Here is a 53,472-nt window from a genome sequence, read left to right on the forward strand (position 1 = left end):
GAACAGGTTGGCCTGGTAGAAGGCCATGCCGGACGGGGCGATCACTGGATCCCAGTAATAGAACGGCTGCTCGAAGCCGTCCTTCTGGGTGACGCTGTCGGGGATCGGCTTGCCGGAGTACTCCTCGCCATAGGTGACGACGGGCCAGCCGTAGTTCTTGCCGGGCTCGGGATGGTTCAGCTCGTCGCCGCCGCGCGCGCCGTGCTCGACGGTCCACAGCTCGCCGCTGGAGTCGAGGGCGGCGGCCTGGATGTTGCGGTGGCCCAGCGACCAGATCTCGGGCTTGGCGCCGGCCGTCTTCGCGAACGGGTTGTCGGCCGGGATCGAGCCGTCGGCGTTGATGCGGATCACCTTGCCCAGGGTGGCGTCCAGATGCTGGGCCTGGACGCGGCCCGGCAGGATCGAGCGCTCGCCGGTGGTGATGAACAGCTTGCCGTCGCGGGCGAAGACCAATCTGCCCCCGAAGTGCAGGGCGCTGTCCATCTTCGGCGCCTGGCGCCAGATGACCTGGACGTTCTCAAGCTTCGGCGCGGCGCCCAGCACCAGCTTGCCGCGCGCCACGGCGGTGCCGTTCACGCCGCCGTCGGCCTCGGCGTAGCTCCAGTAGATCAGGTGGTTGGTGGCGTAGGCCGGGTCCAGCGTCACGTCCAGCAGGCCGCCCTGGCCCGACGCGAACACGTCCGGCAGGCCGGCGACGGCGGGCGAGAGCTTGCCGTCCTTGGTCAGCACGCGCAGGCGTCCGGCCCGCTCGGTGACCAGGATTTCGCCGGTCGGCAGGAAGGCCAGGGCCCAGGGGTGGTCGAGGCCGCTGGCCAGCACCTGGTACTGGCCGATGGTGTTGGAGCTCAGGCCCGGCCCGCGGGTCTGGCCCGCGAAGGCCGGCTTCTGCTCGGGCGCGTTCGGCGGGCGGGTCTCGACGGGAGCTCCCGCCTGTCCCGGCTGGGCGGGGGCGGGACCGCAGGCGGCGAGCGCGGCGGCGATGGCGGCGGAGGCGGTCAGCAGAGTTTTTCGCATGGGGCCAGCCTAGGACAGTTTTGGGGGAAGGGGCTCTTTGGTTCTTACCTAAACACGATCAGGTCAGTCCGCACCCGGCGAGTCGAAGAAACCACTCCAGTCCGCCCCGACCTTCAGCTCCCGCCGTTCGTCGCTGGCCTGACGCGCCAACTCCAGCAGCTCCATCACCCGCAGCGCTTCAGTCACCGGCACCGGAGACGGCCCGCCCACAACGATCGCTTCGCGGACGCCGGCGTAGAAGGCGCGGTAGTCGGAGGGCTCGGGGCTGACGTCGGCGTGGGTGGGCGCGTCGTTCTCCACCGTGGTCAGCACGCCGTGGCGGCTGTCGCGGCCATAGCCGGGGGCCCCGGGGATCATGCCGGCTTTCAGCTGGGCCTCCTGCGGGTCCAGGCCGTGCTTGACGAAGCTGCCGCCCGTCCCGTGGACGGCCAGGCGCAGGTCGCTGGCGGTCAGCATGCTGCCGTGCAGGATCACGCGCAGGGTCGGATAGCGCAGCACGACGTGGAAGTAGTCGTCCGCGCCCGGTCCGGCGCGCTGCACGCCGATATCGGCGCTGATCGCCAGTGGCGGGCCGAACAGCACCAGCGCCTGGTCCAGCAGGTGCGGGCCAAGATCCATCCAGGCGCCGGCGCCTTGGCCGGGGCGCTCGCGCCAGCGGTCGCGGACGACGGGGCGGAAGCGGTCGAAGTGGCTTTCGTACTGGACGATCTCGCCCAGGGCGCCTTCGGCGATCAGCCGTCGCAGCGTGAGGAAATCGCTGTCCCAACGGCGGTTGTGGAACACCACTAGCTGGCGGTCGGCGCGCGCGGCGGCCTGCGCCATGGACCGGGCCTCGGCGGCGGTCACCGCGAAGGGCTTGTCGACGACCACGTGCTTGCCCGCCTCGAGCGCCGCGATCGTCTGCGGGGCGTGCAGAGTGTTTGGCGTGGCGATGACCACCAGGTCGATGGCGGGATCGGCGAGGGCGGTCTGGAGATCGGCGACGACGCGGACCTCCGGATGGTCGGCGGCGACCTTGGCCGGATCGCTGGACACCACGGTCGCCAGCTTGAGCCCCGGCGTGGCGGCGATCAGCGGGGCGTGGAAGGTCTTGCCGACATAGCCGTATCCGACCAGGGCGACGTTCAGGATGCGCGAGTGAGGCATGGCGCAGCTTTAAACGAAAAGGGCCGGGGATGGCTCCCCGGCCCGGATCGCGATCGCGTGAACCGCGAGGATCAGATCTTCACCGGCTCCATCTTGGGCGCCAGCAGGTGCACGACCAGCAGAGCGATCAGATAGGCGCTGCCGGCCACCAGGAAGATCGGGGCGTAGGTGCCGATGCTGTCCAGCACCTTGCCGATGTACTTGGAGAACACCATGCCGCCGAATGCGCCCAGCATGCCGCCGATGCCGACGACCGAGCCCACCGCGCCGCGCGGGAACACGTCCGAGGGCAGGGTGTAGAGGTTGGCCGAGAAGCCCTGGTGGGCGGCGGTGGCGACGCCGATGATCAGCACGGCCAGCCAGACCGAGCTGGCGTAGGAGGCGAAGATCACCGGCACGGCCAGCAGGGCGCAGACCAGCATGGTGAGCTTGCGGGCCTTGTTGATGCTGGCGCCGTTCTTGATCAGGGTCGAGGACATCCAGCCGCCGGCCACGCTGCCGACGTCCGACAGCAGGTAGATGGCGATCAGCGGCGGACCGAAGGTCTTGAGGTCCAGGCCATAGCGCTTGCCCAGGAAATCCGGCAGCCAGAACAGGAACATCCACCAGATCGGGTCGATCAGGAACTTGCCCAGCGAGTAGGCCCACGTCTCGCGCTTGGTCAGCAGCTTGGTCCAGGCGATCTTCTCGACCGGGTCGGCCGGATCCTGCTCGATGTGCGCCAGCTCTGCCGCCGACAGGCCCTTGGCCTCGCGGGGACGGCGATAGACGATCAGCCAGATCGGCAGCCAGACCAGGCCCGCGACGCCGGTGACGATGAAGGCCATCTGCCAGCCGAAGGCCAGCACGATGCCCGGAACGACCAGCGGCGTGACGATGGCGCCGATGTTGGTGCCGGCGTTGAACAGGCCCGTGGCGAAGGCGCGTTCCTTCTTGGGGAACCACTCGGCCACGGCCTTGATGCCGCCCGGGAAGCCGCCGGCCTCGCCGATGCCCAGACCCATGCGCGCGGCGATGAAGCCGGTGATGTGGCTGGCGCCGGCGTGGGCGATGTGGGCGACCTGCCAGATCAGGAAGGCGATGCCAAAGCCCCAGCGGGCCCCGATCTTGTCCATGATCTTGCCCCACGCCAGATAGGCGATGGCGTAGGCGAGCTGGAAGTAGAAGACGAGATCGGCGTAGTGGGTTTCGTCCCAGCCGAACTCCTTGGAGAGGTCCGCCTTGAGCAGGCCGATCGTCTGGCGATCGACATAGTTGATGACCATCGCCGCGAACAGCAGGCTGACGATCACCCAGCGGTACCGTCCGATCTTCTCGGAGGGCTCGGGCGCTTTCGAAACGTCCATGGACTTGGCCTTCCTTCCCTATGTTTCTTTTATTTCGCCGGCGCCGCGACGCAGTCCACGGTTCCGAACGGGCCGAAATCGACGTGGGCCACGTCGCCGGCGGCCACGTCGTGAATGCCCGTGGTGGCGCCGGTCGTGACGATCATGCCCTTCTTCAACGGCTTGCCGCGCGCGGCGACCGCGCCCAGCAGGAAGGCGAGAGCCGCCAGCGGCGAGCCCGGGATGGTCGCCGCGGTGGCCTTGCCCACCGACTTGCCGTTGATGATGGTCTCGACCGGCATATCCTCCCAGGCGATGTCGCGCCAGTTGGAAATGGCCTGACCAATGATCTGACCATCGTTGTTGCCGAAGTCCGAGGCCACCACCGTCGGTCCCAGGGCGTTGATGGTCTTCAGCGGGCTGCCGGCGATCTCGACGCCGACCAGCAGTTCGCCCACGTAGTCGGCGGCTTCCTCTGCGGTCCATTGGGTCTTGTCGGCCGGAGCGTCCTTGCCCAGGCGGATGATGAATTCGGCCTCGACGGCGCAGAAGCCGCCGTCGATGGCGCGGAAGCTGTTGGGCTGGCCGTCGGTCCTGGCGTCCTGCACGTTGGCCTTGAAAATACAGCCGGCGAGGCGCTCGGCGCCCAGGCGTTCGCGGTGCTGCGGCGGCACCAGGCCGACCTTCCAGCCGACCAGCTCGTCGGGCCACAGGTCGATGGCGATGTCCTGCACCGCATAGCCGTCAGCCATGGTCGCGGGAATCACGTCGCCGGGATAGCCGGGAACGGAAACGCCGTCCTGGCGCGCCTTTACGAACTGGGGAGCAATGGCCGTGGGGGCGAACGCCTTATAGTCGGCCTCAGAAACGGTCACGCCGCGGATCCTCCCTAGAATTCGGCCCAAGTCCCGCTTGGCGGGTTTGTCCAGTGTCTAGTGGAAACCGGTGTCATTGACAATGCGGCGCTAAACACTTGGGCCTGGAACAGCCTCTCGGACCTGTGGCTTGACAGCGGCTACAGCGCGTATAGCGTCGCGAAGATTTACGGATGTAAGCGTCATGCACATCACCGCCGCCGAATCTCACGTGATGGAAGCGCTCTGGCGCCGCGCGCCGCTGTCGGCCGACGAGCTGGTCGCCGAGGTCGGCGCCTCGCAGAACTGGGGCGAGGCCACAGTCAAGACGCTGATCAATCGCCTGCTGAAGAAGAAGGCGATCAAGTCCGAGCGCGCGGAGGGCCGCCACGGCTATCGCCCGCTGGTCGATCGCAGCGCCTATGTCCAGGCCGAGAGCCAGGGCCTGCTGGATCGCCTGTTCGACGGCCAGCTGGCGCCGCTGATCAGCCACTTCGCGCAACACCGCCCGCTGAAGGCCGAGGAAGTCGCCAAGCTGAAGACCCTGATCGAGGGGTTGGAAGAGGGGCGGTAAAGACGGTCGAGAGGTCGTCGGCGCGACGCGCGGTCAGCGCTTGATCTTGGCGTAGGGCGTGAACACCCCCAGCAACACGCTACCGCGCGCCAGGCCGCCCTTGCCGCCGCTTTCGATCACATCCACTCGATCTCCCCTGCAAGTGGAGTTGATCAGCGGCCGCGATTGCAGGACGGCCTGACGATCAAGGCTGGCGGCGCCGGCCTGCGGACGGTTCACATACAGCGCCCCGTCCGGCATCCGGTACACGATCGCCGTCCTGTCGACGATCTCGGCGCCGAACGCGCGGCCCGTCTCGAGGCAGGTCACCGGCTCGCCGGCCACCCGACCGTCGAGGATCTTGGCCAAGCTGGCCTCGCCCTTGTCGTCGGCCGCGGCGGCCTGGCCGGTTGCGACCATCAGCGCCGCGACCGCCAGGGCCGCCGCCGTCATCCGCGTTTCAACAGCCATCCTCGACCTCCTGTCTCTCGATACCTGCTCTGCGGTCCCCAGGTTAAGCCGCCGAAGGCGCGCCGCGCTAGCCTCGCATCGCTCGCGCTTCCGGCCCCGACTTCAGCGCCCGGGCGGCGACGTCCAGGGTTCGGACGGGCGCGGGCTCGTCCGTCTGCTCGTCCGCGTCCGGCCCCGGCCGCGCGCGCAGCGCCGTCACGAAGTCGTCGCGCCAGGCGGTGACGTCTTCGCGGCGGACGTTGTCGAACAAGGATTCCCAGCGACGCTTGCGCTCGGCCAGGCTCATCGACAGCGCCCGCTCCAGCGCGTCGGAGATCTCCTCCGGGCTGTTGGGATTGATGATCAGGGCGTCCTTCATCTGCCGCGCCGCGCCGGCGAAGCGCGACAGGATCAGCACGCCGGGATCCTCCGGATCCTGGGCCGCGACATATTCCTTGGCCACCAGGTTCATGCCGTCGCGAAGCGGCGTGACCAGGGCCGCCTTGGCCGCCCGATAGACGCCCGCCAGCTCGTCGCGCCGGTAGGAGCGATTGACGTAGCGGATCGGCGTGAAGTCCATCTCGGCATAGGCGCCGTTGATCCGGCCGATCAGGCCGTCCAGCCGGCTGCGCAGGTCCTGATAGGCTTCGACCTCGTCGCGGGAAATCGGGGCGATCTGCAGCAGCATCACCTCGCGCCGCATCTCCGGATGGTCGTGCAGGAACCGCTCGTAGCCGATCAGCCGCTCCTCCAGGCCCTTGGAGTAGTCGAGGCGATCGACGCCGACGAGCATCTTGCGGAAGACGCTGTGGGCCATCATCCGGTCGTAGGTCTTGCGGGCGTTGTCGCTCTTGACGATCTCGGCGAAGTCCTGGGCGTCGACCCCGATCGGGAAGGCGGCCGCGCAGGTGCGGCGGCCGAACGCGACCAGCTCGCCGCGTGCGTTCTTCGAGCCTTGCACCTCCGAGAAGACATAGCCCTCGAAGGCCTGCAGCGACTCCTCGGTCTGGAAGCCGATCAGGTCGTAGTCGAACAGCGCTTCGACCAGCTGGCGATGGCGGGGCAGGGTGACGACTAACTGATGCGCCGGCCACGGGATATGCAGGAAGAAGCCGATCCGATTGGTGATCCCCATCCGGCGCAGCTCCCGCGCCACGGGGATCAGGTGATAGTCGTGGACCCAAACGATATCGTCCGGCTCGATCAGCGGCGCCAGGGTCTCGGCGAAGCGGCGGTTGACCCGGTCATAGCCCTCGCCGAACGAGCGGTCATAGGCGGTCAGGTCGACGCGATAGTGGAACAGCGGCCACAGCGTCTTGTTGGCGTAGCCGTTGTAGTACTCCTGGTAGTCGGTCTCCTCGAGATCGACGGTGGCGACCGTAACGCCCTCAATGCGTTGCATGTTGAGCTGGCCGGTGAACTCCGGAATGGTCTTTCCGCTCCACCCAAACCAGATGCCGGAGTATTCGCGCAAGGCCGCCGCCAGGGCCATCGCCAAGCCGCCGACGCTGCCTTCGCCGCCCTCGGACGGGTTGGGCGGATTGACCCGGTTCGAGACGACGATCAGGCGGCTCATGCAAGGACCTCCGCGGTTTCCGTCAGGCGCTCCAGCCATCCGAGCACGGCCTCTGGGCCGTCGAGGTGGAAATCGGCCTCCGTCGGGCGCGGCTTGCCCGCCAGGACGCCGAACCCGCCCAGGCGGCGGGCGGCGGCGAAGCCGTCCTCGTCGGTCAGGTCGTCGCCGACGAAGATCGGCGTCGCATCCACGAAGGGGGTCTCGTCCAGGAAGGCGGCGACGGCCGAGCCCTTGTCGGCGCCGGGCGTGCGAAGCTCGGCCACCATGTCGCCCAGTTGCAGGACCAGGCCCGTGGCCTGCGACAGGCGCTCTGCCGCCTCGACCACGGCCTCGGCGCAGGCCGGCGCGTTGCGATAGTGCAGGGCGACGCTGAGCGTCTTGTCCTCGAACAGCAGGCCGCGTTCGCAGTCGGCCAGCTCGCCCAGGATCCGGCGGGCGTCCTCAAGGCCGGCGTGGGGCTTGATTTCGGTGATCGTCCCATCCACCGCGCGACGCACCAGGCCGTGGACCGCGCCGATCGCTCGCACGCCGCCGCCCAGGATGTGGTCGAGGTCCGGCAGGGACCGTCCGCTGACTACGGCGACGCGGTCGTCGAAGCGCCGGCGCAGCCGGGCGAGCACGCGAGCCCGCCGCGCGTCGGGACCGACGTCGTCGGGGCGCGGCATGATCGGCGCCAGGGTGCCGTCGAGGTCCAGGAACAGGGCCGCGCGGCGGGGAAGGTTGAACGGCGGGGGCGAGAGATCCGCGGATCCCGCGCGCACGACAGGCTGGGCCGTCATCACGAAACCCCCTCATCTGTAAGCAACATGCGCCAAGAACGCCGAACGGCCGGGTTCGATCCGCCGGCACGCTGAAGCTCACGGGTTTGTGCGGAGGGGGTGAGGGGGAGACCCGCTCCCTAGAAGAGCAGTTTCCGTACGCTGAACTGCACCACGCGCCCGCGCGGATCCAGATAGTCCGGCTGATAGGTCACCGGGATGACGCCGTTGGCGTCGCGAACGGTTTGCTTATCGTTGAACAGGTTGTTGACGGCCAGGGTCAATCGGGTCCCGCGCAGGATCGGGTACTGCTGCACCAGCTCACGGCGGACACCGAGATTGGCGAACAGGCGCAGGTTGACGGTGGCCAGGCTGGAGAAGTCGAGGTCGGTCGTGGCGCCGCCGACGCCGCTGTCGACATGGGTGGCGCTCTTCCAGTTGGCCGTGACGCGCGCGCCGAGGCCATACTTGGTGATCCCCGCCTGGGCCTCGACCTCGTTGCGGGCCTGGCCGCCGCCCGAGCCGATTACGTCGCCGTTCAGCAGGTCGAGAACCGGAACGCCGTCGGCGACAGTGACTTGCTCCTTGAGGTGGATCGTGTGGAACAGGGCCAGCTGCAGGCGCGTGGCACGCGGATTGCCGCCGCCGCCCCGGCCGCCGAAGCCGCCGCCGCCAAAGCCCCCGCCCGGGCCGCGCGCGCCGTCGCCGCGTCCACCACCGCCGCCGTCGAAGCCGGTGCGCGGAACGGTGTCGCCGACGGCAGGGGCTTGGGCCTGCTGCTGCGCGGCGTTGGGGTCGGAGGGCGTTTCCGTTGGCGGCGTCTGCGGACGATCCGCCGCGTCGGCTGTGGGCCGCGCGGCCTGGTCGCCGGCAAAGCGCGGACGGAAATCGCCGGGCTGGGGCGGCGGCGCATTGCCGATCTGCCGCGAGAAATTGAAGCCCCAGCGGAACTGCTCGCTCTCGCGCTTGGCGAAGTTGACGGGACGGGTGTCGATGCGGGTCAGCACGCCGTTGGCGTCGCGGGTGAAGCGGTCGGGGAAGGCCGCCTCGACCGCCGCCGTCGCCGCCGGGAAGCTGGAGACCGGATCGTCGATCCGCACGCGGCTGTAGTTGGCGGTCAGGGACAGGCCCTGGATTTGGTCGGGCTTGTAGGTCGCGCCCAGCCGCAGGACGTTACGGGTCTCGGCCCGCAGGTTCGCGTTGCCGCCGCTGATCCGGGTGACGTCGACGCTCTGGCCGCGCACATAGTCGAAGACCTGGGCGTTGGGCGTGGTGATCAGCGGATTGCCCAGCTGGCTGATGCTGGGGGCGTTTTCCTGGCGCGTCGCCGAGACGATGAAGCTGACCGGCTTGATCGGCGACCAGGTCGCGCCGCCGCCGATCGTGGTCAGGCTGCCGAAGTCCGAGACGGAATGGACGGCGAGGTTCAGGTTGGCCGACAGGTCGCCGATTCCAGCGCGCACGCCCTTGCGGCGGCTGGCCAGCGGCAGGTCGAAGCTGACCTGGGCGTTGGCGTCGCCGCGCGACAGCTCGCTGTCGCTCTCGACGCCGGAGCGGAGCGAGGTGGCGGTCAGGCGCGAGCCGGTCACGCCCAGCTTCACGGTCGTCGACAGGTCGCCGGCCTTCAGCTTGGCCAGGGCGCCGTTGGCGACGAACTGCAGGTCGCCGCTGTCGGTGGTCGAGCGGGCGCGGTCGGTGTTGAGCGAGAGGCCGGTCAGGGGCGCGAACGGATTGAAGGTCGGATCCAGCGCGGTCAGGCGGGTCTGCAAGCCGGTGACGTCCACGCTGCGGTCGGTCTCGGTCTTGCTGATCGCGTGGTCGTAATTGCCGGTCAGCGACAGGCGCAGCGCCTCGGTGTCGCGGTTCAGAGTGAAGCCGGCGTGGCCCGCGAGGTTGCGGTTGGTCTGGCCCAGGGCGTCCTGGTCGCCGAGATAGCGATAGAGCGCCACGTCCTGGCCGAACGGCGAGAACGGATCGGCGGCGGGGATCAGGAGGCGGGCGCGGGCCGGGCCGAGCAGCGAGTCGGTCTGCGAGGCGGTCAGGCCCAGGTTCAGCGTGGCCGACACGTTGTCGAGGATGTTGCGGTTCGTCACGCTGTTGATCGACAGCTGCCGGTTGCGCGGCAGCAGGGTGCGGTCATCGCGGATGTCGCTGGTGTTGGCGCGGCCGGCGGTGGGCAGGAAGGCCGACAGGGGCTGGAGGCCGCCGGCGGCCGCGGCGGGGACGCCCGCCACCGTGACCGGCGTTCCGGCCAGGGCGCTCAGGCTCGCCAGCGGGCCGCCGTCGACCGAGCCGATATTGCCGGTGAAGTCGTAAAGCCCGGTGCTCGTCCGGCTGACTAGGTCGCGGTCGCTTTCCAGCAGCTGGTCGGCGTTCTGGATCTTGATCGCCAGGTTCGTGCGGCCGTCACGGTTCAGCCGCAGCTGGCTCCAGTTCAGTTGCTGGCTCATCTGGCCGCCGTCCGTCGAGCCGCCGACCGTGGCGTCCACGGTCGAGGCGCGGAAACGCTGGCGCAGCACGATGTTCACGACCTTCTGGTCGGCGGTGTAGCCGTACTTGAGCGCCACCTCCTCGGGCAGGATCTCCACGCGCTGAATCGCCTCGGTCGGGATGTCGCGGATCTCGCCCTGGCCCGAGATGCGCCGGCCGTTCAGCAGCACGACGGGATCGCCGCCAAGGCCGCTGGTGGTCTGTGGCGTCAGCTCGGTCAGCAGGTCGTCCATCGACGAGACGCCGAACGCGCGCACGTCGGCGGCGCTGAAGGTCTCCTCGGCCGGGATGTCGCCCAGCACCGCGCCATAGGGCTTGCCGCTGGCGGTGATGGTGATGGCCTCGACCTCGGTGTCGGCGTCCTCGGTCGTCGCCGCGGTCTGGGCGGGCTTCGGCGCGGCCTGAGTCGCGCGCGGCGCGGCCGGCGCCGGGGCCGGCGCGGCGGGCTTGGCCTGGGGCGCGGCGGGGGCGGGCGGTGTCTCCTGGGCCTGGGCGGCGCCGGCCGCGACGAATCCCAGGAACCCGACCAGGGCCAGCTTGCTGCTCGTCACCGCGCGTCTCCGAAGTCTATCAAGTCCCAGGACCGCCGATGCCTGCGCGATGTGGCGTCCGGATTTCAGTGTTTGCCGAGCTTGCAACAACTTGGCCTAGCGTTCGCCTAACGGACGGACGTCCAGGGGCGGCTCAGCAGCACCGCGCAGTTGATCAGCCCGACCAGCGAATAGGTCTGCGGATAGTTGCCCCACAGCTCACCGTCCGCGAAACCGATGTCCTCGGACAACAGCCCGGCCCCCGTGCGCCGCGACAGCATATCCTCGAACAGAGCCCGGGCCGCGTCGGAGCGGCCCTGAAGGTGCAGGGCCTCGATCAGCCAGAAGGTGCAGATGTTGAACGCCGTCTGCGGCGAGCCGAAGTCGTCGGGGATGGCGTAGCGCAGCAGGTAGGCGCCGCGCCGCAGGCCTTCCTCCACGGCCTTCAGGGTCGCCAGGTTGCGCGGGTCCTCGGCCTTGTGGAAGCGCAGGTCGACCAGTTGCAGCAGGGAGGCGTCCAGCTCGTCGCCCTCGAAGGTGGCGGCGAAGCGGCCCAGCGTCTCGTTCCAGGCGCGGTCCTCGATCACCTTGCGGACATGCGCCGCGCGGCCGTTCCAGAAGGCGGCCTTCTCGGACAGGCCCAGCTTCTCGGCGGCGTTGCCGAGGCGATCGCACGCGGCCCAGCACATGGCCGAGGAATAGGTGTGGACATTGGCGCGGCCCCGGAACTCCCAGAGGCTGGCGTCAGGCTGGTCGTGAAGGCGGAAGGCCTGCTCGCCCACGGGCTCCAGCGCCTCGAAGTCGTCGATCGTGGCCGGGCGCAGCAGGCGCTCGTCGAAGAAGGCCTGCACCGTCGACAGCACGATCTGGCCGTAGACGTCGTTCTGGATGTGCTCATAGGCCTGGTTGCCGACCCGCACCGGCCCCATGCCGCGTTAGCCGGGCAGGTCGGGGGCGACGGTCTCGGTTAGCACCTCCTCGAAGCCGACGCCGAACAGGGGCTGGATATGGCCGCCCTCGGCCCGATCGACGATGTTGCGCAGATAACCGAGATAGTTCTCCAGGACGTCGACCGCGCCCAGCCGGTTCAAGGCCTGGACCACGTAATAGGCGTCGCGCAGCCAGCAGTAGCGGTAGTCCCAGTTGCGGCCGCTGTCGGCGTGCTCGGGGATCGAGGTGGTCAGGGCCGCGACGATCGCGCCGGTCTCCTCGTGCTGGCAGAGCTTGAGGGTGATGGCGGCGCGGATCACCGCCGTCTGCCAGTCCAGCGGCACGGCCAGGCCCCGCACCCAAAGCTTCCAGTAGCTCTCGGTCTCGCGCAGCATTCGCTCGCAGGTCGGACCGACGGGCGCCTCGAAGCCTTCGTCCGCGCCCAGGAACATGGCGATCGGCCGCTCGAGGCGGAACGCGCGCTCTTCCAGGATGTGCGAGACCGGCGCGTCGGTGGTCAGGCGCATCGTCATGTCCGAGCACAGGTAGCGGATATGATGCGAGCCGCGCGTGTGCTCGGCGACCTTGGCGCCCCAGCCGGCCGTCGGTCGCAGACGCAGGGTGATGCGCGCCACGCCGACCAGGGGGCGGATCAGGCGGATGAAGGCGGTGGGGCGGAAGATGCGGCCGAACTGCTGGTAGCGCGGCGCGAAGTCGAGGATCTCGATCCGCGCCCCGTCCTGGTCGGCGATCTCGGTGCGCAGGATCGGCGTGTTGCGGATATAGCCCTGGCGGACCTCGGCCCGGCGGTCGACCTGCACGTCCCACAGGCCCTTGGCGTCCGCGCCATCGGGGTCCGCATCGTCGAGCAGGGCGCTGAACACGGGGTCGGAATCCACGCGCGGGGCGCAGGCCCAGACGAAGCGGCCGGCGGTGTCGATCAGGGCGCTGACCGCGCAGTTGCCGATCGGAAAAAGGTCGAGCGTCTTCTTGTCCAAAGGTCTTGTTCCTAGCGCCCCTGTCGGCCGCCCCCAGCGGTTCGTCTTGCCGGGGTGAAACCAACGGTGTGGCTTGCGGGTTCCTATCCTTGAGAAATCCGTCGCGGCTTGGCGGCGGAAGGGTGGGGGCGCGGCCCGTCGCGTTGACGGCGAAGGTCCAGGCGACCATCTGAACTTTGTGACGCGGCGCGGCCGCGCGAGGGCGACGGACAGAGTGACGGTGAAGCGAGTCTTGAGATCCTGCGGCGTCCTGGCGGCGGCGCTGAGCGTGTTGCCCGTCTCGCCTGTTCTGGCCCAGTCCCAGAGCCCGCCCGTCGCCGCCGGCCGTCAGGTCCAGGCGGTCCCGGTCGTCCCGGCCGCGCCGCCCGTGGATCTCGCCGCCCTGTCGTTGAGCGCGCCGCAGGTCGAGGCCCTGGCCCAGGCGCTGCGCGGCGCGGGCGCCCATGGCCTGCCGCCCGAAAGGTTCGCGCCGGACGCGGCGATGGCGCTGCTGGCCGACCCGTCCGCCCGCGCCAAGGGACAGGCGCAACTGATCGACCTGACCCTGGCCTATGCCCGCGCCGTCCATGTGGGCCGCCTGCCGGCCAGCGGGTTCATGGCGGAGTGGGGGCTGCGGCCGGAGGCCTACGACCCTGCGCCGGATTTCGCCGCCGCCGTCCAACAAGACCGGGTCGCCGCTTGGCTGGCGAGCCTGCCGCCGCCCTACACCGGCTACCAGACGCTGATGACGGGCCTTTCGACCTATCGCGGTCTCGCGGCCAAGGGCGGCTGGAGCGTCGTGCCGGCCGGGCAGAGCCTGACCGAAGGCATGGCCGACCCGCGCGTGAAGACCCTGCGGACCCGGCTGGCGGTTGAGGATCCCACGGTCGCCCGCACCGGAAGCGACGTCTACGATCCGGCCTTGGTCCAGGCCGTGCAGCGGGCCCAGAAGCGGTTCGGCCTCAATCCCGACGGCGTGGTCGGGCCCGGAACGCTGAACGCCCTCAACGTCCCGGTCCAGCGGCGCATCGACCAGATCGAGGCCAATATGGAGCGCTGGCGGTGGTTGCCCCAGACCCTGCCGGCCGACCGCATCCAGGTGAACGTCGCCGCCGCCGTCATGTCGGTCTTCCAGCAAGACACGCCGACCCTGACCATGCGCGCCGTCACCGGCCGTCCGGGCGACGAGACGCCGATGCTGTCGTCGATGATTCATAGCGTGGTGCTGAACCCGCCCTGGAACGTGCCGCAGTCGATCGCGGCCAAGGAGCTCTGGCCGAAGGAGAAGGCCAGCCCCGGCTATCTGGCGCGCAATGACTTCATCGTCATCCCGACGGACGACGGCGGCTCGCGCCTGCAGCAGAAGGCTGGACCCAAGGCTGCCCTGGGCCAGGTGAAGTTCGACTTCAGCAACCCCTACGGCGTCTATCTGCATGATACGCCCAGCCGCTCGAAGTTCGACAGCTTCAGCCGCCTGGCCAGCCACGGCTGCGTGCGCCTGCAAAAGCCGATCGAGCTGGTGAAGTTGTTGCTCGCGGGCGACCCGGTCTGGGCGCCCGAAAAGATCGACGCGACCCTGGCCTCGGGCGATACCGTGCGCGCCAAGCTGCCCCAGCAGATCGCGGTCTTCCTGCTCTATTGGACGGCCTATGTGACCCCGGACGGTCAGGTGAATTTCCGCGACGATCCGTATGGCTGGGACAAGGAGCTCGTGCAGCGTATCGCCGCACTTTGACCCGGCTCAGCTTGCATTCTTAACGCTCTTGCGGTGTCCTGCCCGCTCTTCAGTGTCGGGTAAGGGCGTAAACGCATGCATCGACGTAAGCTGCTCCAGTGGGGGCTGGGCGCTTTCGGGGCCGGACTTCTACCGCTCGCGGCCGCGCGCGCCGACGACGACATCATCGGCGCGATCCTGCAGGGAAAACATCCGACCGCGCCGCCCGTTCCCGCGCAGCCCGCTCTGCGCCCGACCGTGGCGGCCGTTCCGGCCCCTGTCGAAACCCGCTGGGTGCATTTGCACAATGTCCACACGGGCGAGAAGCTGGAGGCGGCCTACTGGGAGAACGGCGACTATGTCCCCGACGCCGTCCAGGCCCTGGACAAGGTGCTGCGCGACTATCGCAACGACCAGGTCCATCCGATGGACCCCGGCCTCTACGACATCCTGGCCAAGATCCAGGCCCGCACCGAAACCAAGTCCCCGTTTCAGGTGATCTCCGGCTATCGCTCGCCGGCGACCAACAGGATGCTCGCCAATCGCAGCGGCGAGGTCGCCAAGCACAGCCTCCACATGGAGGGCAAGGCGATGGACATCTATCTGGAAGACGTCGCCCTCGAACATGTCAGGGCCGCCGCCCTGGATCTCGGCATGGGGGGTGTGGGTTATTACCCGCAGAGCCGGTTCGTCCACGTGGACGTGGGCCGGGTGCGCCAGTGGAAGGGCGCGTGATCGAAGCGAGGTAGGATGAGCGAGCGTCGTGGCGGCCGGTTCGGCTCAATCTTTGTCGGCTTCGTCCTCGGCGTCCTGACCACCCTGGTGGCGATCTTTTTCCTGAACCTGGGCGACGACGGCGGCGTCGAGGACGTCACCGAGCCGCGTGTCTCCGCCGCCGAGCAGGCGGCCGACTCGGCGATGCGCGCGCCGTCCAACGTCGAGACGGCGCCGGCCGTGGAGACCGCTTCGCCCACGCCGCCGCCGGACACCGCGCCGGCCGCCGCGCCGCCGCCGCCCGCTCAGCTCGATCCCCAGGTCGCCGAGGACGCCGCCGCGGCCGGCATGACCTCGCGGACGCGCTAGATCAGGTCAGGAAGCGGCTGAGCAGGTCCGGGTGGATCATCCAGCCGAAGAAGCCGGACAGGCCCATCAGCACGCCGAACGCGCCGAAGCCCCAGCTGGCGTAGAGCACCCTCGCGCTCTCAGTGAGGGCGGCTACGGCGGCGATCGACACCGCGATCGAGACCAGGGCGTCGCACATGTCGAACTGGTCGTCGTGATAGTTCAGGGCGTCGTAGCGCTGCTCGAAACCCCGCGCCTTGGCGGCCAGGACCGGGATCTCCGCCTGGTACTTGGCCACCTGGGCCTTCAGGGCCGCCAGACGCGTGTCGAACGCCGCCGTGTCGTCCGCCTTCGCCACGCCGCGCAGCAGGGTCAGTTCGTCCAGCGAGCCCTCGGTGATGTGCAGCTTGGTCTTGGCGGCCTGGTACTCGCCCCAGGTGTCGACCGCGTCGGCCTTGGCCTGCTGCATGGACTGCACCAGGTTGTCGTCCTTGATCTTCATGATGCCGAGGAACACCGACAGCACGACCACGGTGATCGCGACCATGCGGTTGAGGGCCTTGCTCTTGGCCTCGGCGGAAATCTCGATGTCCATGCTCAAGCTCCGGTGTCCGCGACGCCTTGACGCGGGAGCAGGGCGGTTTCGTGGCGAAGCCTGCTGACACCGCGCTGGCGGCAGCAGGGGCGCAGGTTCCTTGGGCAAACCAAGGAGATGCGCTTGGCCATCAGGGGAAGCTGCCTGTGCGGCGGCGTTCGGTTCGAGCTGTTCGAGCCGCCGGCGATGATGGGGACATGCCATTGCTCCCGCTGTCGCAAGGCGGGGTCGGTCACCTACGCCTATGTCCGGGCCGAGGCGTTCCATTGGCTGGCGGGCCGAGCGCTCTTGACCCGCTACAAGCCCCGGCCGCCGTTCCGCTTCGTCCGCACGTTCTGCCGCCGCTGCGGCACGGCGTTCGGCGACCCCGACACGGGCCGGGTGATCGCCGTCGCGGCCAGCTGCCTGGACGACGATCCCGGCGTGCGGGCGTCGTTCCACGAATATGCGCCGGACGACGTCCCCTGGTCTCCGGGCTGCGGCGATGGGCCGTTCGGCTTGAAATGAAAAGGGCGGCGGCCCGAAGACCGCCGCCCTTCAAGGCGATCGCGCGGTGAGCGCCCTATTCCTTCGGCGCCGGCATGGCGGGCATGGCGCCGGCCTTGCTCTTCATCGCCACGTGCTGGGCCGGGGGCAGCGGGATCAGGCCGCGGCCCTGCAGGTAGCCGCCGCGACCGGTCGCGGCGTCCGACACGAACTCGGTGACGAACTCCTTCAGGCCCGGCGTCACGCCGACCTGCGACTTCTTCACGTAGATGTAGAGCGAACGCGACAGCGGATACTGGCCGCTGGCGATCGCCGCCGGGGTCGGCTTCACGCCGTTGACCGCCGCGCCCTTGATGCGCGAGGCGTTCTCTTCCAGGAACGAGAAGCCGAAGACGCCCAGGGCGTTCGGGGTCTTCTCGATCGTGCCGACGATGGCGTTGTCGTTCTCGCCGGCGTCGACCCAGCCGCCGTCGGTGCGCATCGGCGAAACCGTGGCCTTGAACTTCTTCTCGTCCTCGCCCTTCATCTTGGCAAGCGTCGGCAGCTTGGCCGCGCCGCCTTCCATGGCAAGTTCGACGAAGGCGTCACGGGTGCCCGAGGTCGGCGGCGGCCCGTAGACCAGGATGCGGGCCTTGGGCAGGCCTTGGCCGACTTCGTTCCAGGTCTTGTAGGGCTGCTTGACCAGCTGGCCGCCGCGCAGGGTCTGGTCGGCCAGGCCCAGGTACAGCTGCTCGAGCTTGAAGTTGAAGTCCGGGCCCTGCTTGTCGGTCGCCACGACGATGCCGTCGAAGCCGATCTTCAGCTCGACGATGTCCTTCACGCCGGCCTTCTGGCAGGCCTGGAACTCGGACTTCTTCATCGGACGCGAGGCGTTGGCGATGTCGGGGAACTTCTCGCCCGTGCCGCCGCAGAACATCTTGATGCCGCCGCCAGTGCCGAGGCTCTCGACCTTGGGCGACTTCTTGCCGGTCTTCTTCGAGAAGTTCTCGGCCACGCGGGTGGAGAACGGGAACACCGTCGAGGAGCCGGCGGCCCAGACGTAGTCGCGGGCCGCGTGGGCTTGGTCGGCGACGGCGAGCAGGGCGATGGTCGCAACCGCGCCAAGGAGCTTGTTCATGTCGTCAAATCCTGTGTCGTCCGGGGAACGTGGGGGAGCATGCCGGACCGATGGGCTGGCTTTTGTCACAGTTCGAAGACAGTTTTACGACAGCGTCCGTGTGCGGACGAAGCTTGGCCATTGCGAGGGGCTCGACCAATCGGCTTGACCCTCGGGGCGACCAAGCCTACCCCGGACGGCGAAGGCATGGAGGCCCAAAAGGCCTCCGGGAACGCGGTGACAATCCGCGGCTGCCCCCGCAACTGTGATCGTCCGTCGATCGTCGCGGCCTCACGCCACTGGGAGTTCAACCTCCTGGGAAGGCGCCGCGACAGGAGGGCGTAAGCCAGGAGACCGGCCTTCGTCACATCAACGCGGCCGGCGGGGTGTCCGGCGAAGGACGGACGATGAACGAAGCACCGCAAGACGAGGCTGAAAAGAACGCGCGCCATAACGCCCGGATGAAGGCCATCCAGGCGGCGCGGGCCAAGATGATGGCCGAGAAGAACATCGAGAAGGGGCTGCTGATCGTCCACACCGGGGCGGGCAAGGGCAAGACGACCGCGTCGCTCGGCATGGCGATCCGCGCCATCGGCCACGGCCACCGGGTCAGCATCATCCAGTTCATCAAGGGCGCAATGACCACCGGCGAGAAGGTCGTGTTCGACGCCTTTCCCGACCAGGTCGAGTTCCGGCCGATGGGCGAGGGCTTCACCTGGGACACCCAGGACCGCGCCCGCGACATCGCCGTGGCCCGCCAGGCCTGGGAGGTCATCAAGACCCGCATCCTCGACCCCGAAGATTGGGACATGGTGATCGCCGACGAGCTGAACATCATCCTGCGCTACGACTACCTGCCGCTGGCCGAGGTGCTGGAGGTCGTCGCCGCGCGGCCCGAGGGCAAGCACGTGGTGATCACCGGCCGCAACGCACCCGAGGCCCTGATCGAGGCCGCCGACCTCGTCACCGAGATGGCCCAGGTCAAGCATCCGTTCCGCGCCGGCGTGAAGGCCCAGGCGGGGATCGAGTTTTGAGCATCCTGCGCGAGGCCGACGACGGCCCGGCGGTGGTGGTCTGCGACACCTGCCGCTTCTCGGCCGAGGAGCGCGACAGTCCCGACGGCGTCCGGGGCGGGGCGCTGCTGGCGAAGGCTCTGCGCGAGGCGGCGGATGGAACGGGCGTGGCGGTCCAGACCATGCCGTGCCTGTTCAACTGCGGCCAGCACTGCTCGGTCCACCTGCGCGCGCCCGGCAAGATCGGCTACATCCTGGGCCGCTTCGAGCCGACCGCCGAAGCCGCCCGGGCGATCCTCGACTACGCCGTCGCCTATGCCGACAGCGAGGAGGGCGTCGTGCCCTACCGCCAGTGGCCCGAGGGCGTGAAGGGCCACTTCATCGTCCGCGTGCCGCCGGCGGGCAAGCTGGTCGCCGACTAGCTCACCACCAGCCGTAGCGCGGGGCGAAGCGGGCCTTCAGGTCGTCGACCTCGCGCTCGGCGTCGCGGATCGCGTCGGCGGCCCGGCGGCCGTCCTCGATCGCCTCGCGGCGTTCGCGACGCAGGCGGTGCAGGCGATCGCGCAGCTCGCGGGTCTGCTCTTCGGTCAGCTTGGGATTGCGCAGCTCGTCCTCGACCCCATCGGCCTGGCGCGCCCGCCGATCGGCCCGGGCGTCGGCGCTGTCGAGGTCGGAGCGGGCGCTGGCCAGCCGGCTTTCGGCGGCGTGGACCCGCTCGCCGTCGGCGTAGCCGCCGAGGAATTCGGGCTCGACCGGCGGCGGGCAGACGCCCTTATAGGCATGGCCGTCACGGCCCACGCGAAAGCCGTTGGCCTCCGTGCAATAGCGCATCAGGCCCTGCTCGCGGCCTAGCGCGTAAAGGCTCATGTCCGGTGTGACGCCGGTCTTCTGGCAGGCCTTGGCGTGGTCGTCGATCCGGCTCATCAGGCGGCCGTCGGCGCCGTCGTTGTAGCCGATCGCGCGCCAGTCGCCCTGCAGGCACTGCTGCTTGCTGAGCGTGGCGCAGGCCGCGAGCGTGAGGCCCGCCAAGATCACGAAGCTCCCGGCGATCAAGGACCGCATGGCGTGGACGCGCACTTCAACCTCCCGAGCTCGTTTTCAGGGAGCTTAAAGCTTGGCCGCGTGAACCGGGCCTGAACGGCTGAGCTAGAGCGTGAGGCCGAAAGTGCGAACCGGTTTCGGCCGACCTGACGCTCTAAGGCTCTAGGGTCGGGGCTCGGCGGCGGGCGCGGCCGGGGGCGGGCTGCTGGGCGGCGCGGGGACGTCCGGAACAGTCAGCGGCGCCACGGGCAGGCCGTCGGGTCCGATCTCGCCTTCCAGCGGCAGGCCAAGGTCCTCCAGCGGATCTTCTTCGACCGGGGCGGCGGCCGAGCGGCCCAGGGCCGACAGCATGAAGGCCTTCCAGATCTTGGCCGGCTCGCCGCCGCCGACGACGCCGTTCATCGGGCTGTTGTCGTCATTGCCGAGCCAGACCCCGACCACCAGATCGTCGACATAGCCGACGAACAACGCGTCGTGATAATTCTGGGTGGTGCCGGTCTTGCCGTAGGCGCCTTCGATCGCCGCTTCCAGGCCGGTGCCGCGATGGGTGGCCGAGCGCAGCAGGTCGCGCATCCCGGCCAGCACCTTGGGGTCATAGGCCGTGGTCTTGGGCTTGCTGAAGCTCTCCAGCGCGTGCGGCACGATCGGATACTCGCCCGCCGCCACCGAGGCGTAGGCGGCCGTCAGCCGCGTCAGGCTCATCGAGCCGGTGCCCAGCGCCATGGTCAGGTCGTCGGGAATCTTCTCGGTGATCCCGAGATCGCGGGCGACCTTGATCACCTTGGCGGGGCCGAGGTCATGGGCGAGGCGCACGGCCGCGACGTTCGACGAGGCGGCGAAGGCGCTGATCAGCGGGATCTCGCGATCGCGATACTTGCCCTCGTGGTTCCTGGGCGTGTAGCCGCTGACCTGAACCGGCGTGTCGAGGATCGGGCTGGTGGTCGTCATGCCCTCGCGCAGGGCCGCCAGATAGACGAACAGCTTGAACGAGGAGCCGGGCTGGCGCTCGCCGTCGGCGCGGTTGAACTGGCTTTCCTTGTAGTCGCGGCCGCCGACCATGGCGACGACGCGGCCGTCCTTGCGCATGGCCACCAGGGCGCCCTGGGTGATGTTCAGGACCTTGCCGTCGCGCTCGATGAAGTCGTTGAGGATCGTTTCGGCCTTCTCCTGGAGCTCGGGGTCCAGGGTGGTGCGGACGATCGTCTCGCCGTAGCGCGGACCGATGCTGGCGCGCGCCTGGGGCAGGGCCCAGTCGGCGAAGTAGGAGCCGGTCGGCACCTTGTCCTCGACCTCGATCGGCGAGACGTCGCCGACCTCGTCGGCCTGCGCCTGGGTGATCGTCCCGGTCTCGACCATGGCGCCTAGGACCACCCGCATCCGTTCGCGGGCGCCGTCGAGGTTGTTGGTCGGCGCCAGGCGCGAGGGGGCCTTCACGAGACCTGCCAGCATGGCCGCTTCGCCGATCGACAGCTGCTCGGGCTGCTTGCCGAAGTAGTGCCGGGCCGCCGCGCGCAGGCCAAAGGCGCCGTCGCCGAAATAGACCGACGACAGGTAGCGCGACAGGATCTCGGCCTTGGAGAGGCGGGCTTCCAGATAGACCGCGATCAGGGCCTCCTGGGCCTTCCGGCGAAGGTTGCGATCGCTGCTCAGGAAGGCGTTCTTGGCCAGCTGCTGGGTGATGGTCGAGCCGCCTTCCGACACGCCGCCAGCCTGGGCGTTCTTGCCGAGCGCCCGGGCGATCGCCTTCGGGTCGACGCCCATGTGGCTGTAGAAGCGGCGGTCCTCGATCGCGATGAAGGCGCCGGGCACGTAGGCCGGCAGCTTGGTCACGTCGATCGGCGCTTCCTTGTAGGAGCCGCGCTTGGCGATCGGCGAGCCGTCGTTGGCGACCAGCACGATGGCCGAGTTGTTCAGCGGCTCCAGCGCCCGGCTCAGCGGCAGCGACCAGAACAGGGCGGCGACCAGCGCCACGACCAGCACGACGGCCGCGGCCGCGCCGATCAGCCAGATGTGCCGCTTCCAGAAGGGCTTGCGGGCCGCCGGAGAGCCTTCCGGCGCGGCATGCTCGGCCGCCGGCGTCGGGGGAGCAGGATCGGCCACCACCACCTCGGGATCGCCCGGCGGCGTGTTGGGATCGAGGGTGTTCGGATCGTCGGACATGGGATCGGCGCTCGCTTCGGGCGCACGCCCGCACTCGTCGTCGGCGCTCTTACCACACGTCAGGGCCAAGCCAAGCGCGGGGAACGGGAAGTTTTTCCGTCCGCGCCTCTTGAACGGCGGCGGGGCGATCATAACTGACCTCCCCGTGAGGCCGATGCCTCTGCCCTTTCCTGGGCGTTTCCTCCCTGACTTTCCAAGCCCGGCCTTGTCGCCGGGCTTTTCTTTTTGCCACGTCGCTGGAAAGTATCTCGGGCGAGCGATAACGCTGCCTTCCTGGGCCTTGCGCCCAGGACCCATCGTTCCGAAGCCGCTGCGTTTGACGAGCGTTCTAGGCGTTCAACCCCGTTCACCCACGAGTTCACAGCCCGTCGCTGGCATGGGTCCTGGGCACATGGCCCAGGAAGGCGTTCGAATATGCACGCGCGTTTACGGTCAGCCCGCCAGCAACGCCCGCAGCTGGCTCACCGCCCGCTCCGGCGGAGACTGATAGGCGATCGGCGCCACGAACTGGCCCTTGGCGTCGAACAGATAGACCGACGAGGAGTGGTCGATCGTATAGCCGCCGCCCTCCTGAGGGACCTTCTGGTAATAGACGCGATAGGCCTTGGCCGCCTTGGCGACGGCGTCCGGCGCGCCGGTGAGCCCGCGGATGCGCGGGTCGAAGTTCGACAGATAGAGCCGTAGCTGCTCGGGCGTGTCGCGCTCGGGATCGACCGAGACGAACACCACGTTCAGCTTGTCGGCGTCGGGCCCCAGCGCCTTCAGCCAGGCGGTGAGGTCGGTGAGGGTGGTCGGGCAGACCTCGGGGCAGTAGGTGAAGCCGAAGAAGATCGCCGTGGGCTTGCCCAGCAGCGCCTTTTCGGTGACCGGCTGGCCGTTCATGTCGATCAGGTTGAACGGCCCGCCGAGCTGGACGCGTCCGCCGGCCAGACCTCCTCCGCCCTCGCGCTGGCAGGCGGCCAAGGGGGCGGCCGCCACCAGGACGGCCGCCGCAGCCAGAAGAACCCTTCGCATCAGTGCGCCATGCCGGGCATCGGCGGCGTCTTGACGACCGCGTCAAGGGTGACCGGCGCGGCGGTCTTGAACTTCAGGGTCAGCGAGACCTTGGCGCCCTCTTTCAGCTGGGCCTTGGGGGCGATCAGCATGATGTGGTCGGCGCCGGGCTTCAGGGCCACAGACTTGCCGGCCGGCAGGGCCAAGCCCTCGGTCAGTTGGCGCATGCGCATGACGCCGCCTTCCATCGACATGGTGTGGATCTCGCCGCGGCTGGCGGCCGGGCTCTCGACCGAGACGAGGCGGTCCTCGCCCTTGGCGGTCAGGGTCACGTAGCAACCGGCGGCCAGGGCGCCCGCGACGGTGGGACGACACCAGGCGTCGGTCGCCGTGACCTTGGCGGCGGGCGCGGCCTGAGCGGCCGAGGCGAGTGCGACGGTGGAGACGGCGATCAGGGTCAGGGTCTTCATGGTCAGGCTCCAGCTTTCAGGGGTGGCGAGATCAGTCGCCGAAGAACGAGGTCGATCAGAAGGGCCGCGATCAGCGAGGCGCCGACCAGCGGATAGATTACGGCCAGCGGTACGACGATGGCGAGCAGGCCGACGTAGGCGACGCGCGTGGTCGGGCGGGCGGGGGCGGCGAGACGACCCTTGGGGCGGCGCTTCCACCACATCACGACGGCCGAGACGCCCAGCAGCCAGATGGCGACGCAGCCGGCCAGCATGACCAGCTTGTTGACCAGGCCAAACTGCTGGCCCTGGTGGACGGCGATGCCCCACTCGATGGCCTTGGCCGCCGGACCGAAGTCACGGTAGCCGAGGTCGGCCAGGACATGGCCGTCGCGGCCGTCGAGATAGACGGTGCGCGTGCGCTCGACCTTGTCGGGCATGTAGGCGGCGGTCCAGGTCCCGCCGGGCGTCTTGGGCAGGGTCAGGGTGAAGCCGTCGGTCAGGCCCGCCGCGCGGGCCTTGGCGACGATGGCGTCGGCGTCCAGAGGCGTGCTCATCTCCATCATCGCCGCATGGTCGTGGCCTTCCATGTCGGACATCGGCGGCGCATGGGTCTGCAAAGCCCAAGGCACGCCTTCGGCGGGCTCGGGCGCGGGCTTGGCGGCGTGGTGCGGCTCGGCGACCGGCGGCTTGGGGCGGCCAAGACCGGCCTCCGTGGTGATCTGGCGGACCTCCTTGCCCCAGAAGGCCGACCAGGGCATGCCGGTGACGGCCAGGAATACGATCACCACGCCGCTGAAGGCGCCGGTCACCGCGTGGAAATCTCGCCAGAACAGGCGCTTGGCCGGTTTGCTCCGCACCGTGACGATCCCGCCGGACTGGCCGCGCGGCCACCACAGGAAGACGCCGGTGGCGACCAGCACGATGGCCCAGCCGGCGACGACCTCGACCATCAGGTTCATGACCGGCCCGGCGATATCCAGGCTGTGCAGCCGCTTGACGAAGCCCAGGGCGCCGCCGGGCTGGGTCTGGCCCAGATACCGGCTGGTATGGGGATCGACATAGGCCGTGCGCTTGCCGTCGGCCGTCTGGACGGTCGCCTGGACCGAGCGGTCGCCGCGGGCGGGGATCATCAGCTGCCCGACCTTGCCGCCGGTCGCGGCCTGGGCCGAGGCGATCCAGGCGCTGGGGGCGGTGGTCGCGGGGCTGTCGGCCACGACCACCAGCGGGCGCTGGACGATGGCGCTGAGCTCGTCCTTGAACAGATACAGCCCGCCGGTCAGGGCCATCAGCATCAGAATCGGCAGCACCAAGAGGCCGGCGTAGAAGTGCCAGCGCCAGACGGCGCGGTAGATTTCGCCGGCCGGGGCCGGACTTTCAGGGGTTTCGATCGCGGACATCGCGAAGCTCCAGGGCTGTGGCGGCGACCCTCGCGAGCCGCCGCCGATCCGGATCAGAAGTTGACGGTCACGCCGCCGAACACCGAACGGCCGTCGCCCGGCCACAGGGTCGCGGTGGCGGCGGTCCAGGCCACGGCCGCCTGGGTGTTGGAGACGTAAGCCTTGTCCGTCAGGTTCCGCGCGTCGAGGAACAGCGACACGGCCGGCGTCACCTTCCAGCCCGCGTTCAGGTTCAGGATCGCGTAGCTCGGGGCCTTCTGGGTGTTCTTGTAGTCGATCCACTGGTCGGTGGCCGACCACTCGACCGATGGCGCCACGAACCAGCCGCGCGGATCGTCGTAGCGGACTTCCGAGCGGTAGAAGTTCTTGGGCACGATCGGCAGGCGGTTGTCGTGGTAGTCGACATCGTCCTTGAAGCGGAAGTCCGAATAGGTCCAGGTCTGACGGACGCGCCAGCGCGGCGCGACGGCCCAGTCCAGCGCCGCCTCGATCCCCTGGTGCATCGTCTTGTCGGCGTTGAAGGTCGCGGCCGGGATCGACGAGCTGACCGCGTATTGCAGCATCTCGTCCTTGAGCTCGGCGCGGTACAGCGTGACGTCGTAGGTGAAGGGCCCGCGATGGCCGCGCGTCCCGATTTCGCCGGTCCAGGCCTTCTGCGGTTTCACGGGGGTGAAGCCGACATTGGTCGGGGTCATCGAGCTGAAGTTCGGCGGCTCGACCGAGCGGGTGATATTGGCGAACACCTGATCGCCCGCCTCGTTCTGCCAGAGCAGGCCGACGCGCGGCGAGATCCAGTTGTAGGTCTTCGAGGCCTCCAGGTTGAAGGTGCTCTTCACGCCTGGAACCGCGACGCTGACATAGTCGCGCTCGGCCTGGCCCCAGGTCGCGCCGGCGACGACCGCGAGCTGGTCGGTGACGAACAGCCGGCCTTCGCCGAAGACGTCCATGGCCTTGGCGTTCTGGTACGAGATCGACTGCAGCGCGCCGCGGGCGCCGCGGTTGTTGATGTAGAAGTGCGAGTCCAGGTCGCCCTGGCGGTACCAGGCGCCGAAGAAGGCGTCGGCGCGCTTGCCGGCGATCTCGCCGTCCCAGTCAAACCGGCCGAAGGCGCCGTAGTTGCGGCTCTCCTGGTCGATGACCTGGAAGATCGGGTGGTCCAGCTCCTTCCAGACGCCGTACAGAGCGCCTTGGAAGACCAGCTGGTCGTTCAGCCGCCAGGTCGTCTGCAGCGACCCGCGCACGCCGCGCTGGTTGCGGCCCTGGTCGCCGTTGGCGTTGCCGACCGCCGTTTGGCGCGGATTGGCGTTGAACTGCGCCAGGGTTAGCGAGCCCGGGATCTCCTGATTGATGTTCGAGCCGTTGACGATGAACCGCACCTCGCGGTCCTGACCGAACGCGCGACCGACGTTCAGGCTGCCGAACTGGATGTTCTGCTGGCTCTGCGAGCGCCAGCCCTGGCCGGTCTGGTTCGTGCCGGCGACATAGACGTCCCAGTCGCCCGATTGACGCGCGAGAGCGACGTGCTCGCGCAGCAGGCCATACGAGCCGCCGTCGATGCGGACCTGGTTGTCGAAGCCGGCGTCCTTGCCCGTCGGCGTGACCATGTTGATCGCCCCGCCCAGCAGGGCGCCGCCGAAGCGTAGGGCGTTGCCGCCGCGATAGACCTCGGCGTAGCGGGTGTTCAGCGGATCGGCCACTTGGCTGTCGCCATAGCCGTCGGCCTCGTTCAGGGGCACGCCGTCCTGGGCGATCAGCAGGCCCCTGTTGTGGTTGGCGTTGCCGATGCCCGAACCGCGGATCGAGATGCGGATGTCGCCGCCCCACTTGCGCTGGGCGTAGACGCCGGGGGCGTCGCGCAGCATGTCGTCCAGGGCCAGAGTCTGGCGGTTGATATAGCTTTCCTGCGAGATCACCGACACCGCGCCGGGCGTCTCGGACAGGCGCTTGCGGGCGTCGGCGACGACGGGAGGGTCCTCGGGATTGCGGCGGGCGGTGACGATGACCGACGAGACTTCGGTGTCGGCCTTGTCGGCGGCATGGGCGGCGGGCGGAACGACGGCCGCGAGGGCCGTGGCGGCCAGGAGAAGAGACTTCATGACGTGGTCCTTGGGCGCGGCTTGGCGCGCCGTGTAAGCAAGACTGAAAAGGGAGACGCCGCGCGCGAGTGGACGCGGCCGATGAACGGCGCGTGCGCTCCAGCAGGCGGCCGGAGTCCTAGATCAGCTGGCTTGGGGGACCACGCGCCGGCAGGGGCGGGGCGGCGAGGCCTCGTCCCGGGGCGAGATGGACGACGCGGGTCGGCGCGACAGGCGCATAGGCGACGAACTCGACCTCCGTCGCCGTGAACGGGCTGGGCGGCGGGGCCGCCGCGCCGTGGCTGGCGAACGGGCAGGGGGTGTCGTGGCTGGCCTTGTCGTCCTTGTCGTGATGGCCCGAGAGCGCTTCGCCCGGCTGCACCATCTTGGCGCCGTCGCCGGTGCAGAGCACCAGGGCGAAGGGCAGGCCGTTGCGCGGGTCCGGCGCCGTCATGAACCCGGCGGGGATCATCACCTTCAGGGCGACCGCCAGCGCCGCGAGCGTCATGAAGACGGCGCGGGCCAACGGACGGCGATGAAGCGGCGGACGAGTCACGATGACCGCCCTTTAGTGGATGCTGTCGCGCTTGTCGCCTCCGTGTTTCTGCGGAGGCGACGCTAACGCAGTCAGGCGGCGGGCAGTTTGGCGATCATCGAGCCCACTTCCGAGCCGCGCAGCACACGGCCGTCGCGCTCGGCCAGGCGGCGGAAGGTGGCCAGCGCCTGACCCACCACCTGGTCCATGTTGTAGTATCGGTAGGAGGCCAGGCGACCGACGAAGGTCACCCCGTGCTCGGCGAGGGCCAACGCCTCGTAACGCTTGTAGAGCGCCTGGTTCTCGGGGCGGGGGATCGGATAGTACGGGTCGCCGACGGCGGATGGATATTCGTAGGTGATCGTCGTCTTGCGGTGGGTCTGCCCGGTCATGTGCTTGTATTCGCTGATCCGGGTGTAGGGGACGTCCTCCGCCGGATAGTTGACCGTGCCCACGGACTGGAACCACTCCTGGTCGTGGGTCTCGTGCCGGAACTTCAGGCTGCGATAGGGCAGGGGCCCGTAGCGGCCGTCGAAATAGTCGTCGATCGGGCCGGTGTAGACGACGTGGTCGAACACCGTCTCGGCGCGGATGTCGTCCCATTCGACGCCGGTCTCGACCGTGATGTTCGGATGATCGACCATCGCCTCGAACATCCGCGTGTAACCCGCCGCCGGCATGGCCTGGAATGTATCAGTGAAGTAGCGGTCGTCGGTGTTGGTCCGGGTCGGCACGCGGGCGGTGACGGACTTGTCCAGTTCCGACGGGTCCAGGCCCCACTGCTTGCGGGTGTAGCCCTGGAAGAACCGCTGATAGAGGTCGCGGCCGATGGCGGAGATCACCACGTCCTCGGACGTGCGGATATTGGCCACGGGCTCGGCGCGGCTGGCGAGATAGGCCGCCGCCTCGTCGTCCGACTTGAGGTCCAGGCCATAGAGGCCGTTCAGGGTCGTGCGGTTGATCGGCATGGGCAGCAGGCCGCGACCCGTTTCCGCCAGCACCCGGTGTTCATACGGCCGCCAGCGCGTGAAGCGCGACAGGTAGGCCGCCACGTCCTCGCTGTTGGTGTGGAAGATGTGCGGGCCGTAGCGGTGCATCAGCACGCCGTCGGCGTTGTGCTCGTCATAGGCGTTGCCGCCGATGTGCGGACGGCGGTCGACAAGCAGAACGCGCTTGTCGAGGCCCGCGGCGAGGCGTTCGGCCAGGACGCTGCCGGCGAAGCCCGCCCCGACCACGACATAGTCGAACGGCTTGTTCCGCGAAGCCGGGCGGATCGCTGGGGCGCGGGGCAGGGTGACGGTGATGTCGCTGGTCCGCAGCGCCTTGCGGTCGATCGCGGCCCCGATACGCTCGCCCATGGCCCGGAAGGTCTCGTCCCAGGAGAGCTTGGCCAGCGCCTCGTCCACCTGCGGCAGCCAGGTCTCGGGCGTGCGGGAGTCGGCGAGGGCCGCGTCGCAGGCGGCGATGAAGGTCTGGGCGTCGCTGGCGATCCGAACGCCCGACAGCGCGCCGTAGTGGCGGACCACGTCGACGATCGGAGTCGAGACGACCGGACGCCCGCCCGCCAGATATTCCGGCGTCTTGGTCGGGCTGATGAAGCGGGTGGACTCGTTGATCGCGAACGGCATCAGGGCCACGTCCCAGCCGGCCAGGTAGGCGGGCAGGTCGGCGTACGACTTCCCGCCCAGATAGACGATGTTGTCGCGACGGGGCAGCGAGGCCGGATCGATCTTCACCACCGGACCGACCAGCACCAGGGTCCAGTCGGGGCGGGCCTGCGCGATCGCCTCGATCAGCTCGAGGTCCATGCGCTCGTCGATCACGCCATAGAAGCCCAGGCGCGGCCCGGGCAGCGAGGCCTGATCCTCGGGCGTGTGTTGCAGCGTTCGCGCCTGGGCGAAGTGCTCGCGATCGACGCTGGACGGGAAGGGGTGGATGTCGGGGTGGGCGGCGCGCTTGGCCTCGTAAAGGCTGTAGCCGCCGGTGAAGACCACGTCGGCGGCTTCCAGCAGTTCACGCTCGAGGGCGCGCAGTTGCGGCGGGGCGAACTTGAAATTGGCTAGCTCGTCCATGCAGTCATAGACCACGCAGGCGGCGGGCAGCCGCCGCGAGAACGACAGCATCATCGGCGTATAGTACCAGCGGGCGCGCACCGGTCGTCCGGCCACCGTCTCGTCCAGCAGCCGCGCGAGCACCGCGTCGCGCTCATCCTCGGCGAGCTCCGCCGGCAGCACCGGGGTGGCGACCACGACGCCTGTCGCGGGACAGGTGCGTGTCTCGATCCGTGGCCCGCCCTCGCCCAGGAGCGGCTCTTCCCAGAAGATCACCGGGCGCGCCTTGGCGAAGCGGCTCATCAGGTGCTGCGGTCGCTGAAAGACGAAGTCCCAGCGCAGGTGCGAGAAGCAGACGATCAAGGCGTCGTCGGCCGACAATTTGGCGACAACAGTGCTGGGCGGCGCGTCGGACACGTAGGTCTCCCTCCAAGTTCGGACAGAGAAGGAGGCGGCCGCCGCTTAGGTTCCGCGACATACAATTTGATGGGGCAAAAGCCTCATTTGCACGCACCAACAAATGACATTGTGCGTTTCCGCTCAGCGGCTGGACGTTTTTAAGCCAGTCGAGCAGGAGGCGAGATGCTGGAGCTTTGGGGCGGGCACGAGTGCACCGTGAACCGCACGCGCGAGGGCTATCGCGATCAGACGGTGCTGAGCGGCCACGAGGACCGGATCGACGATCTGGACCTGTTCGCCGAGCTTGGCTGCCGGGCCTTGCGCTATCCCGTGCTGTGGGAGCGCGTGTCGCCGTATCCGGATCGCGCGCCTGACTGGCGCTGGAGCGACGCGCGGCTGGAGCGGATGCGCCAGCTAGCGATCCGCCCCATCGTCGGCCTGGTCCACCATGGCTCGGGGCCGGCCCATACCGATCTGGTGGACCCGCTGTTCGCCGAAGGTCTCGCCGCTCACGCCTCGGCCGTGGCGCGGCGATATCCGTGGATCGAGGACTGGACACCGGTCAATGAACCCCTGACCACGGCCCGGTTCAGCGCACTCTACGGCCATTGGCATCCGCACGTCAGCGATGAGCGTGCGTTCTGGACCGCGCTGTTGAACCAGATCGACGCGGTGCGCCTGTCGATGCAGGCGATCCGGCGGGTGCGGTCCGATGCGCGGCTGATCCAGACCGAGGATCTGGGCCGCACCTATGCGACCGAGCCGCTGCGCGAACAGGCCGCGTTCGAGAACTTGAGGCGCTGGCTGACCTGGGACCTGCTGACCGGCCGCGTCACGCGCGAGCACGGGATGTTCGAACGGATCGACCGCCATGGCCTGGGCGATCGGTTGCGGGCGATCGCCGATGCCCCGTGTCCGCCGGACGTGATCGGCGTCAACCACTACCTGACCAGCGAACGGTTCCTGGATCATCGCCTGGACCGCTATCCCCCGGAGCGGCATGGCGGCAACGACCGCATGGCCTATGCCGACGTGGAGGCGGTTCGGGTGCTCCTGCCCGGACCCGACGGCCTCGACGGCGTGTTGCGGGAGGCGCACGCGCGCTACGGCCTGCCGATGGTGGTGACCGAGGTCCACAACGGCTGCACGCGCGAGGAACAGATGCGCTGGCTGCTGGAAGCCTGGCGCACCGCCGAGCGCCTGCGGGAGGACGGCGTGCCGGTGCAGGCCGTGACGGCCTGGTCGCTGCTGGGGGCCTTCGACTGGAACAGCCTGCTGACGCGCGGCGCGGGACACTACGAAACCGGCGTCTTCGACGTCAGCGGTCCTGCGCCGAGGCCGACGGGCCTAGCCCTCCTGATGAAGGCGCTGTCGTCGGGGGACAAGCCGCCGCCCGCAGCGCTGGGCGCGGGGTGGTGGCGACGCGACATCCGGCTGACCTATGCGCCCGCGCCCCGGCTGGCCGACGATCCGCCGCCGCGCCGCGTCCAGGCGCCGGCGGCGGGGCCGTCGCTGCTCATCGTCGGCGATGGCGTGGCCGCCGAGGCGGTGGCCAGCGCCTGTCTGTGGCGCGGACTGGACTATCGCCGGATCGCGCCGGCCGATGCGGGCTTTGAACCGGACGAGGTGCTGGCCTTCACCCAGCCCTGGGCGGTGGTCGCGGCCCTTGCGACGCTCGACGACCCGGCGCTTGATCCCTGGAGCGAGGCTTGCGCGGGCAGGGGCCTGCCGTTCATGGACGTCTCGCTGCACCCGCAGCTGCACGAGGCGCTGGATTTCCTGATCGACGGCGCCAGCGACGTTCGCCCCGCCGCGCTCAGGCCGCTCGCGTCGGCAGCGGAATGAGGTCGCCCAGCACCAGGCCGGACTCGCGCGCCATGCGGGTGAAGCGCCCGTCCTGAGCGACGAGCGCCTCGAAGGTTCCGCGTTCGACGATCCTGCCCTTGTCGAGCACCAGGATCAGGTCCGCGTCGACGATCGTCGACAGCCGGTGGGCGATGATGAAGGTCGTGCGGCCGCGCGAGGCGGTGTCCAGCGCGCGTTTCACCTTGGCCTCGGTGACGGTGTCGAGGGCGCTGGTCGCCTCGTCCAGGATCAGGATCGGCGCGTCCTTCAGGATCGCCCGGGCGATGGCCAGGCGCTGGCGCTCGCCGCCCGACAGCAGCTGGCCGCGCTCGCCGATCACGAAGTCGAGGCGGCCGTCCTTCTTGTCGACGAACTCCCAGGCTTCGGCGGCGATCAGGGCGGCCTTCAGCTGCTCGTCGGTGGCGTCGGGGCGCGCCATCCGCAGGTTCTCGGCGATCGAGCGGTTGAAGAGGCCCGCTTCCTGGAACACCACCGCGATCGACTGGCGCAGCGAGGCCAGCGTGACGTCGCGGATGTCGCGGCCGTCGATGGTGACGCGGCCGAGGTCCGGCTCGCGCACGCGCTGCAGCAGCGACATCATCGTCGTCTTGCCGGCCCCGGACGAGCCGACCAGGGCGACGGTGGCGCCGGCCGGGACGTGGAAGTTCACGTCGAAGACGCCGAGATCGTTCTGGTCGCAGATCCAGTGGGTGACGTTCTCGAAGGCGATCTCGCCCTTGGCGTTCTGCAGCGGCGTCGCGCCCGGCGCGTCGCTGAAGCCGTGCCGCTCGTCGATCAGGCCGAAGAACGCCTTCAGCGTCGGCAGGCCGACGAACAGGCGCGACAGCGAGCTGGACAGCAGGTCCAGGCGGCTGATCAGCATGGTCGCAAAGCCGCCGAAGGCCACGATCTCGCCCAGGCTGGAGCGGCCGTGGGCGGCCAGGGCGGCGCCGACCGTGAAGATGGCGACCAGGGCGATGGTTGACGCGCTGCGGGTCAGGACGATCAGCAGGGCCCACCAGTTCAGCACCGGAAACTGGGCTTGCAGCAGCTGGCGGGTCAGCGACTCCAGCTTGGCGGTCTCGCTGCGCAGGCTGGCGTAGGCCTGGATCACCGAGACGTTGGCGACGACGTCGCCGATGCGGTTGGAGACCTCCTGGGCCTGGTCGTCGACGACCCGCTGGCCGCTCTCGGTGCGTCGGATCACATAGAGGTTGGCGGTGACATAGACGGCCGCCAGCCCGACCAGGACGCTGGCCAGCAGCGGGTTCATCCAGAAGGCCACCGGAACCAGCAGCGCCAGGGCGAAGAGCGCCGGCATCTGCTCGCGCAGGAAGCTCAGCAGCACCCAGAACAGGCTGTCGCCGCCGGCGGAGATGATCCGGACGACCCGGCCCGTGCCGCGCTCGGCGATGCGGGCGCCGGGCAGGGTGACGGCGTTGTCGAACGCCTCGGTCATCGCCTGCAGGCGTCGGCGGTGGGACAGGCGGTCGGCGACGATCGAGGCGGTGACGCCCGCCACCACGCCCAGGGCCGAGACGGCCGCCCACGCCAGGATGTAGCGCCAGGTCGCCGCGCCGGTCCCCAGCGATCCCACGACCTTGCCAAAAACGATCGGGTCCAGCAGCGCCAAGGCGCCCAGCAGCACGTTCGCGGCCACGATGACGGCGGCCCGGCGGCGTTCCTGGCTGAGGCACGAGAGCGCGCGGCGGTAGATGGAGACCATGGCTGTGCTCGCGGAGAAGTAGCGCCCCATCCTTATGGCGCCAACGCTCACGACATGGCGCCCGGAGATGTCATTCCCAAGGCGTGGCGAATGGAAGCACCATCAACCCGCACCGCGCTCGCGGGCTAGAGGGCGTAGTCCCGGCCCTGCTCCAGCAGGATGTAGTGAAAAAAGCCGAGGTCCTTCAGCTGGCGGCCTATGGCCTCGCGGCTCGATGGCGATCCCTGGCTTGGCTTGATGTGGGTGACGAGGATCGGCAGGGCTTTCATGCGTGCGTCGTCGCCGACCAGGCGGCGCAAGACCTGGAGCTCCTTGTCGAGCCACGACGGGGTCAAATGCCCGTAGAGCCGCGCGTCCGGGACGGGGTCGGGATAGGACGCCTCGATCAGGATTCCGCGCAGCCGGCCCTGCCGCACAAGCGGCGCCACGGCGCGCCAGAGTTCATTGAGGTTTTTCGAGCCCTCGACGGCGTCGGGGCCCGTGTCGCCCAGGCACAGCAAGGCGCCGGACGGGCTTTCGAGCAGAAACGCCGTCGAGGTCGCGCCGCCGTGGGAGAGCCGGTAGGCGGTGACGCTCATGCCCGTCCCCGCCATCGGCGTCGGCGGTCCGCCGGGCTCGAGATCGCGGTAGTGGTATTGGCCCAGCCGAGGCGAAGCGCCGCGATCACCCATGTTCGGCCAGGTCGTCCAGTTGAAATAGTGATCCGCGAGCGCCTGGTTCACCGCGGGCAGCGCCAGGATGTCCTTCTTCGTGTCGTTGGGCGAGGCCAGGACGAGGCCGGCGACATGGTCGAGGTGGGCATGGGTGACCAGGTAGGCGCTGATCGAGGCCATGACCGCTTCGCGGGACGCAGCGCGAGGATAGCGGCCGCGCCGCCGCGCTTGGTCCATGCCGCCGGCGAGCGTTCCGACGTCGCACATGACGCCCGAAGACGCCCCGCGAGCCGTGATGTGATAGGCGCTTGTCGGCTCCTCCACCCCGCCGTTGACGCCCAGCGCCACCAGATCGAAGGCGGCCGGCGGCGGCGCAGCACCGGTGAGCAGCAGGAGCGCCGGTAGCCAGGCGAGACGATGGGCCCAATGTCTTCTCATGCCAGCTATGCTCGACTCGTCCGCCACCAAACCCCAAGTCCTTCGCCCCGAAGGCCGTGCGCTTCAAGCCGTGGCGCGCGCCGTCACAGGATCGCGCGCGGGCGGCGGAAGCGCTGTCGCCCAAAGCGGCACGCGGCCCCAAAGATGCCTAGAGCGCCGTCAGACTGAAGTAAGATCTTCATTTCATTTCCCGGCTTTCTTGACCCCGGCGGGCGCAGCGTCATTGCATCGCCTGCGCACACACCCTGCATCGACTTCGCCCCCGGATTCGCCGTGGCTGCGAGGCGGCCAGGGTGTTTTCGTCAGTGGTCGAATGGTTGAGTTTGGGGGGAATATGTCGAGCCTAGTCGTACGGTCGCGCAGGATGCTGCTGGCGACCGTATTCGCGGCAGTTGCGGCGACGTCGGCCCTCGCTCAGGCGCCGGCCTCGCCGCCCGCGACGGCCAGCGCGGTCGCGCCCATCCCGATCCGTGTCGTCGTCGTCACCGCCTATGCGCTGGAAGACAAGGCGTGGATGGCGCAGGCGCCGAAAACGCTCGAGTTTCCCAACGGCGTGGCGCCCCTGGGCTACGACCCCGACAAGGGGGTTCTGATCGTCCGCACCGGCGTGGGCACAAACCACGCGGCCATCACCACGTTCGCGCTGGCGACCGATCCGCGCTTCGACCTCTCCAAGGCCTACTGGGTGATCGCCGCGATCGCGGGCGTCAATCCGGACCAGGCCTCGCCAGGCTCCGCCGCCTGGATCGGCAATGTCATCGACGTCGACTTCGGCAAGTGGGTGGATCCGCGGGAGGCGCCGCCCGAATGGACCGGTGGCTATCCGCCGTTCCAGCCGCCGCGTCCTGGTCGGCCCGACAGCGTCTACTACCCGCTGAATATCGGCCTGCGCGACTGGGCGTATGAGCTGACCAAGGCGACGCCTCTGCCCGACACCGAGGCGCTGCGCAAGGCCCGCGCGCCGTTCTCGAGCTATCCAAATGGCTACAAGCCGCCGTTCGTGCTGACCGGCGATGAGATCTCCGGGCAGTCCTATTGGCACGGCGCCATGCTGACCAAGCGCTACGCCAAGCTGGCCAGCGACTACAGCGGCGGCAAGAGCCAGTTCGTGATGACGGCCATGGAAGACACCGGCGTCGCCAATGCGCTCCGGCGTCTGACGGCGGTCGGCAAGGCCGACTACAGCCGCCTGCTCGTGCTCCGCACCGCCAGCAACTATTCGCAGCAGGCGCCCGGCGAGAACGCGGTCGACAGCATGAACCGCCCCTACGCCGGTGTCGGCGATGCGGCCGCCTACGCCGCCCACGTGGTGGCCGGGAAGGTCGTCGACACGCTCTCGGCCAATTGGAACACCTATCGCGACGCCGTACCGGGCGCCGCGCGCTGAGCTTCGAAACGGCGGGCCGGCGGGACGGTCCAGCCGCGAGGACGCGACAAGCGTCCCGACCATGGGGGAAGCGACCGGAGACCCTGGCCTCGCGCCGCGCGCCTCGCCGCGCGGGCGAGGGCTGGCGGCGAGGCGGCTTTGTTTCTGTGCGGCTCGGGGGACCGCGGCGCACCACAATTGAGGGGACCCAGATGCGACATCTCTATGCCGCGAGCGCCATCGCGCTCGCCCTTTCGGCCACCGCCACGGCGGTCGTCGCCCAGGAAACGACTTCCTCGATCCGCGGTTCGGTGACGGCCGGAAACTCGGCTGCGGTCGGCGCGCTCGTCAGCGCCGTGCACGAGCCCTCGGGCACGACGGCCACGGCCACGACCAACAGCGCCGGCGCCTTCAACCTGACGGGCCTGCGCCCGGGTGGTCCGTACACGGTCACCGTCACGGCCCCGGGCTTTGCGCCGGTGACCTCGCAGAACATCTTCCTGAGCGTTGGCCAGCCCTACAACCTGCCGATCCTGGTCGGCGACAGCCAGGTCGAGGCCCTGGTGGTCACGGCTTCTCGCGCCGAGCGCTCGGGTCCGCTGGTCTCGGTCTTCGACCGCGACCGGATCGCCAGCGTCGCCTCGGTGTCGCGCGACATCCGCGACATCGCCCGCCGCGACCCGTTCGCCTCGTTCAATCCCAGCACCCGGGGCGTGTCGATCGCCGGCCAGAACGGCCGCACCAACCGGTTCTCGGTCGATGGCGTTCGCTTCTCGGACAATTTCGGCCTCAACCAGGGCGGCCTGCCCAGCGCGCGCGGTCCGATCCCGCTGGACGCCATCGAGCAGCTCTCGGTCAAGATCGCGCCCTATGACGTCTCCGAAGGCGACTTCCAGGGCGGCTCGATCAACGTCGTGCTGCGCTCGGGCGGCAACCAGTTCAAGGGCGCGGCGGGCTACACCTACTCCAACGACAGCCTGATGGGCACGAAGTCCAAGGGCAGCGCCTTCTCGCAGGACATGACCTCGAAGACGCGCAACGCGTTCCTGTCGGGCCCGATCATCAAGGACAAGCTGTTCTTCGCCTTCGCCTACGAGAAGCTGAACGAGACCGTCCCGTCGACCTTCGGTCCGCCCGGCTCGGGCAATGCGGTCCCCAACCTGACCCAGAGCCAGATCGACCAGGTCAGCAGCATCGCCAAGACCGTCTACGGCTACGACACGCTGGGCGTGCTCACCAGCCGTCCGGAGATGGACCGCAAGTGGACGCTGAAGCTCGACTGGAACATCAACGACAACCAGCGCCTGTCGTACTCGACCATCCAGAACAAGGGCGAGACCGTGGCGCTGGCCGGCGGCAGCTCGTCGAACACCTCGCCCAGCCTGGGCCTGGGCTCCTACGCCACGCACGAACCTGAACGGGTCAAGACTCACGTCCTGCAGCTGAATTCGAAGTGGACCAACGCGTTCAGCACCGAGCTTCGCGCCAACTACCGGGAGTCGATGAAGATCCCGGTCTCGTTCGGCTCGCCCGGCTACAGCGACCTGACCGTCTGCCTCGACCCGGTCGCGGTGGGCTCGCTGAACCAGTGCACCCAGACCGGGACGCCGCGCCTGATCTTCGGCACCGAGGCGTTCAGCCAGGCCGACGTCGTCGGCCAGAAGCAGTACGGCGCGGAGTTCATCGCCCGCTACAACTTCGGCGACCACGCCTTCAAGCTTCACGCCGCCTACAGCCGACTGAAGATCAGCAACGTCTTCGTCGCCAACTCGCTGGGCACCTACTATTTCGACTCCCTGGCCGACTTCCAGGCGCGCCAGGCCGGCCAGCTGCTCTATCAGTACTCGATCACCGGCTCGCTGTCGGACGCCAGCGCCAGCTTCGACTATGATCAGCTGACCTTCGGCGCCCAGGACAGCTGGGACGTCACGCCCGACGTGAACGTTACCGTCGGCCTGCGGGCGGACGGATACAAGATGAAGGACCAGGCTCCGCTCAAGCAGTCGTTCCTCAACCGCTACGGCTTCGCCAACAACGCCAATATCGACGGCGACCTCGTGGTCCAGCCGCGGGTCGGCGTGACCTGGCGTCCGTCCGACCGTCTGACGGTGCGCGGCGGCTTTGGCCTGTTCAACGGCGGTTCGCCCGACGTCTTCGTCGGCAACAGCTTCTCGGCGGCCGGCGTCTTCACCAACACCATCACGGTCGGACGCGCCGTGGGCGGCACGGGCTGCACCATCCCGGCGAGCGTGGCCAACGCCGCGGCCATCTGCGCGGCGGCGCTGAACAACGTGCAGGGCAACAAGATCGACCCTCTTGTCCTGAGCTATCTCCAGACCAACACCGCCGCCCTCGGAGCCTCGCCGACCTCGTTCATGCTGCCCAGCTTCAAGCTGCCCGCCCAGTGGAAGACCAACCTTTCGGTCGACTACGTGGCTGACCTGGGCTCCATGCTTGGCGACGGCTGGCGCTTCGGCGGCGACCTGTTCTACGGCCACAGCGACAGCGCCGCCTACTACACCGACTTCCGCCTGACCCAGGTGGGCACGGCGCCGGACGGCCGTCCGATCTACGCCGACACCTACACCAACACCGCCAACAGCGATCTGGCCATGAAGCACACCGACCGCGGCCGGTCGCTGATCGCCGTGGCGCGGGCCAGCAAGTCCTTCGACTTCGGTCTCGACGCCGGGGTCAGCTACACCTACTCGGACATCAAGTCGCTGTCCGACATGGGCACCTACGCCTCGGGCGGCTCGACCGCCAGCGGCACCTACGGCGCCCAGCCGATGGTCGATCCGAACCAGCCGGCCTACGGCACCTCGAGCTACGAGGTGCGGGACAACTGGAAGTTCAACATCGACTACAGCCACGCCTTCTTCGGCGACTACAAGACCAGCTTCAACCTGTTCGGCGAGCTTCGCTCGGGGTCGCCCTACAGCCTGACGATGAACACGACAACGTCCAACAGCCGCTCGACGCTGTTCGGCACCACCGGCGCCTCGAACCGCTACCTGCTGTACGTGCCGGACGTCTCCAGCGCCACGGCCGATTCCAAGGTCACCTACGCGTCCACGGCCGTCTACCAAGCCTTCCGCGACTTCGTGCAGGCCAATGGCCTGAAGCAGGGCGTGATCGAGAAGAACAGCGAGAAGTCGCCCGACTACTTCAAGGTCGACCTGCACGTGGAACAGGAACTGCCGGTGCCGTTCATGGCCGCCGCGCGCTTCAAGGTGTTCGGCGACGTCGAGAACCTGCTGAACCTGATCAACAGCGATTGGGGGTCCTACCGGACCTATGCGCCGCTGACCTCGGTCGTGAACGTCGCCTGCGCCCAGCAGGTCGGCGCCAGCTGCGCGCAGTACAACTACACCGCCTTCACCAAGCCGACCCTGCAGCCCAACGCCCAGCTGGGCGTGTGGCGCGCCCGACTTGGCGTTCGCTTCGAGTTCTGATCTGCTGGACCTGAAGGCACGGCCTCGGCGCATGCGCCGAGGCCGTTTGCACGTCGAGGGGGGATCCATGACGTCCGTGCTTAAGATGAGCTTGGCGGCCTTGATGGTCGCGGCGTCCCTGGCCTCCGGCGCGCCGGCCAGCGCCCAGACGTCGCCCAACGAGCTGGACGCTCTGTTCGCGCGCGCGGCGACGTCGCGCCCGCTGCTGCGCATCCTGCTGACCAAGTTGCCCAAGGGCGCGGACCTGCATAACCACGCCGGCGGCGGCACCTACGCCGAGGACTTCGTCGCCTGGGCGGCCGAAGCCGATGGCTGTTTCTCCAAATCGACCCAGTCCCTGGAGCCGGGGCCCTGCGCCGGCAATACGGATCTCACGCCGCTGCGGGGACTGCCCGAGCGCGATCCCGACCTCTACAGCGACATTCTCGACGCGCTGTCCACGCGCCGCTTCGAGCAGGGCGTGGGCGATCCGGAGATTTCCGGCCATCGCCGTTTCTTCCGCACCTTCGGGCGTTCGGGCCGGGTGGGGGGCGCCGACCGTGGCGTGCGCATCCAGGCCGAGGCGCTGCGGCAGGCCGCGCTCGACAACACCCTGTATCTGGAGCTGATGGCCGGCTCGAACGCCTCGCGCCCGGTGATCGAGGCGTCGGCGGCCATGCCCTGGGTCGATCCGTGGATCAAGACCGCCGACGGCTCGCCCCCCGATCGCCTGGACGCCAAGATCCTCCGTGAACGGCTGGATCGGCTGGCGCCGGTGATCGCCAAGGCCACGGCGGCCTCCACGGTCCTCGCCGACGCCAACGACAAGGCCATCGCCGCGCTCAATCGCTGCGGGACGGCCAAGCCCGAACCGGCTTGCGCGGTGACCTTGCGATACCTGCTGTCGATCTCCCGTCAGCGGCCTCCCGAGGTGGTGTTCGGCCAGATGGCGGCCGCCTTCGCCCTCGTGAAGGCCGACCCGCGCTACGTGGGGATCAACATCCTGGAGCCCGAGGACGGGCCGGTGTCGCTGCGGGACTACCGGCTGCACATGCGCCTGTTCGCCTTCTTCAAGACGCTCTATCCGGACGTGCCGCTGACCTTGCACGCCGGCGAGCTGGCCATGGGCCTGACCCCGCCGCGCGACATGCGCTTCCACATGACCGAGGCCGTCGAGGTCGCCGGCGCGCGCCGCATCGGCCATGGGGTCTCGATCGCCTATGAGGACGACGCCGACAAGCTGCTGGCGCGCATGGCGCGCGACAAGATCGCCGTCGAGATCAACCTGACCAGCAACGACGTGATCCTGGGCGTGAAGGGCAAGGATCATCCGTTGCCGCTCTACCTGGCGGCCGGCGTGCCGGTGACGCTCTCGACCGACGACCTGGGGGTCTCGCGCAGCGACCTGACCAACGAGTACATGCGGGCCGTGGTCGAGCAGGGCGTTCGCTATGGCCAGCTCAAGCAGATGTCGCGCGACAGCCTGACCTATTCGTTCCTGCAAGGCGCCAGTCTCTGGGACGGCGCCTGCGCCGCGGTGAAGGGCCCGACGCCCTCGACGCCCTGCGCGGCCGTCTTGAAGGCCAGCCCCAAGGCGCGCGACCAGTGGCGGCTGGAGCGCGCCTTCGACGCCTACGAAATCGAGATGAAGGCGATCGTCGGCAAGCTGGCGCCATAGGCGCTTCCGACCGATCTCGCGCCGACGCGCTGGACCGACTGTCACAATTGCCCGCTAGGCACGGGTTGGACTCAAGGTGGCGCGTGCGCCGGCTGAGGGGAAGATCCAGCCAGCGGACGAGGGATGAGCGGCGCCGACCGGGATAGGACACTGTGGTTCCTGCGGAACATCCTGCCGCATGAGCCGGCTCTGCGGGGGTGGCTGTCGCGGGGCGCCCTGCCGGGCGTCGACGCCGACGACATCATCCAGGAAGCCTATTCGATCCTGGCCGAACTGGAGTCGGTCGAGGGCATCCGCCATCCGCGCGCCTATCTGTTCCAGGTCGCGCGGTCGATCATCACGCGTCACGTCCGCCGCGCTCGGATCGTGCCGATCCACGCGGTCGAGGACCTGGAGCGCCTGGACCCGCTCGACGACGACGCGTCGCCCGAACAGCGAACCATCGACCGCGACGAGCTGCGTCATCTGGCCCGGGCGATCGCGGCCATGCCGCCCAAGACCCAGCAGGCGTTCGTCCTGCGTCGCGTCCGGGGATTGTCGCAGCGCGAGGTCGCCGCGCGGATGCGGATCACGGAGAACACGGTCGAGACGCACATCGCCCGAGGCGTGCATTTCCTGATTGATTGGTTTGGCCGTGGCGGAAACAAGCGGTCCCAAACCTCTAAGACGAAGACCCCGGAGAACGCCTCGAGACATGGCCGTGCGAGAAACCCATCGCGACATTGACCGCGCGGCGTCCGCCTGGGCGGCGCGGCAGGATCGCGGACCGCTCTCGCCGGACGACGCCGCGGCGCTGGAGGCCTGGCTGCGGGGCGATCCCCGTCGCCGGGGCGCGCTGCTGCGCGCGCGGGCGGTGTCGCTGATCAGCGAGTCGGCCCAGGCCCTGGGCCCCGATTTCGATCCCGAGACCTTCGCCGAGCCGCGGCGCGCGCGCCTGTCACGCCGGAGCGTCCTGACCTGGTCGGGCGCGGCGGTGGCGGCCGGCTCGCTCGGCGCCCTGACCTGGGCGACCTCAGCCGCCGGCGCGGTGATCAGCACGGAGCGGGGCGAGATCCGCCTCGTGCCGCTGAAGGACGGCTCGACCGTCCTGCTGAACACCGAAAGCCGCATCCGCGTCCGCTATGACGACGGCCAGCGTCACGTCACCCTGGTGAAGGGCGAGGCCTATTTCTCCGTGGCTCGCGACGAGCGGCGGCCGTTCGTCGTCGAGGTCGGCGGGCGCCGACTGCGCACGGCCCAGGCGGGTTTCCGCGTCCGTAAGCTCGATGACGATCCGGTCGACCTGCTGGTCAGCCAGGGCCTGGTCGATGTCTCGGCCGCGCCGTTGTTCGGGGCTGGCAAGGCGCTGGCGGTCAGCGCCAATACGCGGCTGGCCCTGGCCGATCCCGGGCATCGCTCCGCCGAGCAGCCTCGCCCGATGGCGCCCGAGGCGGTCACGCGCGAGTTGGCCTGGCGCGACGGCAAGTTGGCCTTCGAGGGCGAGACCTTGGCGCAGGCCGCCTCGACCTTCGCGCGCTACAGCGACACCCGGATCGAGATCCGTGATCCCTTGCTGGCGCGCGAGCCGGTCACCGGCCTATTCGCCGCCAGCGACCCGGTGGGCTTCAGCCGCGCCGTGGCCCAGGTGTTCGACGCGCGCCTCCAGCGAGAGGGCGAAACGGTTGTGCTGAGCCGCGGCGCGCAACCTCCTGCTGCAGCGCAATAAGAAGTTTTTGCAACAGATTAGCGGAAGGCTGGGGCCGACGGCTCTCAACCCGCGACGTCGCGAGCAACGCGATGCTTGGGGGCCGTGCAGCCAATGATTTCTCGTTCTTCCCTTCTGGCCTGCGGGGCGTCGGTCGTCGCCATGGCGATCGCCGCGCCGGCGTTCGCGCAGGACCGCGTGTTCGACATCCCGGCCCAGCCGGCCGTCCGCGCCATTCCCGAACTGGCCCGCCAAGGTCAGGTGCAGATCGTGGCGCCCGCGAGCCAGCTGGCCGGCGTCCAGACCCCGGCGGTGAAGGGGACCATGGATGTCCGCACGGCGCTGCGACGCCTGATCGCCGGCACGCCGCTGCAGATCAGCGCCGACGACGGCCAGATCATCACTCTCCGCTCGACCGCGGGCGCCTCGCGCCCCCAGTCCGGAGTCGGTAGCGGGACGGTTCGAGGCCGCGTCCTCAACACCGCCACCGGCGAATATGTCCGCAATGCCGAGATCCGCGTCGAGGGCGCGCCGATCGTCGCCTATTCCGAGGAGGACGGCGACTTCCGCCTGACGGGCGTTCCGTCGGGTGACGTGACGATCAAGGTCAAGTACGCGGGCCTGCAGGAGGCGACCCTGGTCGCCTCGGTCGCGCCGAACCAGACCGCCACTCTCGACGTGTCGCTGAGCCCGCTGTCCAGCCTGGACCAGGTCGAGGCGGTGACCATCACCGCCAAGCGCGAGGGCCAGGCGGCCGCGATCATGGAGCGCCGCGCCTCGACCAACGCCAAGACCGTCGTGGCGGCCGACAACTTCGGCGCCCTGACCATGGGCGACGTCGGCGAGTTCATGAAGAACATGCCCGGCATTTCGCTGGACTACACCGAGGTCGACGCCACCGCCGTCCGCATCGGGGGCCTGGATCCGAAGTACTCGACCTTCACCACCGACGGCGCGCGCATGGCTACGGCGACCTCGAATAACAACAGCGGCCGCCAGAACTCGTTCGAGCAAATGTCGATCACCGGCGTCGACTCCATCGAGCTGAACAACACCCTGCAGGCCAACATGGACGCCGACAGCCCCGGCGGCGCCATCAACCTGCGCAGCAAGTACGCCTTCCAGCGCACCAGTCGCCTGCTGCGCTTCCAGGTCGGCGCCGTCGGCACGTCGGACAGCGCGCTGTCGCGCAAATATCTGCCCGACGACAAGAAGCACTCGACGATCTTCCCATCGGCCCAGGTCGGCTACGCCGACGTGTTCCTGGACGGGCGCCTGGGGATCGCCTTCAACGCCAGCTACAACGCCAACTACGTCCAGCAGGATCGCATCCAGACCGACTGGTCCTATCTCGCCAGCGGCCGGGTCATTCCCTACCAGGTGATGTGGCGTCCGGGTCCGAAGCTGACCCACCGCAAGGCCGCCAATCTCAGCGTCGACTACAAGCTGACCGACCAGTGGGCGCTGTCGCTGCGCTCGACCTACTCGTTCTACGATGTCGAGTACTTCAACCAGTACACCTACCTGATCTTTGGGACGACCAGCGCGTCGCAGACCACGGCGGACTCGACCCCGACCCACATCGTGGTCAATCCGAACGGGACCAACACCCGCCTGCACACCCAGTACTCGCACCGCTACGCCGGCACGCCCTCGTGGCTGTTCGCGCCGAAGCTGGAGTACCGCGGCGACACCCTGGAGGCGCTGCTGCGCGGCAGCTATTCCAGCTCGGAGTTCAATTTCCGCGACAATTCCAAGGGCTTCTTCCAGCGCACCGACAGCTACCTGACGCGCATCGGCTTCACGCTGGACCGAGCCTCGGAGGACTCCAACCAGTGGACCCTGCGCCAGACGGCCGGCCGTCCCTGGGGCGATCCGACCAGCTTCAATCGCGACGACGACATCGGCAACAACATCCGCACGTCGGAATCCGACGCGCAGAACCAGATGTACGGCCTGAACTTCGACCTGAAGAAGAGGCTGAACATCGGCGACGTGCAGCTGAAGGTCCTGGCCGGGGCCGCCTATCGCACCAACGTCTGGAAGACCAATGAGGGCTCCTACCGGCAATTCCAGTATGTCGGCCCGACCGGCGACCTGACCCAGAAGGCGCCTGAGGCGGTCATCCCCTGGACCCAGAACTACCAGTTCCAGATCCTCGGCTTCGACGCGGGGAATATGAACGACCAGAACTGGCGCGCGGACAGCAACTACGCCGTCTACGACATCTACAAGGCCCATCCAGAGTACTTTGTCCCGGACACGGTCGGGAACCTCAAGCGCCGTCTCGACAACAACAAGAAGGTCGGCGAGGCGGTGAACGCCGCCTATTTCGAGGTCCAGCCGCGCATCGGCAAGGCCTCGTTCGACCTGGGCCTGCGCTATGAAAAGACCAAGACCGACGCGCGCGTCGCCGACATTCGCCCGGCCAAGGACGTCACCGCCGCCGGCCTGTCGGTCAGCACGGTCCCGGGCCTTCTCTATCAGTACCGCAACGGGACCTATTCGACCCGCCATGGCGAGTATGACGACTGGTTCTGGAGCGGTGGCGCCAAGTACGAATTCTCCAGGAAGCTGGTCGGCCAGCTGGCCTTCAGCCAGTCGATCCTGCGCCCGGACTACGGCAACCTGGGCGGGGTGGTGTCGGTCAATGACGACACCCTGATCGTCTCGGTGCCGAACCCGCTGCTGAAGCCCGAGCACTCGACCAAGACCTTCGCCAGCCTGCAGTACTATCTGGAGCCGTCGGGCGTGATCGGGATCTCGGCCTACAAGCTCGACGTCAAGGACATGCAGGTCACCGGAGTCACGGTGAACCCCGAGGACGTCGGCTACAACCCGGCCGACTATGCCGGCTACGTGTTCCGCAGCGCCCAGAACCTGCCGGGAACCAACACCAACAAGGGCCTTACGCTGGAATACGACCAGCAGCTGACCTTCCTGCCGGGCGCGCTGCGGGGCCTGGGCCTGCGGGCCTCGATCACCAAGATCGACCCCGACGGCGAGCGCGTCAGCCTGCCCAAGACCTCGGGCAACTGGGGCCTGCGCTACAGCTACGGCAAGTTCGACGTCCAGCTGACCGGCAACGCCCAGTCCAAGTACCGGACCAGCGCGCTGAGCAACACGCCGACCACGGCCAACAACGGCGTCCTCTACCACGCCGCCCGCGAGCTCTGGAACGTGAGCGCCAGCTACAAGATCAACCGCCGTTTCGAAGTGATGCTGGCTGGCCGCAACATCTTCAACGCGCCGGACGTGATCTATTCGAACGTCCGCACGCGCGTGCAGCAGTACAGCATCTACGGCTCGATGTGGAACATCGGCCTCAAGGGCTCCTTCTAGACTTCCCCGACCGACTTCATCTCCCGCGGCTCGCTGGTCGCGGGAGTTTTCTTTTGCGGAGGACCTTCCATGGCTCCAAGGATCGATCGTCGCAGCCTGATCGCCGGAGGCCTCGGCCTGGCCGGCCTGACCCTTCCCGCCGGCCAGGCGCTGGCCCGCCAGATGCTGGGCGCGACCGGCTTCACCCACAACGTCGCCAGCGGCGAGCCGGCGGCTGACGCCATGCTGCTGTGGACGCGCTACGTGCCTTCCACGGACACCAACGTCATCCGTCTCGAGGTTGAGGTCGCCCTGGATCCAGACTTCACCAAGGTGGCTTCGGGCGGTGTCGTGCGCACCGGCGCCTATCGCGACTGGACCGCCAAGGTGACCGTCGACGGGCTAAAGCCCGCGACCGTCTATTGGTATCGCTTCGTGGCGCCGGACGGGACCCGTTCGCCGGTTGGCCGCACCAAGACGCTGCCCCAGGGGCCGGTCAACCGCTTCGGCCTGGCGGTGTTCTCCTGCTCGAACCTGCCCTACGGCTGGTTCAACGCCTACGGCCACGCCGCCGCGCGGCGGGACCTGGATCTGTGGCTGCACACCGGCGACTATCTCTACGAATACGGCTCGGCCTCGATCAAGGAGACGGATCTCGTCGCCGGCCGCCTGCCGCAGCCCTCGACCGAGATCCTCGCGATCGCCGACTATCGCCTGCGTTTCGCCAGCTACCGCGCCGATCCCGACCTGCAGCGCCTGCACCAGATGGCGCCGATGGTGGCGTTCTGGGACGACCACGAATCCTCCAACGACAGCTGGGAGGGCGGGGCGCAGAACCACCAGCCGGACAAGGAAGGCGACTGGAACCTGCGCCGGGCTGCGGCCATGCAGGTCTATCGCGAGTGGATGCCGGTTTCCGACGAGCCGTGGAAGGCCTATCCGATCGGCACGCTGGCGACCCTCTATCGCACGGAGTCGCGCCTGCTGGCCCGCACCAAGCCGGCCGATATCGGCGCGGCCTTCAAGGCCGCCGATCCCGACGCGGCGATCAAGGCGTTCCGCGACGGCGTCTGGCGGGATCCCTCGGCGACAATGCTGGGCTCGACGCAGGAGAGCTGGCTGGCCCACCAGATGAAGACCAATCCCGGCTGGCAACTGGTCGGCATGGGCACCATCCTGGGCCGCACCGTCATGCCCAAGGACGCCGTCGACTGGCTGCGGCCGAGCGTCTCGGAGAAGAAGGTCGCCGGCTATCGCAACGATATCCGCGCCGCCGCCCAGGGCCTGCCGATGTGGATGGACCGCTGGGACGGCTATCCGGCGGCGCGGTCGCGCCTGCTGAAGTCCGCGCAGGCCGCCGACGCGGACCTCGTCATGCTGTCGGGCGACAGCCACAACGCCTGGGCCTTCGGCCTGATCGAGGAGGGCCGTCCGGCCGGCGTCGAGTTCGCGGGTCACGCGGTCACCTCGAACGGCCTGGAAGGGGACATGGGCGCCGATCCCGGCGTGGTCGCCCGCGGCTTCATGGCCGCCAACCCCGAGATGAAGTGGGCCGACACCAGCCGGCGCGGCTACATGATGATCGAGGTCACCCCGAACCGCACGACCGGGGAGTGGCTGTTCCTGAAGACGATCAAGGCGCGCGACACCACCCTGGCCGGCGCGCACCGGATGGCGGTCGAGCGCGGCCGAAAGGCGTTCACCCTCTAGGAGACGAGGAAGAGGCCGGGGCGCGCGGCGCGCGGGTCGCAAGGGTTGTGGAAGAGGCGTCTTCGAGGACGGGCTTCGCGGGGGGCGATGACAGCGGCGCGCGTCGAGCTTAGCTTGATGCGGACAGGAGTATTGCATGTCCCCGCGCGTCACGACCACCGAAGATCCCCGCCTGGTCTTTTGGAACCGTCGCGCCACGCCGCCTTTCACCGCCTTGCGCGCCTTTGCGGCGGTGGGCGAGTTCGGCGGCATCCGCAAGGCCGCGGCGGTCCTGGAGCTCGACCACGCCGCTGTCAGCCGTCATCTGCGCAGCCTGGAAGCCTGGGCCGGCGTGCCGCTGGTCGAGCGTGGCGTCAACGGGGGCAAGCTGACGGCTGAGGGCGCCAAGTTCCACGCCCGGATCACCACCGCGTTGAACGAGATCGCCGCCGCCTCGGCCGAACTGGTGAACGGTCCCAATGACCGCGCGCTACACCTGTCGTGCATTCCTGGCCTGGCCTCCAACTGGCTGTTGGCGCGGCTGGCCGACTTCCGGCAGCGTCATCCAGAGATCCAACTGGTCCTGCGCCCATCCGACACGGCCCCGGACTTCACGCGCCGCGAGATGGACGGCGACATCCGCTATGTGATCGACGCCGCGCCGGACAAGCCGCCGGCGGGCGAGATCGAGACCGTGCAGTTGGCACGGCCGCCGGTGCTGGCGGTCGGCAGTCCGCTGCTCTTGGCCAGCCTGGGCGATCCGGGCGCGGCGGCCGACCTGCTCAAGGCGCCGCTGCTGCACGAGGAGAACGCTCGCCAGTGGACCGCGTGGTTCGAGGCCAACGGCGTGACCCCCGACCACGAGCTGGCGGGCCACAGGCTATGGCACGCCCACCTCGCCGTCGACGCGGCGCGGCGCGGAGAAGGCCTGGCTCTGGCGAACGCCTTCCTAGTCGGCGAGGACTTCAAGGCCGGGCGGCTGGTCGATGTCAGCGCGCGGGTCGGCGCCCAGCCGATCGTCATGGGCGCCTACGTCTTCTCCGCCCGCCGAGATCGCTGGCGCACGCCGGCCCTGTTGGCGTTCCGGCGCTGGCTTGTGAAGGAGGCCGCCGAAGAGGCCGCGCGCTGGTAGGAGCGCCTTGGTGACCTTTCGTCACCACCGACGGCGGAGTTGTCATCTCCGCATGGGGCCGGTTGTGGCCGAGCATCTCGTCAGGTGTTTCGTTTCCTGAGAGATCCTCCGTGTCCGCCTCCGCGATCGCTTCCGCTTCCAACGCCGACTTGCTGGAGCGCCGTCGCGCCGCCGTATCCGCAGGCGTAGCCAGCTCGACCGCGGTCTACGCGGAGCGGGCCGAGAATTCCGAGGTCTGGGATGTCGAGGGGCGCCGCTACATTGACTTCGCCGGAGGCATCGCCGTCCTGAACGTCGGCCACCGCCATCCGCGGGTCATGGAGGCGGTCCAGCGCCAGCTCGAACGTTTCACGCATACAGCCTTCCAGGTGCTGGCCTACGAGCCCTACGTGGCCCTGGCCGAGCGTCTCAACGCGATAGCGCCGATCGAAGGGTCGGCCAAGACCATCTTCTTCACCAGCGGGGCCGAGGCGGTGGAGAACGCGGTGAAGATCGCGCGCGCCGCCACCGGCCGGCCCGGCGTCATCGCCTTCACCGGCGGCTTTCACGGGCGCACCGTCCTGACCTCGGGCCTGACCGGCAAGGTCGCGCCCTACAAGCGGATGTTCGGCGGCGCGCCGGCCAACATCTTCCACGCGCCGTTCCCGATCGAGGCGCACGGCGTCAGCGTTGCGGACAGCCTGCGCTGCCTGGACTTCCTGTTCGCCGCCGACCTGCATCCCAGTTCCGTGGCGGCCATCATCATCGAGCCGGTGCAGGGGGAGGGCGGCTTCCATCCCGCGCCGGACGCCCTGATGTCCGCGCTGCGGGCGATCTGCGACACCCACGGCATCCTGCTGATCGCCGACGAGGTGCAGACCGGCTTCGGTCGCACGGGTCGGATGTTCGGGTGCGAGCACTGGATCGTGCGCCCGGACCTGATCACCGTGGCCAAGTCGCTGGCCGGGGGCTTTCCGCTGTCGGGCGTCATCGGTCGGGCGACGCTGTTGGACATGGTCGAGCCCGGCGGGCTGGGCGGCACCTATGGCGGTTCGCCGGTCGCCTGCGCGGCCGCCCTGGCGGTGCTGGACGTTATGGAGGACGAAGGGCTCTGCGCGCGCGCCAACGCGATCGGCGCCCGGCTGCGCGAGCGGATCGCCGCCTTCGCCGGGCGTAACGACCTGGTTCCGACGCGCGGCCTGCGCGGACCGGGGGCGATGATCGGCTTCGACGTCGTCACCGCCGACGGCCGGCCCGACGGCGTCGGGGCCAAGGCGGTGGCGGCGCGGGCCCTGGAGCGCGGCCTCATCCTACTGACCTGCGGCGTTCACGGAGAGACCGTCCGCATCCTGTCGCCCCTAACTATCCCCTTCGATCAGCTCGACGAGGGGCTCGACATCCTCGAGGACAGCCTCCGACTGGACGTGGCCTGATGGACGGCGCGACCAGTATCGCCGGTGCGGGTCTGGGCCTGGCCCGGCCCGACCTTCTACGCCAGGCGGCCTATATCGACGGGCGGTGGATCGCCACGGCCGCCCAGATCGACGTCACGTCGCCGGCGTCCGGCGCGCGCTTGGGCGGCGTTCCCGATCTGGGCGCGGACGCCGCCGAGCGCGCGGTGAGCGCCGCCCAAGCGGCGTTCGGACCCTGGAGCCGGCTGAGCGCCAAGGCGCGCGGCGCGATCCTGCGGCGCTGGCGCGACCTGATCCTGGAGAACGCCGACGACCTGGCCCGGCTGATGACCGCCGAGCAAGGCAAGCCGCTGGCCGAGGCCAAGGGCGAGGTGCTGTACGCGGCCGGCTTCCTGGAGTGGTTCGCCGAGGAGGCCAAGCGCGTCTACGGCGACATCATCCCCGGCCACGACGCCGCCAAGCGCCTGATGGTGCTCAAGCAGCCCATCGGCGTGGTCGCGGCGGTGACGCCGTGGAATTTCCCGGCGGCGATGATCACGCGCAAGGTCGGCCCGGCCCTGGCGGTCGGCTGCACGGTGGTGCTGAAGCCCTCGGAGCTGACCCCGTTCAGCGCCCTGGCCTTGGCGCTCCTGGGCGAGGAAGCCGGCGTGCCGCCCGGCGTGTTCAACGTCGTCACCGGCCAGGCCGCGCCGATCGGCGAAGTCCTCACCGGCGATCCGCGCGTCCGCAAGTTCACCTTCACCGGCTCGACGCCGGTCGGCAAGATGCTGGCCGCCCGCTGCATGGCCACGGTCAAGCGCGTGTCGCTTGAACTGGGCGGCAACGCGCCCTTCATCGTCTTCGACGACGCCGATCTCGACAAGGCGGTCGAGGGGGCGATGGCCTCGAAATTCCGCAACACCGGCCAGACCTGCGTTTGCGCCAACCGCCTGCTGGTGCAGGCCGGCGTCTACGACGCCTTCGCGGACAAGCTGGCGGCGCGGGTCGAGCGCCTGGTGGTCGGCGACGGACTGGCCGGTCCGACCGACCAGGGGCCGCTGATCAACGCCGCCGCCGCGGCCAAGGTCGCCCGTCATGTCGAGGACGCCGTCGCCGGCGGGGCCAGGGTGCTGACCGGCGGCGCGGCCCTGCCGGGCGAAGGCTTCTTCTACGCCCCCACGGTGCTGACCGGCGTAACCCGCCACATGCTGCTGGCCAACGAGGAGACCTTTGGTCCGGTGGCCGGCCTGATCCGCTTCGAGACCGAAGCCGAGGCCATCGAGATCGCCAACGACACCTCGGCGGGCCTGGCGGCCTACCTGTTCACCCGCGACCTCGACCGCTCGTGGCGGGTCGCGGAGGCGCTGGAATACGGGATGGTCGGGCTGAACACCGGCCTGATCTCGACCGAGGTCGCGCCGTTCGGCGGGGTCAAGGAGTCGGGCCTGGGCCGAGAAGGCTCGCGGCACGGCGTCGACGAGTTCGTCGAACTCAAACTTCTGTGCAGCGATATCGCGGGGGCGTAAGGGCCATGATCATCAAATTCGCGCCGGCCGAACTCTTCGCCGCCATGCCGCCGGGCAATCCCGCGCCGGTTCCGATCGGCGAGCCGGTCTCGCAGATCGCCGTGCGCAGCTTCGTCTCCAAAGCCGCGTCCACCACGCGGACGGGCGTGTGGGAGTGCAGTCCCGGCCGCTGGCGGCGCCAGGTGCTGGCCGCCGAGTTCTGCGTCTTCCTGGAAGGCGACTGCGTGTTCGAGCCCGACGAGGGCGAGCCCATCCAGATCGTGGCGGGCGAGGCCGTGTACTTCCCGGCCAACACCGGCGGTGTCTGGACGATCAAGACCACGGCCCGCAAGGCCTATGTCATCTTCGATGAAGCCCAATGAACATGCGGCCGCAAAACCTCACGGCCGCTTCGGCCTATCGTGAGACCAGCTACTGGCTGGAGACCTGCCGGGACGACCTGACGCCACGGGCGCCGCTGAGCGGCCAAGTGACGGTGGACGTCGCGATCCTGGGCGGCGGCTATTCGGGACTGTGGACCGCTTATTATCTGCTGCGGGACAATCCGGGCCTGGAGGTCGCCATTCTGGAGAAGGACATCTGCGGCTATGGCGCGTCCGGGCGCAACGGCGGCTGGTGTTCGTCGCGCTATCCGCTCGACGCGGCGACCCTGGCCAACCGCTACGGCGTCGAGGTCGGCCACAAGACCTTGCAGGCGATGTACGACGCGGTGGAGGAGGTCGGCCGCGTCTGCGCCCGGGAAGGGATCGACGCCGAGTACCGTCAGACCGGCATTCTGAGCCTGGCGCGGGGCAAGGCGCAGTTGCCCGCGATCCAGCGCGCCCACAGCGCCTATGAACGCCTCGGCTTTGGCGACCAGAACCGCCTGCTTGGCGCAGAGGCGGCCCGCGAGAAGGTTCACGCGACGCAGGTCGAGGGCGCGCTCTATTCTCCCAAGAGCGCCACGGTGCATCCGGCCAAGCTGGTCCGCGGCCTGGCGCGGGCGATCGAGCGCCTGGGCGGGGTGATCTACGAGGGTTCGGCGGTGACGCGCTTCGAGCCTGGCGACAGTCCGCGCCTGCACACCGACAACGGCCTTCTGATCGCGCGCAAGGCCATGGTGGCGGCGGGGGAGGCCTATCTGACCCAGCAGCCGCGCTATCGGCGGGCGCTGCTGCCGATGTCCTCCCTGATCGTGCTGACCGAGCCGCTCAGCGCCCGGCAGTGGTCGAGCATCGGCTGGGCGGGCGGCGAGGGGCTGGGCTCGCAGGTCAACATGGTCGACTACCTGACCAAGACCACCGACGGCCGGATTCTCTACGGCAGTCGCGGCGCGCCTTATCACATGCGCTCCAACATGGATCAGCCGTGGGACGCGGCCACGGCCAAGGCGATGCGCGAAACCCTGGTGGAGTGGTTTCCGGCGCTGGAAGGGGTGGCCTTCACCCACAGTTGGGCGGGGTACCTGGGCGTGTCGCGCGATTGGACGCCGACGGTCAGCTTCGATCCCAGCACCAAGATCGGCCAGCTGTTCGGTTATACGGGCCGGGGCGTCTCGACGACAAACATCTCGGCGCGGATCCTGGCGGGGAAGATCACCGGCAGGCCGACGGGACTCGAGTTTCTGCCAAGCGTCGACAACCGCTCGCCGCGGTGGGAGCCCGAGCCTCTGCGCTGGCTGGGCGTTCGCTACGTGCAGGACGGGTTCGCGCGGATGGACGCGGCGATGAAGGCGGGACGTCCCGCGCCCCTCGACGCGCCTCTGGTCCGTCTGCTCAGCAAGCAGTAGGGCTGTCACGACCGACGGCCGACGAGGATGTGATGAAAGCTCAGCGCGCGACGGTGGTGCTGTTCGCCTGCTTCGGCGTGCGCGCCGAGCCCTGGCTGGCGGCGCTGTCTCAGGCCGCGCCGGATTTCGAGTGGCGGCTCTGGCCCGACGCCGGTGACGCGCGCGAGATC

The 53,472-nt window shown here is 68.9% G+C and carries 40 protein-coding genes, 1 pseudogene and 1 riboswitch; of the genes and pseudogenes, 20 read left to right on the forward strand and 21 right to left on the reverse strand.

Annotated features, from left to right (window positions below; genetic code table 11):
- From DI526_RS10195 to DI526_RS10210, 4 genes are all read right to left on the reverse strand, one after another.
- The coding region (locus tag DI526_RS10195) for a PQQ-dependent sugar dehydrogenase (protein ID WP_304277245.1) at positions 1–1,014 on the reverse strand (1,014 nt) is incomplete at its 3' end.
- Between the two features lie 63 nt (positions 1,015–1,077).
- Positions 1,078–2,160, reverse strand: a complete 1,083-nt coding sequence (locus DI526_RS10200) for an oxidoreductase (protein WP_304277247.1) — start codon at positions 2,158–2,160, stop codon at positions 1,078–1,080.
- Between the two features lie 71 nt (positions 2,161–2,231).
- Positions 2,232–3,506, reverse strand: coding sequence for an MFS transporter (locus tag DI526_RS10205; protein WP_304277249.1), 1,275 nt, complete (start codon positions 3,504–3,506; stop codon positions 2,232–2,234).
- A 29-nt stretch (positions 3,507–3,535) separates the two neighbouring features.
- Entirely contained in the window at positions 3,536–4,360 is an 825-nt protein-coding gene (locus DI526_RS10210; protein ID WP_304277251.1) for a 2-keto-4-pentenoate hydratase, read from the reverse strand.
- A 184-nt stretch (positions 4,361–4,544) separates the two neighbouring features.
- Here DI526_RS10210 and DI526_RS10215 point away from each other — a divergent pair, with 184 nt between their 5' ends.
- Positions 4,545–4,913, forward strand: coding sequence for a BlaI/MecI/CopY family transcriptional regulator (locus DI526_RS10215; RefSeq protein ID WP_304277253.1), 369 nt, complete (start codon positions 4,545–4,547; stop codon positions 4,911–4,913).
- 33 nt (positions 4,914–4,946) lie between these two features.
- Here the strand turns inward: DI526_RS10215 and DI526_RS10220 are convergent, their stop codons facing one another.
- The 5 genes and pseudogenes from DI526_RS10220 to DI526_RS10240 all read right to left on the reverse strand — a co-directional run bounded on the left by DI526_RS10220 (position 4,947) and on the right by DI526_RS10240 (position 12,624).
- Positions 4,947–5,363 carry a hypothetical protein gene (locus tag DI526_RS10220; protein WP_304277255.1) on the reverse strand — a complete coding sequence of 139 codons (417 nt, stop codon included), beginning with the start codon at positions 5,361–5,363 and terminating at the stop codon, positions 4,947–4,949.
- Between the two features lie 67 nt (positions 5,364–5,430).
- On the reverse strand, positions 5,431–6,918 hold the full coding sequence (gene otsA / locus DI526_RS10225; RefSeq protein WP_304277256.1) for an alpha,alpha-trehalose-phosphate synthase (UDP-forming): 1,488 nt from the start codon (positions 6,916–6,918) through the stop codon (positions 5,431–5,433).
- The gene (gene otsB, locus DI526_RS10230; protein WP_304277259.1) at positions 6,915–7,700 is read right to left on the reverse strand and encodes a trehalose-phosphatase; all 786 of its coding nucleotides are present in this window, start codon (positions 7,698–7,700) and stop codon (positions 6,915–6,917) included. Before otsB ends, otsA begins: the two co-directional genes overlap by 4 nt.
- Before the next feature lie 116 nt (positions 7,701–7,816).
- Entirely contained in the window at positions 7,817–10,717 is a 2,901-nt protein-coding gene (locus DI526_RS10235; RefSeq protein WP_304277261.1) for a TonB-dependent receptor, read from the reverse strand.
- Between the two features lie 107 nt (positions 10,718–10,824).
- Positions 10,825–12,624 (reverse strand): annotated as a pseudogene (locus DI526_RS10240) (glycoside hydrolase family 15 protein).
- Positions 12,625–12,844: 220 nt separating this feature from the next.
- On the opposite strand from DI526_RS10240, the gene DI526_RS10245 reads away from it, so the two are divergent.
- The 3 genes from DI526_RS10245 (at position 12,845) to DI526_RS10255 (ending at position 15,400) form a co-directional block, all read left to right on the forward strand.
- Complete coding sequence (locus DI526_RS10245) at positions 12,845–14,338, forward strand: murein L,D-transpeptidase (protein WP_304277318.1); 1,494 nt, start codon at positions 12,845–12,847, stop codon at positions 14,336–14,338.
- Positions 14,339–14,413: 75 nt separating this feature from the next.
- Positions 14,414–15,052 (forward strand): DUF882 domain-containing protein, encoded by a 639-nt coding sequence (locus DI526_RS10250; RefSeq protein WP_304277263.1) that lies wholly within the window; start codon positions 14,414–14,416, stop codon positions 15,050–15,052.
- A 15-nt stretch (positions 15,053–15,067) separates the two neighbouring features.
- Positions 15,068–15,400: a hypothetical protein gene (locus DI526_RS10255; protein WP_304277265.1), complete on the forward strand. Its 333-nt coding sequence runs from the start codon at positions 15,068–15,070 to the stop codon at positions 15,398–15,400.
- A 1-nt stretch (position 15,401) separates the two neighbouring features.
- Here DI526_RS10255 and DI526_RS10260 read toward each other — a convergent pair whose 3' ends face one another.
- Complete coding sequence (locus DI526_RS10260; protein WP_304277267.1) at positions 15,402–15,974, reverse strand: DUF4337 domain-containing protein; 573 nt, start codon at positions 15,972–15,974, stop codon at positions 15,402–15,404.
- 123 nt (positions 15,975–16,097) lie between these two features.
- Here DI526_RS10260 and DI526_RS10265 point away from each other — a divergent pair, with 123 nt between their 5' ends.
- Positions 16,098–16,481, forward strand: a complete 384-nt coding sequence (locus tag DI526_RS10265; protein WP_369691961.1) for a GFA family protein — start codon at positions 16,098–16,100, stop codon at positions 16,479–16,481.
- 55 nt (positions 16,482–16,536) lie between these two features.
- Here DI526_RS10265 and DI526_RS10270 read toward each other — a convergent pair whose 3' ends face one another.
- Complete coding sequence (locus DI526_RS10270; RefSeq protein ID WP_304277269.1) at positions 16,537–17,577, reverse strand: substrate-binding domain-containing protein; 1,041 nt, start codon at positions 17,575–17,577, stop codon at positions 16,537–16,539.
- A gap of 165 nt (positions 17,578–17,742) precedes the next feature.
- A riboswitch (cobalamin riboswitch) is annotated at positions 17,743–17,934 on the forward strand.
- Positions 17,935–17,963: 29 nt separating this feature from the next.
- On the opposite strand from DI526_RS10270, the gene cobO reads away from it, so the two are divergent.
- The gene (gene cobO, locus DI526_RS10275) at positions 17,964–18,590 is read left to right on the forward strand and encodes a cob(I)yrinic acid a,c-diamide adenosyltransferase (RefSeq protein WP_304277271.1); all 627 of its coding nucleotides are present in this window, start codon (positions 17,964–17,966) and stop codon (positions 18,588–18,590) included.
- Positions 18,587–18,991: a DUF1636 domain-containing protein gene (locus DI526_RS10280; protein WP_304277273.1), complete on the forward strand. Its 405-nt coding sequence runs from the start codon at positions 18,587–18,589 to the stop codon at positions 18,989–18,991. Before cobO ends, DI526_RS10280 begins: the two co-directional genes overlap by 4 nt.
- 1 nt (position 18,992) lies before the next feature.
- On the opposite strand, the gene DI526_RS10285 is transcribed toward DI526_RS10280, so the two are convergent.
- The 8 genes from DI526_RS10285 to glf all read right to left on the reverse strand — a co-directional run bounded on the left by DI526_RS10285 (position 18,993) and on the right by glf (position 29,690).
- The gene (locus tag DI526_RS10285) at positions 18,993–19,646 is read right to left on the reverse strand and encodes a DUF2799 domain-containing protein (RefSeq protein WP_304277275.1); all 654 of its coding nucleotides are present in this window, start codon (positions 19,644–19,646) and stop codon (positions 18,993–18,995) included.
- 126 nt (positions 19,647–19,772) lie between these two features.
- Positions 19,773–21,902, reverse strand: coding sequence for a transglycosylase domain-containing protein (locus DI526_RS10290; protein ID WP_369691963.1), 2,130 nt, complete (start codon positions 21,900–21,902; stop codon positions 19,773–19,775).
- 300 nt (positions 21,903–22,202) lie between these two features.
- Positions 22,203–22,784: an SCO family protein gene (locus tag DI526_RS10295; protein WP_304277277.1), complete on the reverse strand. Its 582-nt coding sequence runs from the start codon at positions 22,782–22,784 to the stop codon at positions 22,203–22,205.
- A complete protein-coding gene (locus DI526_RS10300; RefSeq protein ID WP_304277279.1) occupies positions 22,784–23,233 on the reverse strand; it encodes a copper chaperone PCu(A)C in 450 nt (149 codons plus the stop codon). Before DI526_RS10300 ends, DI526_RS10295 begins: the two co-directional genes overlap by 1 nt.
- A gap of 2 nt (positions 23,234–23,235) precedes the next feature.
- Complete coding sequence (locus DI526_RS10305; protein ID WP_304277280.1) at positions 23,236–24,612, reverse strand: PepSY domain-containing protein; 1,377 nt, start codon at positions 24,610–24,612, stop codon at positions 23,236–23,238.
- A 53-nt stretch (positions 24,613–24,665) separates the two neighbouring features.
- The gene (locus DI526_RS10310) at positions 24,666–26,708 is read right to left on the reverse strand and encodes a TonB-dependent receptor domain-containing protein (protein WP_304277282.1); all 2,043 of its coding nucleotides are present in this window, start codon (positions 26,706–26,708) and stop codon (positions 24,666–24,668) included.
- A 118-nt stretch (positions 26,709–26,826) separates the two neighbouring features.
- Entirely contained in the window at positions 26,827–27,243 is a 417-nt protein-coding gene (locus DI526_RS10315; protein WP_304277284.1) for a DUF2946 family protein, read from the reverse strand.
- Positions 27,244–27,314: 71 nt separating this feature from the next.
- Positions 27,315–29,690, reverse strand: coding sequence for a UDP-galactopyranose mutase (glf, locus tag DI526_RS10320; RefSeq protein ID WP_304277286.1), 2,376 nt, complete (start codon positions 29,688–29,690; stop codon positions 27,315–27,317).
- A gap of 165 nt (positions 29,691–29,855) precedes the next feature.
- On the opposite strand from glf, the gene DI526_RS10325 reads away from it, so the two are divergent.
- Positions 29,856–31,517, forward strand: coding sequence for a family 1 glycosylhydrolase (locus tag DI526_RS10325; protein ID WP_304277288.1), 1,662 nt, complete (start codon positions 29,856–29,858; stop codon positions 31,515–31,517).
- Here DI526_RS10325 and DI526_RS10330 read toward each other — a convergent pair.
- Together DI526_RS10330 and DI526_RS10335 are read right to left on the reverse strand one after the other, a co-directional pair.
- Entirely contained in the window at positions 31,489–33,243 is a 1,755-nt protein-coding gene (locus tag DI526_RS10330) for an ATP-binding cassette domain-containing protein (protein WP_304277289.1), read from the reverse strand. The two genes, DI526_RS10325 and DI526_RS10330, sit on opposite strands and share 29 nt — an antisense overlap.
- Before the next feature lie 125 nt (positions 33,244–33,368).
- Positions 33,369–34,334 (reverse strand): MBL fold metallo-hydrolase, encoded by a 966-nt coding sequence (locus DI526_RS10335; RefSeq protein ID WP_304277291.1) that lies wholly within the window; start codon positions 34,332–34,334, stop codon positions 33,369–33,371.
- A gap of 334 nt (positions 34,335–34,668) precedes the next feature.
- Between DI526_RS10335 and DI526_RS10340 the strand changes: the two genes are divergently transcribed.
- From DI526_RS10340 to DI526_RS10395, 12 genes are all read left to right on the forward strand, one after another.
- Entirely contained in the window at positions 34,669–35,721 is a 1,053-nt protein-coding gene (locus DI526_RS10340) for a purine nucleoside permease (RefSeq protein ID WP_304277293.1), read from the forward strand.
- A 191-nt stretch (positions 35,722–35,912) separates the two neighbouring features.
- The gene (locus DI526_RS10345; protein ID WP_304277295.1) at positions 35,913–39,155 is read left to right on the forward strand and encodes a TonB-dependent receptor domain-containing protein; all 3,243 of its coding nucleotides are present in this window, start codon (positions 35,913–35,915) and stop codon (positions 39,153–39,155) included.
- Between the two features lie 67 nt (positions 39,156–39,222).
- A complete protein-coding gene (locus tag DI526_RS10350) occupies positions 39,223–40,812 on the forward strand; it encodes an adenosine deaminase (RefSeq protein ID WP_304277297.1) in 1,590 nt (529 codons plus the stop codon).
- Between the two features lie 123 nt (positions 40,813–40,935).
- Positions 40,936–41,538, forward strand: a complete 603-nt coding sequence (locus DI526_RS10355) for an RNA polymerase sigma factor (protein ID WP_304277300.1) — start codon at positions 40,936–40,938, stop codon at positions 41,536–41,538.
- Positions 41,507–42,517, forward strand: a complete 1,011-nt coding sequence (locus DI526_RS10360; protein WP_304277302.1) for a FecR family protein — start codon at positions 41,507–41,509, stop codon at positions 42,515–42,517. The genes DI526_RS10355 and DI526_RS10360 overlap by 32 nt, the downstream gene beginning before the upstream one ends.
- Positions 42,518–42,610: 93 nt before the next feature.
- Positions 42,611–45,838, forward strand: coding sequence for an outer membrane beta-barrel protein (locus DI526_RS10365; RefSeq protein ID WP_304277304.1), 3,228 nt, complete (start codon positions 42,611–42,613; stop codon positions 45,836–45,838).
- A gap of 69 nt (positions 45,839–45,907) precedes the next feature.
- Positions 45,908–47,527, forward strand: coding sequence for an alkaline phosphatase (locus DI526_RS10370; RefSeq protein WP_304277306.1), 1,620 nt, complete (start codon positions 45,908–45,910; stop codon positions 47,525–47,527).
- Positions 47,528–47,663: 136 nt separating this feature from the next.
- Complete coding sequence (locus DI526_RS10375; protein ID WP_304277308.1) at positions 47,664–48,638, forward strand: LysR substrate-binding domain-containing protein; 975 nt, start codon at positions 47,664–47,666, stop codon at positions 48,636–48,638.
- A 110-nt stretch (positions 48,639–48,748) separates the two neighbouring features.
- Complete coding sequence (gene gabT, locus DI526_RS10380; RefSeq protein WP_304277310.1) at positions 48,749–50,050, forward strand: 4-aminobutyrate--2-oxoglutarate transaminase; 1,302 nt, start codon at positions 48,749–48,751, stop codon at positions 50,048–50,050.
- Positions 50,050–51,534 (forward strand): NAD-dependent succinate-semialdehyde dehydrogenase, encoded by a 1,485-nt coding sequence (locus DI526_RS10385; RefSeq protein ID WP_304277312.1) that lies wholly within the window; start codon positions 50,050–50,052, stop codon positions 51,532–51,534. The genes gabT and DI526_RS10385 overlap by 1 nt, the downstream gene beginning before the upstream one ends.
- Positions 51,535–51,539: 5 nt before the next feature.
- Positions 51,540–51,896, forward strand: a complete 357-nt coding sequence (locus DI526_RS10390) for a cupin domain-containing protein (RefSeq protein ID WP_304277314.1) — start codon at positions 51,540–51,542, stop codon at positions 51,894–51,896.
- 2 nt (positions 51,897–51,898) lie between these two features.
- Positions 51,899–53,302: an FAD-binding oxidoreductase gene (locus DI526_RS10395; RefSeq protein ID WP_304277316.1), complete on the forward strand. Its 1,404-nt coding sequence runs from the start codon at positions 51,899–51,901 to the stop codon at positions 53,300–53,302.
- Positions 53,303–53,472: the final 170 nt, after the last annotated feature.

Origin of the sequence: Caulobacter segnis, from assembly GCF_003243465.1 — a bacterium.
GTDB lineage: Bacteria > Pseudomonadota > Alphaproteobacteria > Caulobacterales > Caulobacteraceae > Caulobacter > Caulobacter segnis_A.

What these genes read in the sequence shown, in the direction of transcription:
- DI526_RS10200 (WP_304277247.1), bottom strand. Translation starts at nt 2,160, where the DNA reads ATGCCTCACTCGCGCATCCTGAACGTCGCCCTGGTCGGATACGGCTAT.
- DI526_RS10205 (WP_304277249.1), bottom strand. Translation starts at nt 3,506, where the DNA reads ATGGACGTTTCGAAAGCGCCCGAGCCCTCCGAGAAGATCGGACGGTAC.
- DI526_RS10215 (WP_304277253.1), top strand. Translation starts at nt 4,545, where the DNA reads ATGCACATCACCGCCGCCGAATCTCACGTGATGGAAGCGCTCTGGCGC.
- DI526_RS10220 (WP_304277255.1), bottom strand. Translation starts at nt 5,363, where the DNA reads ATGGCTGTTGAAACGCGGATGACGGCGGCGGCCCTGGCGGTCGCGGCG.
- otsA (WP_304277256.1), bottom strand. Translation starts at nt 6,918, where the DNA reads ATGAGCCGCCTGATCGTCGTCTCGAACCGGGTCAATCCGCCCAACCCG.
- DI526_RS10250 (WP_304277263.1), top strand. Translation starts at nt 14,414, where the DNA reads ATGCATCGACGTAAGCTGCTCCAGTGGGGGCTGGGCGCTTTCGGGGCC.
- DI526_RS10255 (WP_304277265.1), top strand. Translation starts at nt 15,068, where the DNA reads ATGAGCGAGCGTCGTGGCGGCCGGTTCGGCTCAATCTTTGTCGGCTTC.
- DI526_RS10260 (WP_304277267.1), bottom strand. Translation starts at nt 15,974, where the DNA reads ATGGACATCGAGATTTCCGCCGAGGCCAAGAGCAAGGCCCTCAACCGC.
- DI526_RS10270 (WP_304277269.1), bottom strand. Translation starts at nt 17,577, where the DNA reads ATGAACAAGCTCCTTGGCGCGGTTGCGACCATCGCCCTGCTCGCCGTC.
- cobO (WP_304277271.1), top strand. Translation starts at nt 17,964, where the DNA reads ATGAACGAAGCACCGCAAGACGAGGCTGAAAAGAACGCGCGCCATAAC.
- DI526_RS10290 (WP_369691963.1), bottom strand. Translation starts at nt 21,902, where the DNA reads ATGATCGCCCCGCCGCCGTTCAAGAGGCGCGGACGGAAAAACTTCCCG.
- DI526_RS10295 (WP_304277277.1), bottom strand. Translation starts at nt 22,784, where the DNA reads ATGCGAAGGGTTCTTCTGGCTGCGGCGGCCGTCCTGGTGGCGGCCGCC.
- DI526_RS10300 (WP_304277279.1), bottom strand. Translation starts at nt 23,233, where the DNA reads ATGAAGACCCTGACCCTGATCGCCGTCTCCACCGTCGCACTCGCCTCG.
- DI526_RS10305 (WP_304277280.1), bottom strand. Translation starts at nt 24,612, where the DNA reads ATGTCCGCGATCGAAACCCCTGAAAGTCCGGCCCCGGCCGGCGAAATC.
- DI526_RS10310 (WP_304277282.1), bottom strand. Translation starts at nt 26,708, where the DNA reads ATGAAGTCTCTTCTCCTGGCCGCCACGGCCCTCGCGGCCGTCGTTCCG.
- DI526_RS10325 (WP_304277288.1), top strand. Translation starts at nt 29,856, where the DNA reads ATGCTGGAGCTTTGGGGCGGGCACGAGTGCACCGTGAACCGCACGCGC.
- DI526_RS10330 (WP_304277289.1), bottom strand. Translation starts at nt 33,243, where the DNA reads ATGGTCTCCATCTACCGCCGCGCGCTCTCGTGCCTCAGCCAGGAACGC.
- DI526_RS10335 (WP_304277291.1), bottom strand. Translation starts at nt 34,334, where the DNA reads ATGAGAAGACATTGGGCCCATCGTCTCGCCTGGCTACCGGCGCTCCTG.
- DI526_RS10340 (WP_304277293.1), top strand. Translation starts at nt 34,669, where the DNA reads ATGTCGAGCCTAGTCGTACGGTCGCGCAGGATGCTGCTGGCGACCGTA.
- DI526_RS10345 (WP_304277295.1), top strand. Translation starts at nt 35,913, where the DNA reads ATGCGACATCTCTATGCCGCGAGCGCCATCGCGCTCGCCCTTTCGGCC.
- DI526_RS10350 (WP_304277297.1), top strand. Translation starts at nt 39,223, where the DNA reads ATGACGTCCGTGCTTAAGATGAGCTTGGCGGCCTTGATGGTCGCGGCG.
- DI526_RS10355 (WP_304277300.1), top strand. Translation starts at nt 40,936, where the DNA reads ATGAGCGGCGCCGACCGGGATAGGACACTGTGGTTCCTGCGGAACATC.
- DI526_RS10360 (WP_304277302.1), top strand. Translation starts at nt 41,507, where the DNA reads ATGGCCGTGCGAGAAACCCATCGCGACATTGACCGCGCGGCGTCCGCC.
- DI526_RS10365 (WP_304277304.1), top strand. Translation starts at nt 42,611, where the DNA reads ATGATTTCTCGTTCTTCCCTTCTGGCCTGCGGGGCGTCGGTCGTCGCC.
- DI526_RS10370 (WP_304277306.1), top strand. Translation starts at nt 45,908, where the DNA reads ATGGCTCCAAGGATCGATCGTCGCAGCCTGATCGCCGGAGGCCTCGGC.
- DI526_RS10375 (WP_304277308.1), top strand. Translation starts at nt 47,664, where the DNA reads ATGTCCCCGCGCGTCACGACCACCGAAGATCCCCGCCTGGTCTTTTGG.
- DI526_RS10385 (WP_304277312.1), top strand. Translation starts at nt 50,050, where the DNA reads ATGGACGGCGCGACCAGTATCGCCGGTGCGGGTCTGGGCCTGGCCCGG.
- DI526_RS10390 (WP_304277314.1), top strand. Translation starts at nt 51,540, where the DNA reads ATGATCATCAAATTCGCGCCGGCCGAACTCTTCGCCGCCATGCCGCCG.
- DI526_RS10395 (WP_304277316.1), top strand. Translation starts at nt 51,899, where the DNA reads ATGCGGCCGCAAAACCTCACGGCCGCTTCGGCCTATCGTGAGACCAGC.